Source organism: Bacillus sp. LQ16 (genome assembly GCF_057784645.1).
The window spans coordinates 3,768,045-3,825,715 of record NZ_CM173491.1 but is presented as its reverse complement, the minus strand read 5'-3'; the positions used below and the strand labels follow the sequence as shown (position 1 = coordinate 3,825,715).

Sequence of the window (57,671 nt, the reverse complement as noted above, 5' to 3'; positions counted from 1 at the left end):
TTATTTACATTCTCCTATCATGGTTTCCTGGTGCAAAGGAATCATCTTTTGGAGAGTTCTTGGCGCGAATTTGTGAACCGTATTTAGAACCATTCCGCAGATTTATTCCGCCGCTTGGTATGATTGATATTTCTCCACTCGTTGCGATTTTTGCGTTAAAACTTGCTAAAAGTGGTTTGTTCAGTTTGTTCAGCTATTTCTTATAGTAAGAGGTTAAATACATGAGCATTTACGAACATTTTAGGCCTGATGAAGAGGTCTTTGTAGATAAAGTGCTGGAGTGGAAGCGAACAGCGGAGTACCATCAAGTGAAATTAACAGATTTCCTTGATCCAAGACAGCAACAAATTGTTTCTATGGTAATTGGACAAGGAGATGTCGCTGTACAATTTGGTGGTGCAACGCCTAATGCAGAGCGTAAAAGAGCACTCATTTATCCAGACTATCTAGAATTAAATGAAGAAGAATTTCAAGTAGAAGTATTAGAAATTGACTATCCTTCCAAGTTTTATACGCTAGAACATAGGCAAATATTAGGTACATTTATGTCTCTTGGTTTAACGAGAGAAAAATGTGGTGATATTTTGCTGCAAGAAAATCGTGCCCAAATTGTAGTTGCGAAAGAAATCGTATCGTACATTGAGATGAACTTACAAGCAATAGGAAAAGTAAAAGTCTCCTTATCAGCAGTACAAGGAGAACAAATTCTACAAATACATGAAACGTGGGGGGAGAAATCTGGAACGGTTTCTTCACTTCGTTTAGATGTTATGTTAGCTGAAATGTTACATTTATCTAGACAGAAAGTACAACCTTTCATAAAAAATGGTTTAGTAAAAGTCAATTGGAAAACAGTGGAGCAAACTTCTTATGAATGTTATCCAGGAGACGTTTTTTCTGTTAGAGGATATGGCCGAAGTAAATTATTTTCTGTAGAAGGTAGAACAAAACGCGACAAATGGAGAATTTTGTATGGTATACTAAAATGATTGGTTTTTTAGAAGGAAATCCTCCTATTTTGTCGAAGAAAAGATATAATTGAAAGAGGAAATTTAGATAACTACTTGGAGGTGGCGTTGTGCCGTTAACACCATTAGATATTCATAACAAAGAATTTGGTCGCGGATTCCGTGGCTATGATGAAGATCAAGTAAATGAGTTTCTTGATCAAATTATCAAAGATTATGAATTGGTCATTCGTGAGAAAAAAGCTTTAGAAGAAAAAGTTGCGCAGTTAGAAGGGAAGTTAGATCATTTCTCTAATATTGAAGATACGTTAAACAAATCTATCGTTGTTGCGCAAGAAGCAGCGGAAGAAGTAAAACGTAATGCGCAAAAAGAAGCGAAATTAATTGTGCGTGAAGCTGAAAAGAATGCTGATCGTATTATTAACGAAGCATTAGTAAAATCAAGAAAAGTTGCTTTTGATATTGAAGAGCTAAAGAAACAAGCGAAAGTATTCCGAACTCGTTTCCGTATGTTATTAGAAACACAGCTTGAAATGTTAAACAACGATGATTGGGATAAACTAATTGAGTTAGAAGACGAAGTAGATGAACTGTTGAAAAAAGAAGAAACAGTGTAAGCTTGACGTTTTTCTCATTATTACATATAATTTTAAACAACATATTTATTAAGAAAAACGAAGATAGGGATAAGTACCTTTTCAAACCTTATATAGCGAACTGAGGATGGTGTAAGCTCAGGATAAGGAGATAGTGGGAATATCACCCTGGAGTTCCGCGCTGAACAAATAGAGTAAGCGTAGGCGTGTATTCGCGTTAAGAATATAAAGAGGGTTTTATACATATGTATAGAATCTACTAGGGTGGTACCGCGGGAGACTTTCTCGTCCCTTTTTGGGATGAGAAAGTCTCTTTTTTATTCCGTTTTTTAAGTATTTCTTTTATACATGTAAGGAGGAATTGAGCATGGAGTACAAAAATACATTACTGATGCCAAAAACAGAGTTCCCAATGCGTGGGAACTTACCAAAACGTGAGCCTGCAATGCAAGAAAAATGGGCTGAAATGAATATTTACGAAAAAGTACAAGAACATACAAAAGGTCGTCCTTTATTTGTATTGCATGATGGACCTCCATATGCGAATGGTGACATTCATATGGGACATGCATTAAATAAAGTATTAAAAGACTTTATTGTTCGTTATAAATCAATGACTGGTTTTAGTGCGCCATATGTTCCAGGATGGGATACGCACGGTTTACCAATTGAACAAGCTTTAACAAATAAAGGCGTAAAACGTAAAGAAATGACAGTTGCTGAGTTCCGTAAGTTATGTGCAGAGTATGCATATGAACAAGTAGAACGTCAACGTGAACAATTTAAGCGTTTAGGTGTACGTGCAGATTGGGATAATCCATATATTACTTTAGAGCCAGCTTATGAAGCACAACAAATTAAAGTGTTTGGTGACATGGCGAAAAAAGGTTATATCTATAAAGGTCAAAAACCAGTTTACTGGTCTCCAACGAGTGAATCTGCTTTAGCAGAAGCTGAAATTGAATATCAAGATAAAAAATCAGCATCTATTTACGTAGCATTCCCTGTAAAAGATGGAAAGAATGTATTAGAAGGTGATGAAAAGTACATCATTTGGACAACAACACCTTGGACATTACCTGCAAACTTAGGTATTTCTGTTCACCCAGAGCTTGAATATAGTATTGTAAAAGTAAATGATGAGAAATATATCATTGCTTCTGAGCTGTTTGAGACAGTTGCAAAAACGTTAGAGTGGGAAAATGCTGAAGTTGTGAAAACAGTAAAAGGTAGCGAACTTGAGTACACAGTTGCAAAACATCCATTCTACGATCGTGATTCATTAGTTATGCTAGGAGATCACGTAACAACAGATGCAGGTACAGGTTGTGTTCATACAGCACCAGGACACGGGGAAGATGACTTCGTTGTTGGTAAAAAGTATGGATTAGAAGTACTTTGCCCAGTCGATGATAAAGGTGTATTAACAAATGAAGCACCTGGATTTGAAGGCTTATTCTATGATAAAGCTAACAAGCCAATTACAGAAAAATTAGAAGAAGTAGGCGCGTTACTGAAACTAACATTCATTACACATTCATACCCACATGATTGGAGAACGAAAAAACCAATTATTTTCCGTGCGACAGCACAGTGGTTTGCATCTATTGAAGCATTCCGTAAAGAATTAATAGAAGCTGTAGCGGAAACGAAATGGGTACCAGCATGGGGAGAAACTCGTCTTCATAATATGGTTCGTGACCGTGGTGACTGGTGTATTTCTCGTCAGCGTGCATGGGGTGTGCCAATTCCGGTATTCTATGCTGAGAATGGTGATCCAATTATTACGGATGAAACAATTAACCATGTAGCAGATTTATTCCGTGAACACGGTTCTAACGTATGGTTCGAGCGTGAAGCGAAAGATCTATTACCAGAAGGATTTACACATCCGGGTAGCCCAAATGGCGAATTCCGTAAAGAAACAGACATCATGGATGTATGGTTCGATTCAGGTTCTTCTCACCAAGCGGTATTAGAAGAGCGCGAAGATTTACAGCGTCCAGCTGATTTATATTTAGAAGGATCTGACCAGTATCGTGGTTGGTTTAACTCTTCATTATCAACAGCAGTTGCTGTAACAGGTAAAGCTCCATATAAAGGCGTATTAAGTCACGGTTTCGTACTAGATGGTGAAGGACGTAAAATGAGTAAGTCGATTGGAAACATCGTCGTACCGAAGAAAATTATGGATCAATTAGGCGGAGACATTTTACGCTTATGGGTATCTTCTGTTGACTATCAATCTGACGTACGTATTTCAGATGATATTTTAAAACAAGTAGCAGAAGTGTATCGTAAAATCCGTAACACATTCCGTTTCTTATTAGGAAACTTAGACGACTTTAAGCCAAGTGAAAATGCAGTAGCTGTAGCTGAACTTCGTGAAGTAGATCGTTACATGTTAGTGAAATTAAATGACTTAATTACAAAAGTTAAAGAAGCATATGAGACATACGACTTCGCTGCTGTGTATCATGCAATTCATAACTTCTGTACAATTGATTTAAGTTCATTCTACTTAGACTTTGCAAAAGACATTTTATACATTGAAGGTGCAAATCACGAAGATCGTCGTGCAATTCAAACTGTATTATATGATGTTCTTGTTGCGTTAACAAAACTTGTAACACCAATCTTACCGCATACAGCTGATGAAGTATGGCCATACATTCCAGGCGTAACAGAAGAAAGTGTACAATTAACTGATATGCCAGAAGCTGTACAATTAGATGACGCGGAAGCGTTAAAAACAAAATGGGATGCATTTATGACATTACGTGATGACGTGTTAAAAGCACTAGAAGTAGCTCGTAATGAAAAAGTAATCGGTAAGTCATTAAATGCAAGCATTACGCTATATCCAACTGCAGAAATGAAAGCTATGTTAGAGTCTATTAGCGAAGACTTAAAGCAATTATTCATCGTTTCTGAGTATAAACTTGGTGGTATGATGGATAAAGCGCCAGCAGATGCACCGAAGTATGAACATACAGCGGTTGTTGTTGCTCAAGCAACTGGTGAAACATGTGAACGTTGTTGGGTAGTTTCAGAAACAATTGGTAAAGATGCTGAACATGAAACATTATGTGAGCGTTGTGCAACAGTTGTTAAAGAAAACTATGTAAAATAATAAAAAACTGACTGCTATTCATGCAGTCAGTTTTTTTGTTGATGGCATATCAAAAAAAACTTTTCAGACTCTTTCCTGTGAAGGAAAAATGTGTGTGAGGTAAGCAAATAAATTTCGGACACACTAACTGTACATTACAGCTAGGAGGAATGTACACGTGAATGAGATTTACATGGAAATAAAAGAAGAATTGCAATTGATGAGAAAAGAGTTGCAAGAGAGACTAGCTAAAGAAGTAATGCACAAATATGATGTCGAGTTCAGCCAAGAGCTTGGATATGAAATTAAGGAAGAGATAAAGAAAAAATTGCTATTACATGATATAAAAGAGGATTTAAAGGATGTAGAACGCGCATTATTTAAAATGGAAATAGACATGTACGGTATTTGTGAAGAGACGGGGAGATTAATTTCGACAAAGCAAATGAAGACAATGCCGACTGCTCGTACGATTCATGAATTCTTCTATGAAAAGGTAAATGTATGAATACGCACAACGATATTATATTACCTTTTTTTAATTTATTTTATTCTTCTATAAAGGTTCATTGTGAAAAGGTAGCAGCTATGCTAAAATTTTGAGGTACACTGTCTTTGTGGGGGAAATGAAAATGATATATTATGTAATAGCGTTATTTGTCATTGCTATCGATCAAATATCGAAGTGGTTAATTGTAAAGAACATGGAATTGGGTACGAGTATTCCGATTATCGACAATGTATTATACATAACATCACATCGAAATAGAGGCGCTGCTTGGGGTATTTTAGAAAATAAAATGTGGTTCTTCTACATTATTACAGTTGTTTTTGTAGTGTTTATCGTATTTTATATGAAAAAGTATGCGAAAACAGACAAGCTTCTAGGTATTTCGTTAGGTCTAATTTTGGGCGGGGCAATTGGTAACTTTATTGATCGTGTATTTAGACAAGAAGTAGTGGATTTCATTCACGTGTATATTTTCTCGTACAACTATCCAGTATTCAATATAGCTGATTCAGCATTATGTATTGGTGTTGTATTAATTATTATTCAAACATTATTAGAAGGCAAGAAAGCGAAGGAGTAATTGAATGAGTGAAGTAGTACAAGTAACAGTTGCAGCAGAGCAAAAAAACGAGCGAATTGATAAATTCGTTACAGGGATAAATAACGAATGGTCACGTTCACAAGTACAGCAATGGATTAAAGATGATGTTGTGACAGTGAACGGGAAAGCAGTAAAAGTGAATTATAAAGTAAAAGAAGAAGATGAAATTACAGTAACGATTCCTGAGCCAGAAGCGCTAGATATTCAACCAGAGGATTTAAATTTAGAAATTTATTATGAAGATGCAGATGTGCTTGTTGTAAATAAGCCACGTGGCATGGTTGTACATCCAGCACCAGGGCATACAAGTGGTACACTTGTAAACGGCCTTATGCACCATTGTACAGACTTATCAGGCATTAACGGTGTAATGCGTCCAGGTATCGTGCATCGTATTGATAAAGATACATCTGGACTATTAATGGTTGCTAAAAATGATATGGCACATGAATCGCTTGTAAATCAGCTTGTAGCCAAAACAGTAACGAGACGTTACAAAGCGATTGTACACGGTGTGATTCCGCATGATAAGGGAACTATTGATGCACCAATTGGTCGTGATAAGAAAGAGCGTCAAAGTATGACAGTTGATGAAAATGGTAAGAACGCTGTTACGCACTTCCAAGTGTTAGAACGTTTTAAAGACTTTACACTTGTAGAATGTCGCTTAGAAACGGGACGTACGCACCAAATTCGTGTTCATATGAAATATATTGGCTATCCACTTGCAGGAGATCCGAAGTATGGTCCGAAGAAAACATTAGATATGAATGGACAAGCACTTCATGCGGGTATTTTAGGCTTTGATCATCCTCGTACTGGTGAATATATTCAGTTTGAGGCACCGATTCCAGAAGTGTTTGAAGACGCATTAAATATTTTACGAAAATAGTATTGACAAATCATAAGAAAACTGAGATACTGACAACAGTTAAATAATGATCCTTTAACACAGCCCCGTGAGGTTGAGAAGGTAACGGTTTGAAATACTTAGGGTATGTTGTACCCTTTTTTCAAAAGTCCTCTCGCACACGCTGAGAGGACTTTTTTTATACCATTACTCTCACGCAAGAAAAAAAGCTTGGAGGTGTAGAGCATGCAAGAGAAAGCTGTCGTTTTAGATGACCAAATGATTCGCCGCGCTTTAACACGAATTAGTCATGAAATCGTGGAACGAAATAAAGGTGTCGATAATTGTGTTCTTGTCGGAATTAAAACTCGTGGAATTTTTATTGCACAACGTTTGGCAGAACGAATTGGTCAAATTGAAGGAAAAGAAATGGAAGTTGGAGAGTTAGACATTACGTTATATCGTGATGATTTAACACTACAATCCAAAAATAAAGAACCACTTGTAAAAGGTTCTGATATCCCTGTAGATATTACGAAGAAAAAAGTTATCCTCGTTGATGACGTATTATATACAGGAAGAACAGTTCGAGCAGCAATGGATGCTCTTATGGATTTAGGTAGACCATCTCAAATTCAATTGGCGGTTCTTGTTGATAGAGGTCATCGTGAATTACCAATTCGCGCTGATTATGTAGGAAAGAACATTCCAACATCAAGTGAAGAGCGTATCGAAGTTGATTTGCAAGAGACAGATCAACAAGATCGAGTAAGCATATACGATAAGTAAAGCCCTTTTAAATGTAGTCCTGTGAGGCTGCCAAAGGGTCTTGGCTTTCATATGTCAAATTTGGCATACGAAAGTATAGGACTCTTTGTGCACAGGCACAAAGAGTTTTTTTATTGCAAAGATTTAAACTGAAGGAGGATGTAACAATGGAACAAAAGCCAGTGTTAGACGTTAATGAAGTACCGAAACCGGGAAAATGGTTATTTTTAAGTATACAACATTTGTTCGCGATGTTTGGATCAACAGTGCTTGTTCCGTTTTTAACAGGATTGAATCCATCAGTAGCATTAATATCAAGTGGATTAGGAACGCTAGCGTTTCTTCTTATAACGAAAGGTCAAGTACCAGCATATTTAGGATCATCATTCGCCTTTATCGCACCGATTATAACAGCGAAAACGGCAGGTGGGCCGGGAGCAGCAATGCTTGGTGGTTTGCTAGCAGGGCTTGTGTACATCTTAATCTCACTCGGAATTAAGAAATCAGGATCAGAGTGGATTATGAAACTACTACCACCAATCGTAGTTGGTCCAGTAGTAATGGTAATCGGTCTAGCTTTAGCACATACAGCAGTTAACATGGCGATGAACGGTGCGGATGGCAAATACAGCTTTACACATTTTTCAGTAGCATTAGTAACATTAGCAATTACAATCATTTGCTCGATATTCGGAAGAGGATTTTTCAGTATCATACCAGTGTTACTTGGCATTATCGGCGGATATATCTTCGCTTACTTCCAAGGGCTAGTAGACTTAAAGCCGGTAGCTGAGGCAAAATGGTTTGTTGTACCAGATTTCACAGTACCATTTGTAACATACACACCAGAGTTTTCATGGAAGATTGTACTCTTGATGGTACCAGTTGCACTAGTAACAATATCAGAACATATCGGACATCAAATTGTACTTGGAAATGTTATTAAAAGAGATTTAATTGAAAAACCAGGTTTACACCGTTCGATCTTCGGTGACGGAGTAGCAACATTAATTGCATCACTAATCGGTGGGCCACCGAATACAACGTATGGTGAAAACATCGGTGTGCTAGCAATTACGAGAGCATACAGTGTATACTTATTCATCGGTTCAGCAGTATTCGCAATCATGTTCGGATTTATCGGTAAGATTTCTGCACTGATTCATTCGATCCCAACACCAGTTATGGGCGGGGTATCAATCTTACTATTCGGTGTAATCGCATCAAGCGGATTACGCATGATGGTAGATGATAAAACAGATTTAAGTGACAAACGAAACTTAATGATTGCATCAGTAATACTAGTAATCGGTATTGGTGGAGCGGTACTTCACGTAGGGGATTCATTCCAAGTCGAAGGAATGGCGCTTGCAGCAATTGTAGGTGTACTGTTAAATCTACTACTACCAGAAACAAAACAAGAAAAACATACAAAACAATCTAAGCAGATTGCTTCATAAAAATAACCTTTTAATTCAGTCCTGTGAGACAGAAAAGGGTGGCTTCTTCCTTGCACCCTAGTCTTACATGACTAGGGTATTTTTATGCAAAGGTTGTTATAAAAATACAAAAGTGGTAACATAAAAATCAGAAAGATGAGGGATGACGATGAGCCATTTGTTAACGATGAGTGAATTATCGGAAGTAGAAATTTCAGAAATCCTAAAAGACGCAGAAGATTTTGCGAATGGAAAAGAGAGCAAAACGACAGAGCAAACTTTTGTTGCAAACTTGTTCTTTGAGAATAGTACGAGAACGAGATTTAGCTTTGAAGTTGCTGAGAAGAGATTAGGACTAGATGTTTTAAACTTTTCAGCTGATGCATCTAGCGTACAAAAAGGAGAAACTTTATACGATACGATAAGAACACTAGAATCAATCGGAACAAAAGCAGTGGTCATCCGCCATGAGCAAGATCGCTACTTCGATGAACTAAAAGATCAGGTGAATATCCCGATCTTAAACGCTGGAGATGGATGTGGAAACCACCCAACGCAGTGCCTACTCGACCTTCTTACAATTAAACAAGAGTTTGGAAGATTTGAAGGTTTGAAGATTGCAATAGTAGGAGATGTTCGTCATAGCCGAGTAGCACGTTCTAATGCAGAAGCATTAACGAAGCTTGGTGCAACAATTTACTTTGCAAGTCCAGAAGAGTGGAAAGGTGAAGACAACACATTTGGAACATACAAACCATTAGATGAACTTGTTCCAGAAGTGGATGTAATGATGTTACTCCGTGTACAACATGAGCGTCATGATCATTATGAAACAGACATTATGAAAGAATATCATGAGAAACACGGATTAACAGTAGAAAGAGAAAAGCGTATGAAAGAAGGAAGCATTATTATGCATCCAGCTCCTGTAAACCGTGATGTTGAAATTGCAAGTGAACTTGTTGAGTGTGAGCGTTCACGCATATTTAAACAAATGGAAAATGGAGTTTACGTAAGAATGGCTGTACTAAAACGCGCCTTACCAAATGTATTAGGAGGAATGAAACATGAATTACTTGTTTAAAAATGGTCGTTATATGAATGAAGAAGGAAAAATTGTAGCAACAGATCTTCTCGTACAAGACGGTAAAATCGCTAAGGTAGCAGAAAATATTACGGCAGATAATGCTGAAGTAATCGATGTGAACGGAAAGTTAATCGCACCTGGATTAGTAGATGTACACGTACATCTTCGTGAACCAGGTGGTGAACATAAAGAAACAATTGAAACAGGTACACTAGCAGCGGCAAAAGGTGGATTCACTACAATTTGTGCAATGCCAAATACACGTCCAGTACCAGATTGCAGAGAACATATGGAAGACTTGCAAAATCGTATTAAAGAAAAAGCACATGTCAACGTACTACCATACGGAGCAATTACAGTACGTCAAGCTGGTTCTGAAATGACAGATTTCGAAACATTAAAAGAACTTGGAGCATTTGCTTTCACAGATGACGGCGTAGGCGTACAAGATGCGAGCATGATGTTAGCGGCTATGAAACGTGCAGCAAAATTAGATATGGCAGTAGTTGCGCACTGTGAAGAGAATACGCTTATTAATAAAGGTTGTGTACATGAAGGGAAGTTTTCTGAGAAACACGGATTAAACGGTATCCCATCAGTATGTGAATCTGTACATATTGCAAGGGATATATTGCTTGCGGAAGCAGCAGATTGTCACTATCACGTATGTCACGTAAGTACGAAAGGTTCAGTACGTGTAATCCGTGATGCGAAACGCGCTGGAATTAAAGTAACAGCAGAAGTAACACCACATCACCTAGTGTTATGTGAAGATGATATCCCATCAGCTGATCCTAATTTTAAAATGAACCCACCGCTTCGTGGAAAAGAAGACCATGCAGCATTAATTGAAGGTTTATTAGATGGAACGATCGATATGATCGCAACTGACCATGCACCGCATACAGCGGAAGAGAAAGCACAAGGAATTGAAAGAGCACCATTCGGAATTACTGGTTTTGAAACAGCATTCCCGCTTCTATACACAAACCTTGTGAAAAAAGGAGTTATTACGCTAGAACAATTAATTCAATATTTAACAGAAAAGCCAGCTGATACATTCGGCTTAGAAGCAGGTCGCCTGAAAGAAGGTAGAACAGCTGATATTACAATCATTGATTTAGAACAAGAAGAAGAGATTGATCCAACAACATTCTTATCAAAAGGAAAAAATACACCATTCGCAGGTTGGAAATGCCAAGGATGGCCGGTAATGACAATCGTTGGTGGTAAGATCGCATGGCAAAAGGAGAGTGCATTAGTATGAAAAGACAACTTATCTTAGAAGATGGAACAGTATTAATTGGAAAAGGTTTCGGAGGAGAAATCGAAAAGTCAGGTGAGGTTGTATTTACAACAGGAATGACTGGATATCAAGAAACATTATCTGATCCATCATATTGCGGTCAAATCGTAACATTCACGTACCCATTAATCGGAAACTACGGCATTAACCGTGACGATTTCGAATCGATTCACCCATCTGTAAATGGTTTAATCGTAAACGAAATTTGTGATCATCCATCAAACTTCCGTAATGAAATTTCGTTAAATGATTACTTAAAAGAAAGAAACATCCCGGGATTAGCAGGAATTGATACGAGAAAATTAACGAGAAAAATTCGTCAATACGGTACATTACGCGGACGCCTTTGTAACATGGATGCAGATGTAGAATACATCGTGAGCCAATTAAAAGCGACAGTATTTACAGATCACGTGAAACGCGTATCAACGAAAGATCCATACCCAAGTCCAGGACGCGGACACCGAGTTGTACTTGTAGACTTCGGAATGAAACATGGTATTTTACGAGAATTAAATAAGCGTGACTGTGATGTAATTGTAGTTCCTTACAACACAACAGCAGAAGAAATTTTACGCCTTAGCCCAGATGGAATTATGTTAAGTAACGGACCTGGGGATCCAAAAGATGTACCAGAAGCAATTGAAATGTTAAAAGACATTATCGGTAAAGTTCCTTTATTCGGAATTTGCCTAGGACATCAATTGTTCGCTCTAGCATCTGGTGCAAATACAAGTAAGTTGAAATTCGGTCACCGTGGTTTAAACCATCCAGTAAAAAATCTTGCAACTGGAAAAGTAGCAATTACATCTCAAAACCATGGTTACGCAGTAGAAGAAGAATCAGTTGAAAATACAGAGCTTGAAATTACACATGTTGCTTTAAATGATGGAACAGTAGAAGGTCTTCGTCATAAGAAGTTCCCAGCATTTACAGTACAATACCATCCAGAAGCTTCAGCAGGACCTGAAGATGCAAATGATTTATTCGAAGATTTCTTAGCAATGATTGAAAACTTCAAGAAAGAAGGGGAAGAGTTATGCCAAAACGCCTAGACATTAACACAATTTTAGTAATCGGATCAGGACCAATTGTAATTGGGCAAGCAGCGGAGTTTGACTACTCTGGTACACAAGCTTGTCAATCTCTAAGAGAAGAAGGTTACAAAGTAATCCTTGTTAACTCTAACCCAGCAACAATTATGACAGATACTGCAACAGCAGATAAAGTATATATCGAACCATTAACATTAGAATTCGTAAGCCGTATTATTCGTAAAGAACGTCCAGATGCAATCTTACCAACATTAGGTGGTCAAACAGGGTTAAATATGGCTGTTGAACTTGCGAAATCAGGCATACTTGAAGAATGCGGAGTTGAAATTTTAGGAACGAAATTATCAGCTATCGAGCAAGCGGAGGATCGCGATTTATTCCGTACATTAATGCAGGATTTAAATGAACCAATTCCATCTAGTACGATCATTCATACGCTGGAAGAAGCACATGAATTTGTAAAAGAAATTGGTTATCCAGTTATTGTTCGCCCAGCATTTACAATGGGAGGAACAGGTGGCGGAATTTGTAGTAATGAAGAAGAACTAATTGAAATCGTATCCGGTGGATTAAAACATAGTCCAGTAACACAATGTTTATTAGAAAAGAGCATTGCTGGTTGTAAGGAAATTGAATATGAAGTAATGCGTGATTCGAATGATAACGCGATTGTAGTATGTAACATGGAAAACATCGATCCAGTTGGGGTTCACACAGGTGATTCTATCGTAGTAGCACCAAGCCAAACATTAAGCGACCGTGAATATCAAATGTTACGAAACACTTCATTACGAATTATTCGTGCATTAGGAATTGAAGGTGGATGTAACGTTCAGCTTGCACTAGATCCACATAGCTTCCAATACTATGTAATCGAAGTAAACCCACGTGTAAGTCGTTCATCTGCACTAGCATCTAAAGCGACTGGATATCCAATTGCAAAATTAGCAGCGAAAATTGCAGTCGGCTTAACATTAGATGAAATCATAAACCCAGTAACACAAAAAACTTACGCTTGCTTCGAGCCAGCATTAGACTATGTTGTTTCAAAAATTCCACGCTGGCCATTTGATAAGTTTGAATCAGCAAACAGAACACTTGGTACACAAATGAAGGCAACTGGTGAAGTTATGTCAATCGGACGTAACTTAGAGCAATCATTATTAAAAGCAGTTCGTTCTTTAGAGCTTGGCATTTATCACTTAGAATTAGACCACTTAAAAGAACTTGATAAAGAAACAATGAAAAAACGCATTATTAAAGCAGACGATGAGCGACTGTTTATTGTAGCAGAAGCAATTCGTCAAGGTGTAACGAAAGAAGAAATCAACGAATGGTGTGAAATGGACTTCTTCTTCTTACAAAAAATTGAAAACATCGTAAATATGGAACGCGAAGTAAAAGCGAATGTAGGAAATATGGAAGTACTACAAGCTGCGAAAGAAATGGGCTTCAGTGATCACTACATTGCAGCTGCTTGGAACAAAACGGAGCGTGAAATTTACGATATGCGTAAAGAAAGCAATATAACTCCTGTTTATAAAATGGTAGATACTTGTGCGGCAGAGTTTGAATCTGCAACACCATACTACTACAGCACATATGGTGATGAGAATGAATCGGTTATAACAGATCGTAAGAGTGTTGTTGTACTAGGGTCTGGTCCAATCCGTATCGGTCAAGGGGTTGAGTTTGACTATGCAACAGTTCACTCTGTATGGGCAATTAAAGAAGCTGGATATGAGGCAATCATTGTTAATAACAATCCAGAAACAGTTTCAACAGACTTCAGTATTTCTGACAAATTATACTTTGAACCATTAACAATCGAAGATGTAATGCACATCATTGATTTAGAAAAACCAGAAGGCGTTATTGTTCAGTTCGGTGGACAAACGGCAATTAACTTAGCGGCGAAATTAGAGGCTCACGGTGTGAAAATCTTAGGAACATCACTTGAAGACTTAGACCGTGCAGAAGATCGTGATAAATTTGAAGCTGCTTTAACAAAACTTGGTATCCCGCAACCAGTTGGTAAAACAGCAACGACTGTAGAACAAGCAGTAGCAATCGCAGAAGAAATTGGTTATCCAGTATTAGTAAGACCATCTTACGTACTAGGTGGACGTGCGATGGAAATCGTATATCGTCAAGAAGAACTGCTGCACTACATGAAAAATGCAGTTAAAGTTCATGCAGATCACCCAGTATTAATCGACCGTTACATGGTTGGTAAAGAAATTGAAGTAGATGCAATTTCAGATGGTGAGAATGTATTCATTCCAGGTATTATGGAACATATTGAACGCGCTGGAGTTCACTCTGGTGACTCAATTGGAGTATATCCACCACAAAGTTTATCTGAAAAACTAAAAGAACAAATCATTGAACATACAATTGCACTTGGAAAAGGATTAAACATTGTTGGATTACTAAATATCCAGTTTGTAGTATTCAAAGATCAAGTGTACGTAATTGAAGTAAACCCACGTGCAAGCCGTACAGTACCGTTCTTAAGTAAAATTACAGGCGTACCGATGGCGAATGTTGCAACGAAAGTTATTTTAGGGCAAGACCTAGTAGAGCAAGGATACGGAACGGGCTATCACCCAGAAGAGAAAGAAGTATATGTAAAAGCTCCGGTATTCTCATTCGCGAAACTACGTTCAGTTGATACAACATTAGGACCTGAAATGAAATCAACAGGGGAAGTAATGGGTAAAGACTTAACGCTTGAAAAAGCATTATATAAAGGATTAGTTGCTTCAGGAATTAACATCCCAACGCACGGATCAGTAATCATTACTGTAGCGGATAAAGATAAAGAAGAGGCGATGGAAATTGCAAAACGTTTCCACGAAATCGGCTATAACTTATTAGCAACAGCTGGAACAGCACAATCATTAGAAGAGCAAAATATCCCAGTACAAGTTGTAAACAAAATTGATTCTGAAGACTACAACTTACTAGATATTATCCGTCAAGGAAAAGCACAGTTTGTAATTAACACATTAACAAAAGGTAAACAACCAGCGCGTGATGGTTTCCGCATTCGCCGTGAATCAGTAGAAAATGGTGTGGCTTGCTTAACATCACTTGATACAACAAGAGCAATCTTACGAGTATTAGAATCTATGACATTCTCAGCTCATTCAATGAAAGAAATTACGCAAACAAAGCGTCACGAGGTGGTACATGCATGATGCAAAAGCAAAATATGATCGTCGTTAATCAAAAAGAAATCGCAAAAAACATTTACGAGTTAGTGCTTCAAGGAACTTTAGTACAGCAAATGAACGAACCAGGGCAGTTTGTACACATTAAGGTAGCAGAGGGCATTGCGCCCCTTCTGCGCCGCCCGATTAGTATTTGTAATGTAGATCAAGAGAAGAACGAATTTACAATGTTATATCGTGCGGAAGGACAAGGGACAAAAACATTAGCAACTAGAAAACAAGGTGAAATGGTAGACGTACTAGGACCACTAGGACACGGTTTTCCTGTAGAAGAAGCAGAAGCTGGTCAAACAGCTTTACTAGTAGGCGGGGGGATTGGTGTACCACCACTTTATGAACTATCACAGCGCCTCGTTGCAAAAGGTGTACGTGTAATTCACATCTTAGGTTTTCAAACGAAAGATGTAGTTTTCTATGAAGAAAAATTTGCAGAACTTGGTGATACGTACGTTGCGACAGTAGATGGTACACACGGTACAAAAGGATTTGTCACAGATGTAATTGATAATTACGGAATTGACTTTGATATTCTTTATTCATGTGGTCCGTTAGCGATGCTTCGTGCATTAGAAGGACGTTACAAAGAGAAAAAAGCCTATATTTCATTAGAAGAACGTATGGGCTGCGGTATTGGAGCTTGTTTCGCATGTGTATGCCACTTACAAGAAGATCCAAGTGGACATTCTTACAAGAAGGTGTGTAGCGACGGACCAGTATTTCCAATCGGGGAGGTTGTACTATGAACAGATTGCAAGTTGAATTACCAGGATTATCATTAAAAAATCCAATTATACCGGCATCTGGATGCTTTGGATTTGGTCGTGAATATGCACAGTTTTACGATTTAAGTGTACTAGGATCAATCATGATTAAAGCGACGACAGAACAACCACGCTATGGAAATCCAACACCTCGTGTTGCTGAAACACCGGGCGGCATGTTAAATGCGATCGGACTTCAAAACCCAGGGTTAGAAAAAGTAATGAATTCTGAATTACCATGGTTAGAACAATTTGACCTTCCAATCATTGCGAACGTTGCAGGCTCACAAGCTGAGGATTACGTAGCGGTTGCAAAGGAAATTTCTAAAGCGCCTAATGTCCATGCACTAGAATTAAATATTTCTTGTCCGAACGTAAAAACAGGTGGTATCGCCTTTGGTACAAATCCTGAAATTGCTGCTGATTTAACGAAGCGAGTAAAAGAGGTTTCTGAAGTACCTGTATACGTGAAGTTGTCACCGAACGTGGCAAACATAGTGGAAATTGCAAAAGCGATTGAAAATGCAGGTGCAGATGGTTTAACGATGATTAATACATTGCTTGGTATGCGTTTAGATTTAAAAACAGCTAAACCAATTTTAGCAAACCGTACAGGCGGATTATCAGGTCCTGCGATTAAGCCAGTAGCAATTCGTATGGTACATGAAGTAAGCCAAGCGGTTAACATTCCAATTATCGGAATGGGTGGTATTGAAACGGCGGAAGATGTAATTGAATTCTTCTACGCTGGCGCAAGCGCAGTTGCAGTAGGTACAGCGAACTTTATCGATCCGTTCGTATGTCCGACAATTATTGAAGAGTTACCAGCATTACTAGATGAATTAGGATTTGATCACATTTCGGAATGTCAAGGAAGGAGCTGGAAGCAAACATGTCACAGTCGTTAATCGTTGCACTAGATTTTCCAGGGAAACAAGATGTAGAACAATTCTTGCGCCACTTTGAAGGGGAAGAGTTATTTGTCAAAGTTGGTATGGAGTTATTTTACAAAGAAGGCCCTGCAATTATTACGTACTTAAAAGAAAAAGGACATAAGATTTTTCTAGATTTAAAACTTCATGATATTCCGAATACAGTAAAAAGCGCTATGCGTAGCCTAGCTAGTCTAGATGTTGATATGGTAAATGTTCATGCTGCTGGGGGAAGCAGCATGATGAAAGCTGCGATTGAGGGATTAGAGGAAGGTAAGCAAGAAGGAAAAGAGAGACCGATTTGTATTGCAGTTACACAACTAACAAGCACTTCGGAAGCTATGATGAAAAAAGAGATTGGCATCGAGAAGACGTTAGAAGAAGCGGTTGCTCATTATGCAAAACTAACGAAAGAAAGTGGACTTGATGGCGTTGTTTGCTCAACGCTTGAAGTTCCAAAATTACGTGAAGTATGCGGAAATGAATTTGTAACAGTAACACCGGGGATTCGTCTTGCAAGCGATGATGTAAATGACCAGGTGCGCGTAGCAACACCGAAACGTGCGAGGGAACTTGGCTCAAGCTACATCGTAGTTGGACGTAGTATTACAAAAGCAGAAAATCCGCTTGAAGCGTATAAAACAGTAAAACAACAGTGGGAAGGTGTAACAGTATGAAAAAAGAAATCGCATCGCATTTATTAGAAATTGGAGCAGTATTTTTACAACCGAATGATCCATTCACATGGTCTTCAGGTATGAAATCACCAATTTATTGTGATAACCGTTTAACTTTATCTTATCCAAAAGTACGTCAAGCGATTGCAGCTGGATTAGAAGAGTTAATTAAAGAGCACTTCCCAACTGTAGAAGTTATTGCAGGAACAGCAACTGCTGGTATTGCGCACGCTGCATGGGTAAGCGATCGTATGGATTTACCAATGTGCTACGTACGTAGTAAAGCAAAAGGCCACGGTAAAGGGAATCAAATTGAAGGAAAAGCTGAAAAAGGTCAAAAAGTTGTAGTAGTAGAAGACTTAATTTCAACTGGCGGAAGTGCAATTACATGTGTAGAAGCACTTCGCGAAGCTGGCTGTGAAGTATTAGGAATCGTATCAATCTTCACATACGAGCTAGAAGCAGGAAAAGAAAAGCTAGAAGCAGCTAACGTAGCATCATATTCTTTAAGTGATTACAGTGCATTAACTGAAGTTGCAGCAGAAAAAGGTATGATCGGACAAGCTGAAACGAAAAAATTACAAGAGTGGCGTAAAAATCCAGCTAACGAAGCTTGGATCACAGCGTAACATGAAAAAAACGACCGCGGGGGAACGCGGTCGTTTTTTATATTATTGTTAAAACTTCATGTAAAGAACAGATAGTAGGAATATCGTACTTGAGTTGTGAGTTATCTCGATTTAACCATATCCCTTGCATCCCAGCTGCTGTACTATTAATCGCATCAGTCTCTAATCGATCGCTAATATAATAGCAATCTTTCATTTCAAGGTTCGATTGTAATACGGTTCTGTGAAAAATTTCAGGATCTGGTTTCGATATACCAAGTTCACTAGAAGTAAATATATATTTGAAAAAAATCTATAATACCATTTCTTTCAGCAGCCTCATAATCAAGTAAAGTTCCATTAATATCAAAGAAAATCATATTGCTGTCTCCTTGCTAACAACTATTTAGCGTTTTCAGCAACCTCATATCCTTTCACAAACAATAGCGTCATATAAGAAACGATAAACGAGAAGATGCTGTACATGCCAACCCAAAAGAAAAATTTTGGAGTAAAGGCGATAACACCTATTATTAAAAAACTAGCAAACGTTACAATCGGCATTACGTAATACGTTTTCGTTTTGCGTGTTCCAATAACAGATACGATAAAGATAAATAATGGACAAATTAATAAGACGAAAATCAATTCATTCATAGGTATGTCCCCTTTTCTAATTGCAGTAATCTGTTTCTCGTAAACGTTTTGAAATAATTACTCTCCTAATATAATTTCGCTAAGTAATAACGAATCCCTCTTGAAAACTGATAATTCATGATGAATTTTACAAGCAAAAAACGTAAGCAAGAGAACACTTGCTTACGTTATAGGATAAACATCGCAACGATCGTGGTGACAATTAAACCGATAACAACCGGTAAAAAGTTTCGGCGTGCAAGTTCAAATGGATCGACTTTACAAATCGCAGCAGCAGGAATAAGTGCCCAAGGAATTAACGTCCCGCCCCCGGTCCATATAGCTGCAATTTGCCCGAGTGCTGTTAATGTAGCTGTTCCATGGCCAAGTGCTGTTCCAAAAAGATTGGCAATGGAACCAGCAAGTGATATACCTGAAAAACCTGATCCATCTAAGCCGGTAATGACACCCACGATGGTTAATGTCCCTGCCGATACATATTGATTTAAAGGAACAGTTTGAGATAAAGCGATGCCTAAGTCGTTAATGATTCCGTGTGAACCTTTCGGTAAATAGTCTCCGATAATTTTCACAAAGCCACTATCTCCTAAATAAAAGAGTGCAGCGATAGGAATAACTGGTCCGAAAATTTTAAAGCCAAATTGGAGCCCTTCTATGAAATAATCGGTCGTTTTATTCAGTCCATTACCTTTGTAGGCGATGAGAGAAATGATGATAATCATAATAACAGTTGTTCCGCCGATAAGTGCAGTTGCGTCGCTTCCTTGTAGTTGAAATTGAATCATGCAAAGGATATCAATGATATATACGATAGGGATACAAATAGCGAGCCATTTCTTTGTGCGAGGAGATAATGAAGTGAGCGTTTTAGAAGACTCAGTTGATAGAATAGATTCTTGTATAGCTAAGCCTGTATGAAACTCTTTTCGTAAGAAGAAAAAAGCGACGGAAGTTGTCACAACGCCCATAACGATAACGAGTGGAACACTTGCAGATACGACGCTGGAAACAGGGAGACCAGCAGCGTCTGCGGTTAATTTTGGTGCGCCTTGTATAACGAAGTCGCCGGATAAAGCAATCCCATGACCGAATAAGTTCATAGCAATTGCTACTCCAATTGGGGGGAGACCGACGCGTACAGCAACCGGTAATAAAATAGCTCCCATTAAGGCGACAGCGGGAGAAGGCCAAAAGAAGAAAGAAATTGTCATCATCAAAAGGCCAATAATCCAGTAGGCGAGGGTAGGGGTACGGATCATCTTTGTAAATGGCGAAATCATTGTATCATTTATACCGGTATGAACGAGTAAATTGCTCATGGATACAATAATAGAAATGATTAATATAGTTGGTAATAGCTCAGTAATGGCGTAAATAAAACTTTGAAAAATGCCGCTAACGGCAAGAGGGATAGAACTTGTAGCAGTTAATGCTAATAAAAAGATAAAAACGATACAAATAATTGTAGTATCTTTCCGGAGAATAAAAAAGGTAATAATAGTGAGTAAACAAATAACATAGAGAGCGTGTAATAGCGTTAATTCAACTCCCATAACATTCACATCCTTAGGCAATCGTGTAGTTTATTGTATGAAAGTAGGGAAAGTATGTGAGTATAAGAAACAGAAAAAAAGGTAAAATTTCATGTACTGCAATGGTAAGGATAAAAATGGATGTTACAATACAATTAATCCTAAAAATGGAATTCGAGGAGGGCTTATGCACAAAAAAATTGGATTTTTGGGATTTATCATATCTTGTAGTCTATTAATCATTTTAAAGCTATTTACAAACAATGAATGGATAAGTATTATACCTGTTTTCGGGTTTGTATTTATACTTTTATATAACTGGGATGGTATGAAACAATACAGTAAAAAGTATCGGAATTATGATAGGTATCATCGTTGTTTGCTCATTGTTCGCAGGGGTTATTTTAATAGAGGGTCAGAAACAAATGGAGAAAATGTCTATTTTTCAAGAATGGATGTCTTCTGCAAACGGTCTTTATCTTGTAATTATAGTTGTTATTTTTCTAAGAATTGTTATAAGTATAGCAAGTTACATATTAAAGGAGAAGTAGAATGGGGGAGTACGAATGAGAGAAAAAATAGGATATTATGGTGTGCTAGTTTGTTTACTATTATCAATTATTTCAGGACAATTTCTTAACAGTGAATGGGTACCAGTTATATTATGTATAGGAGTATTGATTTTTGCTCCTATGTATCGCTGGAATGAATGGAAAGCATATAGTCGAAAAAAGAAAATGGTTTTCAGCATCGAATTTGTCATTATAATCAGCACAATTCCGTTTTTGTTATGGAAAGGAAATGAGATAATAGATGGAATTGTAATGTTTCAAGGGTGGTTGTTTATTGCGAAAATGCTATATTTAATATGCATTTTAATGTTGGTAGTGGTAGTCACTAAAATAGTAAACGAAAAGCTATTCGTTAATGAATAAAAGAAAATGCCACCTTATTCGGTGGCATTTCCTCATTTTACTGCATGAGCTTTTTGCATCTTTTTAATTAAACGAATTTGTCCACGATGATTGATTTCATCTTCAAAAACGTGAAACCACTTAAAATAGTTATTTGCTGGTTTGTCATACCAAAAGTCTGTCGTTTTAAATAACCATTCATCAGGTAACGATTGAAAAGTCTCGATTGTTTTGGAACGTACTTCTTGTAATGTATTTATGTAAAATTCTATAGCGTTTCCTTTTATTTTCTCACGCCCAAGATCGCCTAATTCAATGCCAGGTAACCAGCGTTCTAATTCAGCCTCCGTTGGTTCACGGTCTTCAAAAGTATGAATCTGGTAGTAAAATTCAATAGCAGCCATATGATACAATAACATGCCAATTGAATTTGCTTCCTTATCATATAAATAATCAAGTTCTTCAATTGTTAAACTTTCCACTGCTTGCATTGTTGTATAGCGAGCGTAATTCATCATGGAAACAAGCTTTGAAAATTCTACATGTAAACCCTCCAATTTATCAATTACAAAATTCAATTAAAATTCCCCCTCTTTAAATGAATACTCCAGAGAAGGAATTCTATGTGCAAAAAAAGTTTTGTTTAAACCTTCATAATATTAACAAGGGATTATAATTAGTTCTCTATTTGATTTTGTAATAACGTCATAACCATCTTTGGTGATGACAATATCATCTTCGATTCTACAACCGCCCCAGTTCGGTATGTAAATGCCCGGCTCAACTGTAACAACCATACCTTCTTGTAAAGTTGCCTTGCTTTCTTGGGATAAGCGAAGTGGTTCATGTATTTCTAACCCAAGACCGTGCCCGGTAGAGTGGCCAAAGTATTGACCGTATCCATGTTCTGTAATGTAATTCCTCGTTATATCATCGATACTTTTCGCAGTTTCTCCAGGCTTAATTGCTTCAGTCCCACGCTTTAACGCTTCTCGTACAACATTGTATATTTTTTGGAATTCTTCCGATGGTTCCCCGATTGCTACGGTACGTGTTATATCGGAACAATATCCGTCGTAAAGTGCACCGAAGTCTAATGTAACGATATCGCCTCGTTCGATTATTTTATTTGATGCAACTCCATGGGGAAGTGAAGAACGAACGCCTGAGGCTACAATGATTTGGAATGAAGAAGATGTAGCCCCTTTTTTTCGCATGAAAAATTCTAACTCATCTCGAACGTCAGTCTCGCTTATTCCAGGCTTTAGAAATGTAACAATATGGTGAAATGCTTCGTCAGCGATTGTAGCTGCGATTTTCATTGTTTCTATTTCGGATGTGTCTTTAATAAGTCGAATATCTTCAATAATCTCACACACTGGAACCATTTCTGTATGTATATATTTTTGTAGTTTCTTAAATTGTTGCAAAGTCATATTATTGTCTTCTATACCAAGTTTTTGAATGTTTAATTTTGATACTTGATTTGCAACTTCTTCTTCTAAATTTCCTTTATGCATAATAATTTCTGCTGCTTTTATTTCCGTTTTTGCTTGATCTACGTAACGGAAATCAGTAATGAAAATAGCTTTATGCGCAGCGATTAAGACAACGCCTGCGCTACCTGTAAAGTTTGTTGCGTATTGACGGTTTTCTTTTTTTGTAATAAGTAACCCGTCGATTCCGTAATTATGTAGTTGTTTTTGGATGTTAGTTATTCTTACATTCATTTTAATTCCTCCTTTTTACATTAATAAAGCAAGAATTGTGCCAGTATATTTATTTAGAATAAAAGAGAAGAGGGTAGCTGTGTGTCAAAAAAACTAGACGAATGTAAAATAAATATATATAAAATTTTTACAGTAAGTTTTTATGTGACTGAACAATAATATAAACTCGCAAACGAAAATCTTTTTAATTTAAATATTATATTTTTTGTATAAATGAATTAAGTTAATTGGTATAATAAGGGATTGTTACGTTTTTTATAGGTAAAGAGATGTAACGAAAAAAACTGGGTTAAGGAATGTGAGTGTATGAAGAAATTAAGTAAAGTAATGTCATTTTGTTTGGCCGCTAGTATGCTTGTTATAACGGGGTGTGAAACAAGTGAACACAAAGTTCAAGTAAATGAAACGATTGAACAGCTTGATGAAGCGCCAGAAGTGACAGAAAAAGAAGCGAAAAAGATTGTAAGAAAGAGTGTAGATGGAATAGCAAATGCGTTTAGTGAGATGGAAAAAGAAAATGGATGGAGCCGAAATAATCCTGGGGATTTAGAGACAGCTAAAAAAGGAGTTAAAGGATTGGTTTCAGAAAAGTTTGTAGAGAATCAGCTTCCTGAATTGCTTGCTAACTTTAATAGATCGAGAGAGACTGATATGTTACCATTCCCAAATTATTTTCAAACTGAAATAAGATTTTCTTCTTCACAAGATAAAGAAAATTTAACGGTACATACATTAAGTTTAGAAGATGAAATAGGTCATGCGGCCCAAGATTGGGAATTTCATTTGGTGTATAAAGAAGGGGAATGGTTAATGGATAAATGGTCATTCGTTTTTCCTGAAGATTTAAAACTTACAAAAGAAGAAGCAAATAGAATTTTAAAAATGCCAGACGATAAGAATGTGTCATTTGTAAGTGAAGAAAATAGTGGCGATAAGAAATACATATTCAAAGATAGTAACGGATTAATTACTGTAAATGCGAAAACATCTCTTATTTCATACAATGTAGATAAAAATAGGTATGAAAAGGTAACGAAAGAAAGAAATATTCAAGAAACAGAACAAGTACAGAGAAAGGATTCGAGTGCGTATACAGGCTCAAAAGAAGAGAAACAATCGCAAAAAGAATCTTCTTCAAAGATAGATAGAGCAAATGTTTTAAGTGAATTAGCTGCTATAGATAAACAAGAAAAACATACGAATGCTATGTCAACCAATGATATAGTAAATGAAATAGAAGGAAATTATGAACTGTGGGATAATAAACTAAATGAAATTTACAGTACATTAAAAAGTACGATGTCACCTGATGCGTTTCAGTCGTTAAAAACGAAACAAATTGCGTGGGTTAAAGAAAAAGAAAGTAAAGTTAAAGCAATTGGTACTGATACAAATAACGGAACGATGAGGCGTATAGAAGCTTCAGAAGAGAAATATAAGATGACAAAAGCAAGATGTTATGAATTAGTAAATGGGTATATGAACTAGTGTGAACGAATATAAAAAATGCGTTGCTTATAAGCAACGCATTTTTGTATTTACGCTTTTAATTTCATTACAATATCAGCATCTGGTGTTACATATACGGTTTGCTGATTGTCGTACGTAACAAAACCAAGTTTTGCACCACTCGGTTTTTTCACATGGCGTATTTTAGTGAAATCAACAGGTACAGAGCTAGACTCTTTCGCTTTACTGTAATAAGCGGCAATTTTGGCAGCTTCTAGTAAAGTTTCTTCAGCAGGCTCTAAAGAACGAATGACAACGTGAGAGCCAGGTATGTCTTTCGTATGTAACCAAATTTCATCACGGCGGGCAAACTTCGTTGTTAAATAATCATTTTGTTTATTGTTTTTACCAACGAAAATCTCTGTGCCATCACTTGCTAAATATTTATCTAATACTGGCTTAGTAGGCTTTTTCTTTGCGTTTTTCGTTTTGCGATTGCGCACATAACCTTCTTCAGCTAATTCCTCACGAATTTCTTCAATATCTTTTGAAGAAGCAGCTTCCATTTGTTGAAGTAAGCTATCAAAATAAAGAATTTCTTCATTGGTTTTTTCGATTTGTTCTTCTACAACAACAACTGAATTTTTTGCTTTTTGATACTTTTGGAAATAGCGTTGTGCATTTTCAGATGGTGTTTTTAAAGGATCTAATGTGATTTTTACAGTTCCGCCATTTTCATCGTAATAATTAACGACCTCAATATCTTTATCGCCTTTTTTCAAAGCGTACATATTAGCTGTAAGTAGCTCTCCAAATAGTTGATATTTATCTGCTTTTCCAGCATCTTGCAGTGTTTTTTCGAGTTTAATGAGTTTTTTCTCGTTTTTATTTTTTTCATTTTGCATAAAGCGTTCTAAATCATGAGCTTGTTGTTTTACACGATCGCGCTCTGCTTTTCCGAAAAAGAAACGATCAAGCAATTCACTAACAGATGAGAACGTCTTATCTTCTCCTTGCAAGTGTGCAAGAGGGAAAAGATAAAAGAATTCTTTCCCATTTGAAGTAGTCATCGCTGGTGAATATGTATGAGTTAATAATGGTTTTTGTATGGAGAAAAATGCATCCGCTAATGCTTTTTCATTTACCATACCAGCTTTTTTCACTACTTCTTTTGCGAATAACGGGGATATTCCCGTAAAGGTGCCGACAAGCTGTTTATCCATGTTTCCAGATAGAAAGTCTAGTGGTCTAATAAATTCATCATTTGTTTCAATCTGAAGTGGGTTAATTTTATGTTGTGCTGGTGGTGCAATATATTCAGCTCCAGCGTATACAGTACGATGGCGGTTTACCGCTAAAGATATGTGTTTTAAGCTATCTAAAATAACATTTGTTTTCGTATCTACTAAGATAATGTTACTATGTCGGCCCATTATTTCGATGACTAATGTTTTTAATGATTCGTCTCCAATTTCATTCCGACTGCGAACTGTAATTTGAATAATACGTTCTAAGTCAATTTGTTCAATTTTTTCAATAAACCCACCTTCTAAATGTTTACGAAGAAGCATACAAAACATTGGCGGTATTGCTGGTGAATCGTAGTTTTGATTCGTTAAGTGCAGACGCGCATATGTAGGGTGAGACGAAAGAATTAGTTTTTGGTTCTTTCCGTTTGCTCGAATATGTAATAAAATCTCATACTTTGAAGGTTGATATATTTTGGAAATTCTTCCTGTGTAAAGAGAATTTGCAATTTCATGTGTAATTGCTCTTGTAAATAATCCATCGAATGCCATAAATGAACACTCCTTTCTAACTAAAAGTTAATTATAGCATTTTTTTGGACGAGGCTGAATAAGCTTTCAATAGAGTATGTCTGGAATCAGGAGGTCGATGGCAGGATGAACTGGTATGGAATGCGGGCACATGAAGTGGAAGAAAGAACGAATACGAATGTAAAGGTTGGACTTACAGAGAAAGAAGCAGAAGGGCGCGTAAAGAAATTTGGTACTAATGAATTAGAAGAAGCAAAAAGGCCTTCTGCACTAATGGTATTTTTAGCACAGTTTAAAGATTTCATGGTACTCGTTTTGTTTGGAGCAACAATTGTTTCTGCGTTTTTAGGTGAATACATTGATTCTATTGCTATTGTTGCCATTGTTATTATCAATGGTATTCTCGGATTTTTTCAAGAAAGAAAAGCTGAAAAATCATTGGAAGCTTTAAAGGAACTAGCCGCTCCACAAGTTACTGTAATGCGGAATGGAAAGTGGGTAAAAGCACCATCTAAAGCACTTGTTTTAGGTGATATTATTAAGTTTTCCAGTGGTGATCGTATTGGGGCTGATGTGCGTCTTGTTGAAGCATCAAGTTTATATATTGAAGAGTCTGCTTTGACAGGGGAGTCCGTACCTGTACAAAAGAAGGTAGAAGCATTGCAAGGGCAAGATGTTGCAATTGGTGATCAAAAAAATATGGCTTTTATGGGGACAATGATTACGCGAGGATCTGGTACAGGAGTCGTTGTAGCAACTGGTATGAATACAGCGATGGGGCAAATTGCAAATATGTTACAAAATGCAGAGCAAATGGAAACACCACTGCAAAGAAGGTTAGAACAGCTCGGAAAAATATTAATTATTGTGGCTCTTATTTTGACAGCACTCGTTGTATTAGCTGGTGTGTATCAAGGGAATGAAGTATATCATATGTTTTTAGCTGGTGTGTCTCTGGCTGTTGCGGCTATTCCAGAAGGGTTGCCGGCAATTGTTACAGTAGCTTTATCACTTGGTGTACAGCGTATGATAAAAAAGAGAGCAATTGTACGAAAGTTACCAGCCGTAGAAACGTTAGGTTGTGCTTCCGTTATATGTTCTGATAAAACGGGAACAATGACGCAAAACAAAATGATGGTAACACATATGTGGTCAGGCGGAGAATTGTGGAAAGTGACAGGGCAAGGATATGAACCTAATGGCTCTTTTATAAAAGGTGAAAAAGAAGTGAATCCAGCTAAGACAAAAGCACTTTATCAGCTACTTACATTTGGTTCACTATGTAACAATGCAAATATTATTCAAAAGAAAAAGGCGTACGTATTAGATGGAGATCCAACAGAGGGAGCGCTTGTAGCTGCAGCAATGAAAGCTGGGATAACACGTGAGGCATTGAAAGGGAAATTTGAAGTTATTCGTGAATTTCCATTTGATTCAACTCGAAAAATGATGAGTGTTATTGTACGAGATCGAGAGGGGAAAAAGTTTATTGTTACGAAGGGAGCACCGGATGTTCTTTTACAAATGAGTCAAACGATTTTATGGGGGGATAAGCAACAGCCATTAAGTGAGCTATATAGAAAAGAAGTACAGGCGGCTATTCATAGTTTAGGTAGTCAAGCGCTTCGAACAATTGCAGTTGCGTTTAAACCTTTAAAAATAACGGATTCTATTGAACATGAAAGAGACGTTGAAAAAGATTTTATGTTAGTTGGGATACAAGGTATGATTGACCCACCAAGACCAGAAGTGGCGCAGGCGGTAAAAGAGTGTAAAGAAGCTGGTATTCGAACAGTAATGATTACAGGTGATCATAAAGTGACAGCAATGGCGATTGCTGAACAATTAGGAGTTTTGCCACCAGATGGACGCGTTGTTGAAGGAGTAGAACTCGCGAATATGGATGTGGAGGAATTAGAAAATGTTGTAGAAGATACGTATGTATTCGCTCGTGTATCACCTGAACATAAATTAAAAATTGTTAAGGCACTGCAAAATCAAGGGCATATAGTAGCGATGACAGGTGATGGAGTGAACGATGCTCCAGCTATAAAAACAGCTGATATTGGGATAGCGATGGGGATTACAGGGACAGATGTTGCAAAAGAAGCCTCTTCACTTGTTTTACTAGACGATAATTTTGCTACAATTAAGTCAGCGATTAAAGAAGGAAGAAATATATACGAGAACATACGTAAGTTCATCCGATATTTATTAGCATCAAATGTTGGAGAAATTTTAGTTATGTTATTTGCGATGTTACTTGCATTACCCCTGCCGATGGTTCCTATTCAAATTTTATGGGTGAACTTAGTTACTGATGGTTTACCAGCGATGGCATTAGGTTTGGATAAGGCTGAAGGAGATGTGATGAAGAGAACGCCGCGCCACCCGAAAGAAGGGGTATTCGCTAGAGGGCTTGCGTGGAAAATAATAAGTCGAGGTTTTTTAATTGGGGCAGTGACGTTAGTAGCGTTTATTATTGCGTATAACCAACATCCAAATGAACTGAAATATGCACAAACTGTAGCGTTCGCGACGTTGGTACTTGCTCAGCTTATTCATGTATTTGATTGTCGTAGTGAGCATTCTGTCTTTCATCGTAATCCATTTGGGAACGTGTATTTAGTAGGGGCGGTTATCATTTCATTACTACTCATGCTAGTGGTGATATATTATCCACCGTTACAACCGATTTTTAGCACAATGCCGATACAAGCAAGAGATTGGTTATTAATTGGAGGTTTGTCATCAATTCCGACTTTCTTACTAGTAGGTTCTTTATTAACAGGGAAAAAGGCGAAAAAGAAAAAGCCAATGTTATATAAGAAGGGATTAAACTTGAAATAGTCAATGTTATGAAAATGTGATATAATTTACAGAAGGTAGTAGAGCCTTGTCTCTATTACCTTTTTCATTGAGTTATTTTATGGCTTGGATGTGATAAAAATGATTTCTAGTATGACAGGGTTTGGAAGATCGAAAGTAGAAAGTGATACTTTTCAAATTACAGTAGAAATGAAATCGGTGAACCACCGTTTTTTAGAGATGAGTATTCGACTTCCTAAGCAAATGATGGTATTTGAGGACAAAATTCGTAAAATAATTGCACAGCAAGTTCGACGTGGACGCATTGAAGTGTCTATTAGTATAGCAGGTGAAGGACTTGTTGAAAGAAAATTAAGTGTGAATTGGTCACTTCTTGAGCAGTACCAATCGATGATGGAAGATATAAAAGGAAAGTTTCAATTACAAGATTCTATTACACTCGAGCAATTAATGGCAATGCCAGAAGTAACAGCAATTGAAGAAATAGAAAATGTAAATGAACATTTTGAGAACAGTTTATATGAGGCTGTTCGTCAAGCTGCTCATATGTTGAAAACGATGAGAGATGACGAAGGAGAACGATTACATAAAGATATAGCGTATCGTTTACAAGAGATTAGCAATTGTGTAAATGCAATTATTCCACATGCACCAATTGTTACACAAAAATATCGTGAACGATTAGAAAATCGCTTAAAAGAATTACATAATCAAGAGTTAGATGAACAAAGATTGCTAACAGAAGTCGCAATCTTTGCAGAGCGTTGTGATATTCATGAAGAGTTAGTTCGTTTGCAAAGTCATTTAGAGCAATTTCGTGAAACATTGCAGATTGAAGAGCCTGTTGGAAGGAAAATGGATTTCATCGTGCAAGAGATGCATAGAGAAATTAATACGATTGGTTCTAAGGCAAATGACTTAACAATTTCAAAATATGTTGTAGAAATGAAAAATAACCTTGAAAAAATTCGTGAACAAGTACAAAATATTGAGTAGCTTTCAAAAAATATATAAAGTTATACGTGGTGGAGAAATCGGATAGACTTACTAGGAGGCGCAAACTATGGCCATGCGGTTTTTAAATATTGGATACGGAAATATTGTATCTGCTCATCGAATTATTGCTATTGTAAGTCCGGAGTCAGCTCCTATTAAACGAACAGTACAAGAAGCACGCGAACATAATGCTTTGCTTGATGCTACGTATGGGAGAAAAACAAGGGCGGTTATTGTTATGGATGATGGGCATGTTGTATTAAGTCCAATTCAACCAGAGACGATTGCACATCGTTTGAATAATAAAGAAGATTTAAGTGAGGAAGGGTAGGTTTTACATATTTATGAGAAGTAGAAGAGGATTGCTCATCGTTCTTTCAGGGCCTTCTGGGGTTGGAAAAGGAACGGTTCGTAAAGAGCTGTTTAGCCATGAGGATACACGTTTTCAGTACTCTATTTCAGTAACGACACGTAAGCCGCGTGAAGGTGAAGTAGATGGTGTGGATTATTTCTTTAAAGAAAGAGAAGAATTTGAGGAAATGATTCGTAATGAAAGATTACTTGAGTGGGCTGAGTTCGTAGGTAATTATTACGGAACACCAATTGACTATGTTGAAAAAACATTACAAGAAGGAAAAGATGTATTCTTAGAAATTGAAGTGCAAGGAGCAATTCAAGTTAAGAAAGCTTTCCCAGAAGGTGTATTTATTTTCTTAGCACCTCCAAGTTTATCTGAACTAAAGAGCCGTATTGTCGGACGTGGTACAGAGACTGAAGATGTTATTGAAAATCGTTTAACTGTAGCGAAAGAAGAAATCGAGATGATGGACGCTTACGACTATGTAGTAGAAAACGATCAAGTTGAATTAGCTTGTGATAGAATTAAAGCAATTGTGGTTGGCGAACATTGCCGCCGCGAAAGGGTAGCAAAATATTATAAAGAAATGACGGAGGGTCTATAATTATGTTAAATCCATCAATTGACTCATTACTACAAAAAATCGATTCTAAGTACACATTAGTAACAGTGGCTGCAAAACGCGCACGTGAAATGCAACTTGCTAATAACTGTGTTGTAGAGCAACCTGTTTCTCATAAATGTGTAGGTAAAGCATTAGAAGAAATCGATGCAGAAGCATTAAGCTACGTACCAAGTGAAGATAAAGTAGCTGAATAAGCCTTTGCCTTCGACAAAATAAAACATAGACTTTATAATTTTCTATGTAACGGTAACAACCTATTTACAAGTAGGTTGTTATTTTTTTACGAAAGGAATGAAATATTGGTACTGACGAGCTGGGAATTCTATTTCAGTATTATAAGTTTGAAAAAGAAAGAGGACGAGTCATATGCTAAAAGGGAAAAAGATACTTCTATGTGTAACAGGAGGCATTGCGGTTTTTAAAGCAGCTGCGTTAACGAGTAAATTGACACAATCTGGCGCGATTGTAAAAGTAATGATGAGTGAGTCGGCAATGAAGTTTGTTACGCCTCTTACATTCCAAGCGCTTTCTCGCCATGATGTATATACGGATACGTTTGATGAGAAAGACTCGGCTGTTATTGCTCATATTGATTTAGCAGATTGGGCGGATGTTGTACTTGTCGCACCTGCTACTGCCAATTGTATTGGAAAGTTAGCTGGTGGTATTGCAGATGATATGATTACAACTACTCTGTTAGCTACTACAGCCCCGGTATGGATTGCGCCTGCTATGAATGTGCATATGTATGAAAATAAAATTGTTCAAAAAAATATGATGACATTGAAAACGCTAGGATATACATTTATTGAGCCTGGGGAAGGCTTTTTAGCATGTGGATATGTAGCGAAGGGACGACTAGAAGAACCTGAAGCGATTATTGCACGGTTAGAGGAAGCTTTCTCAGAACACAAACCATTGCAGGGAAAAAGAATATTAATAACTGCTGGCCCAACACGTGAAAAAGTTGATCCAGTTCGTTTTATGACGAATTTTTCTTCTGGAAAAATGGGGTATGCGATTGCAGAAGTGGCGGCGAATTTAGGCGCTGATGTTATACTCGTTTCAGGACCGACAGCATTAAATCCACCGTTACATGTAACGACAGTGCAAGTGGAATCTGCACAAGATATGTTAGAAGCAGTTCTTCAACATTATCAAAACGTAGACGTTGTCATTAAAACAGCAGCAGTTGCAGATTATCGTCCGAAATATGTTCATGATAATAAAATGAAAAAGCAAAATGGTGATGCTGTCATTGAACTCGAAAGAACGGTGGATATTTTAAAAACGTTAGGTCAGAAAAAGGATAAACAGTTACTTATCGGTTTTGCTGCTGAAACGACAAATGTAGAGGAATATGCAACGAAAAAACTACGTGAGAAAAATGCAGATATGATTGTCGCGAATGATGTAAAAGCGCAAGGAGCTGGATTTGGCACGGATACGAATATTGTAACAATGTATAGAAAAGATGGAAAAGTTATTGAGTTACCACTTTTACTGAAAAAAGAGGTAGCTCGTGAAATATTAAAGCAAATTGAAATGATGTTAGAAGATGATCGTTTATGAAATTTGCAAGTGTAATTGTTGATGTACCTGCCCGTCAGACAGATCGACCATTTGATTACATTATCCCTGAAAAATGGGAAGATATTGTACAGACAGGAATGCGTGTAGTAGTTCCGTTTGGGCCAAGGAAATTACAAGGTTTTATTATTGGGATTAAAGATTCGGTGGATGTAGAAAGTAAGAAGTTAAAGACAATCCATGAAATATTAGATGTAACACCGGTTTTAAATGATGAATTATTAAAGCTTGGATATTGGCTTACAAGTGAAACGTTATGCTACATGATTTCAGCTTTTCAAGTGATGCTTCCAACTGCGATAAAAGCAACGTATAAAAAACGTCTACAAATTTGTAAGCAGGAAGAAATAGCATCTGAAATACTATATTTATTTCAGGATAAAGAAGCAATTGATTTTGAAGTACTCGAGCAGCAGCCACATTTATACCGGACTATTCAACAAGAAATTAAAAATGGTACGGTTGAAGTCGTTTATCAAGTGAAAGATAAAGTACAAAAGAAGAAGCAAAGAGTTGTTCAGCCGGAGTTGCCAGAAGATAAATTGGAATTAGCGGCATTTGAACTGAAAAGTAAAAAACAACAAGATGTACTTTATTATTTTGTGGAAAATTATAAAAGTGTACCATTGAAAATAATTACAGAAGAGTTACAAATAACAGATGCTCCAATAAAAGCACTTGTTAAAAAGGGCTTCATTTCAGAAAAGTATGTGGAAGTATACCGAAATCCGTATGACGATGATGATTTTGAACAAACGAAACCATTTCCACTTACGGAGGAACAAAATCAAGTTATTACACCGATTTTATCATCAATTACAAATGAAACTTATAATCCATTTTTACTATATGGTGTTACAGGAAGTGGAAAGACAGAAGTATATTTACAATCTATAGCAGCAGTGCTCGAGAAAGGAAAAGAAGCTATCGTTCTTGTTCCTGAAATTGCACTAACGCCCCAAATGGTGGATCGTTTTAAAGGTAGGTTTGGCTCGCAAGTTGCAGTTCTTCATAGTGCGTTGTCTGTTGGAGAAAAGTATGACGAGTGGCGTAAGATTTTAAGAAAAGAAGTGAAAGTTGTAGTTGGTGCGCGTTCAGCCGTTTTTGCGCCTTTTGAGAATTTAGGGATTATTATTATTGATGAAGAGCATGAATCAAGTTACAAACAAGAAGATAATCCGAGGTATCATGCAAGAGATGTAGCTATCTGGAGAGGGCAATATCATAAATGTCCTATCGTTCTTGGTAGTGCGACACCAACACTTGAATCGTTTGCAAGGGCGAAAAAAGGTGTTTATGAACTACTAACAATGGAAAAACGTATGAATGAACAAGCTTTACCAACGGTAGAGATTGTTGACATGCGAGAAGAACTTCGTGACGGGAATAGATCAATGTTTTCTAAGGCGCTGCATGAAAAAATAGCAGATCGATTAGAAAAGAAAGAACAGATGGTACTATTTTTAAATAGAAGAGGTCATTCTACATTTGTTATGTGCCGTGATTGTGGATATGTTGTACAATGTCCGCATTGTGATATTTCATTGACATATCATAAAATGAATCATCGTTTAAAATGTCATTATTGTAGTTATGAAGAAAATATGCCAACTGAGTGTCCTGCTTGTCAAAGTACATACATTCGTTTCTTTGGTACAGGTACACAAAAGGTAGAAGAAGAAATTACAAAACTATTTCCAGAGGCGCGAGTCATTCGAATGGATGTAGATACGACAAGTCGAAAAGGAATGCATGAAAAATTATTAAAGGCGTTTGGGGAAGAAAAAGCAGATATACTACTTGGAACACAAATGATTGCTAAAGGATTAGATTTTCCGAAAGTAACTCTTGTTGGGGTTTTAACTGCAGATACGATGCTTCACTTACCTGATTTTCGGGCAAGTGAAAAGACATATCAGTTATTGACGCAAGTAAGTGGACGAGCGGGTAGACATGAATTGCCAGGGGAAGTTGTGATTCAAACATATACGCCAGAACATTACAGTATAGAGTTAGCGAAGAACCAACAATATGATGTGTTTTTTGACCAAGAAATGCAAATGAGGCGAACAAGACAATATCCCCCATATTACTATGTTGTACTCATAACCGTATCTCATCCAGAATTATTAAAAGCGGTGCAAGTGACGGAAAAAATTGCCTCGTATTTGCGAACGCATTGCTCACAGCAAACAATGGTGTTAGGACCAGTTGCTTCAGCAATTCCAAGGATAAAAGATAGATATCGTTATCAATGCATGATAAAATACAAACGGGAACCAAACTTAAAGAACGTGCTCAAAATGGTAAATGAACATTATCAAGCAGAAATGCAAAAAGAGCTACAAATCTCAATTGATTTTAATCCAACAATGTTAATGTAGCGGAGGGAAATATGGCAGTTTTAGAAATAATAAAGCATCCAAATAAAGTGTTAGAAACACCATGCGAAAGAGTAATTAACTTTGATAAAAAGTTAGTGAAATTGTTGAAAGATATGCATGAAACAATGTTAATTGCGGACGGAGTCGGTTTAGCTGCGCCTCAAGTAGGTGTAAGCTTGCAAGTAGCGGTTGTTGATGTCGATGATGATACTGGGAAAATCGAGTTAATCAATCCATCAATATTAGAAAAACGTGGTGAACAAGTAGGTCCCGAAGGCTGTTTAAGCTTCCCGGGACTTTATGGTGAAGTAGAACGTGCCGATTATATTAAAGTAAGAGCGCAAAATCGCCGTGGGAAAGTATTTTTATTAGAAGCGGAAGGATTTTTAGCGCGTGCAATTCAACATGAAATCGATCATTTACACGGTGTTTTATTTACATCGAAAGTGACAAGATATTATGAAGAAAACGAACTAGAATAGGTGTTAAAAGGAGCGGTTTTTAAATGATAAAAGTAGTGTTTATGGGAACACCGGACTTTTCAGTGCCGGTGCTTCGTCGTCTTATTGAAGATGGCTATGAGGTAGTAGGTGTTGTGACGCAACCTGATCGTCCAGTAGGTAGAAAAAAAGTATTAACACCTACACCTGTTAAAGTTGAAGCGCAAAAACATGGTATCCCTGTGTTACAGCCGTTAAAAATTCGTGAAAAAGATGAATATGAAAAAGTATTGGCATTAGAGCCAGATTTAATTGTAACAGCTGCATTTGGTCAGATTGTACCAAATGAAATTTTAGAAGCACCGAAGTATGGATGTATTAATGTCCACGCTTCTTTACTTCCTGAACTTCGTGGTGGTGCACCAATTCATTATGCAATTATGGAAGGTAAAGAAAAAACTGGTATTACAATTATGTATATGGTAGAAAAATTGGATGCTGGTGATATCTTAACGCAAGTGGAAGTGGAAATTGAAGAGCGTGAAACGACAGGCTCATTATTTGATAAATTAAGTGAAGCTGGAGCACACCTTCTATCTAAAACAGTACCTTTATTAATTCAAGGTAAGTTAGAACCGATTAAACAAAACGAAGAAGAAGTAACGTTTGCTTACAATATAAAACGTGAACAAGAGAAAATTGATTGGACAAAAACAGGTGAGGAAGTATACAATCACATTCGCGGATTGAATCCATGGCCAGTTGCTTATACAACTTTAGCAGGACAAGTTGTTAAAGTATGGTGGGGAGAAAAAGTGTCTGTAACTGAACCGGCTGAAGCAGGTACGATTGTTGCAATCGAAGAAGATGGTTTTGTTGTAGCAACTAGTAATGAAACAGGTGTTAAAATTACTGAATTGCAACCTTCTGGTAAAAAACGTATGAGTTGTTCACAATTTTTACGTGGAACAAAACCTGAAATTGGAACGAAGTTAGGAGAAAATGCATGAGACAAAATGTTCGTGAATTAGCTCTTGATGGTTTAATTCAAGTGGAAAAAAGTGGTGCATATAGCAACTTACTTTTAAATAATCTAATTGAAAAAAGTGCAATTGATAGAAAAGATATTGGTTTATTAACTGAAATTGTATATGGAACGATTCAACGTCGTGACACATTAGATTATTATTTACAGCCTTTTTTAAAAAAGAAGGTTGAGGCGTGGGTAAGGGTATTGCTTCGCTTATCTTTATATCAAATGATTTATTTAGACCGAGTGCCAGAAAGAGCGGCTATTCATGAAGCGGTTGAGATTGCAAAGCGTCGCGGGCATAAAGGAATTGCTGGTATGGTGAACGGTGTATTACGTTCGATTCAAAGAGAAGGTGTACCTTCTGTAGATGAAATCAAGGATCCAGTAGAACGTCTTGCAATTGCGACGAGTCATCCAGTTTGGCTTGTACAAGAGTGGACTTCTGCATATGGCTTAGAAACTGCAGAGAAAATGTGCGAAGTAAACATGTTACCACCTGTACCAACAGCACGTGTGAATGTTGATAAGGTAACGGTAGAAGAAGCGATTGAGTTGTTGGCAAGTGAAGGTATAGAAGCAAAACGTGGTGACTTGTCAGATGATGCAATTCAGATTGAAAGAGGAAATGTAGCGCATACAGAAGCGTTTAAAAAAGGATTTCTTTCTATTCAAGATGAAAGTTCTATGCTTGTAGCACGCGCTTTAGAACCGAATACGGGAGATGCAGTTCTTGATAGTTGTGCTGCTCCAGGCGGAAAAACAACGCATATCGCGGAACGATTAAAGGGAACTGGTAAGGTCATGTCCCTTGATTTACATGCACACAAAGTACGTTTAATTAAACAGCAAGCAGAGCGACTTGGTCTAGAAAATGTCGAAACAAAAGCGCTAGATGCTAGAAAAGTGCAAGAGCACTTTGCAAATGAAACGTTTGATAAAATATTGGTAGATGCACCGTGTTCTGGATTTGGTGTAATTAGACGTAAGCCTGATATTAAGTTAGGAAAAGATAAAGGCGATAGTGAAAGATTATCGACGATTCAACTTGCGATACTAGAAAAAATAGCACCATTATTAAAACAAGGCGGTCGTCTTGTTTATAGTACGTGCACAATTGAGAAAATAGAAAATGAACAAGTAATAGATAAATTTTTAAAAGAACATCCTGAATTTGAATGGGATACTACGATAAAAGAACGTATGCCAGAAAAATTAAGTCCGTATATTAATGAAGGTCAAGTACAAATTTTACCGCATTATTTTGCAACGGATGGCTTTTATATTGCTTGTTTAAGGAAGAAGGTGTAGCATCATGGAAACAACTGTAAGAAAACAAAAGAAAAATGTAGAAACGAAGAAACCATCAATTTACTCTTTACAACTTCATGAAATGCAAGATTGGTTAAAGGAACAAGGAGAACCGAAGTTCCGCGCTGGACAAATTTTTGACTGGCTATATAAAAAACGTGTAAAAAATTATGAGGATATGTCAAACCTTTCTAAAGGATTGCGTGATAAATTGTCGAATTCCTTTGATATTACTACTTTAAACACGTTAGTAAAACAAACGTCTTCAGATGGAACGATTAAATTCTTATTCCAATTATATGACGGATATTCTATTGAAACGGTATTAATGCGACATGAATATGGAAATTCCATTTGTGTAACAACGCAAGTTGGTTGTCGTATTGGATGTACGTTCTGTGCTTCGACACTTGGTGGACTAAAACGAAACCTAGAAGCTGGAGAAATCGTAGCGCAAGTAGTAGAAGTTCAGCGTGCGCTTGATGAAACAGAAGAACGTGTAAGTTCTCTTGTTGTTATGGGAATTGGAGAACCATTTGATAACTACGATAATTTAATGGGATTCTTACGAATCACTAACCATGAAAAAGGACTTCATATTGGTGCTAGACATATGACTGTTTCGACGAGTGGAATTATCCCGAAAATTTATAAGTTTGCTGAAGAAGAACTACAAATTAATTTTGCGATTTCATTGCATGCTCCAAACTCAGAATTACGTTCAAAATTAATGCCGATTAACCGTGCTTATAAATTACCGGATTTAATGGAAGCTATTAAATACTATGTAAATAGAACAGGGCGCCGTATTACTTTTGAATATGGATTATTTGGAGGAGAAAATGACCAAGTTGAGCACGCTGAAGAGCTTGCTGCGCTCTTAAAAGGTGTAAAATGTCATGTAAACTTAATCCCGGTAAACTACGTACCTGAACGTGATTATGTACGTACACCACGTGAGCAAATTTTCTTGTTCGAGAAAACGTTAAAAGATCGTGGAGTGAATGTAACGATTCGCCGTGAACAAGGTCATGATATTGACGCAGCCTGCGGTCAGTTGCGTGCGAAGGAGCGCAAAGAAGAGACGAGGTGACGAGATGAAAGCCGTATTTCTATCGGATAAAGGAAAAGTTCGTCAACATAATGAAGATAGTGCAGGAGTTTTTCACAATTTAGATGGAAATGTTTTAGCGGTAGTAGCAGATGGAATGGGAGGTCATCGAGCTGGTGATGTAGCTAGCTCGATGGCCATTCAATTATTCCATGATTATTGGAAGCAAACGCATAATATGAATGAACCGAAAAAAGTAGAACAATGGTTACATACTAGTGTTGGGATTATTAATGAGCGCATATATGAATACGCTCAGCAAAATGTAGAATGTAATGGTATGGGAACAACGCTTATAATAGCTGTTTGTACACCAAGTTTTGTGACGATAGGGCATATAGGAGATAGTCGTTGCTATATGGTATCAGAAGGAGAAATGACGCTTGTAACAGAAGATCATTCGCTTGTAAATGAGCTTGTGAGACATGGTGAAATTTCAAAGGAAGATGCAGAGTATCATCCGAAAAAGAATGTGTTATTAAGAGCGCTAGGAACAGAAGAAAAAGTTGGATTAGATGTTAAAACGTTGGTGCTTGAGGAAGATGATCAATTACTTCTTTGCTCTGATGGGTTATCAAACAAAGTTTCTATTGATGATATGCAACAAATTTTACAGTTAAATGAACAGCTTGAAGGTAAAGGGCAGCGTCTCATTCAATTGGCGAATGATCGCGGTGGAGAAGATAATATCACACTTGTTCTTATTGATTATGCGGGTTCGACAAACGAAAGTAGGTGAAGTGCAACGTGCTGATTGGAAAACGCTTAAATGACCGTTATAAGCTGCTGAAAATGATTGGTGGTGGCGGAATGGCCAATGTATATTTAGCTCATGATGATATACTTGGCCGAGATGTAGCGGTAAAAATATTAAGACTCGACTACTCAAATAACGAAGAGTTTATTAAACGTTTCCATCGAGAAGCGCAGTCTGTTACAACGTTGTCGCATCCAAATATTGTGAATATGTATGATGTCGGAGAAGAAGATGGTATATATTATCTTGTCATGGAATATGTACCCGGGCAAACATTGAAGCAATACATAATTGAGCGAGGTATGTTACCTATAGGAGAAGCTCTTGATATTATGGAGCAGTTAACATCCGCCATGGCACACGCCCATCATTTTGAAATTGTGCATCGTGATATAAAGCCGCACAATATTTTAATTCGAGCTGATGGAATAATAAAAGTAACAGATTTTGGAATTGCGACAGCTACAAGTGCAACAACAATTACACATACAAATTCAGTACTGGGTTCAGTCCATTATTTATCACCAGAACAGGCACGTGGCGGGATAGCAAATAAACAATCGGATATTTATTCTCTTGGAATAGTTATGTTTGAATTGTTAACAGGAAGACAACCGTTTTCTGGCGAATCTGCTGTTGCTATAGCTTTAAAACATTTACAAAGTGAAATCCCATCACCAAAAAGATGGAATGAAAATATTCCGCAAAGTGTTGAAAATATTATATTAAAGGCAACTGCAAAAGATCCTTTCCATCGATATCAATCTGCCAATGCTATGAAGCGAGATATTGAAACTGCGCTATATCCAGAGAGGATAAATGAGCAACCATTTTACATACCAGAAGATATGGAAGCGACGAAAGCGATTCCGATTATTCAACAAGAACAATTATTTGAAAATGTAAGTGATGAAACGATTGTTTTAAAAGGGAGTAAAGTGGAAGAACCGATAAGAGCAGAAGCAGCTGAGTTAGATAAGAAGAAAAAACGGAGTAACAAGTGGCTTAAAGTTTTAATTTCAACATTTTTATTTTTAGCAATAGGAATAACATTAGCGCTTACGGTTATTCCAGGATTATTTATTCCGAAAGATGTGAAAGTTCCTGATGTGGCTGGTATGAAATACACGACAGCTGTAAATACGTTAGTAGAAAAGGGCTTTGAGGTGACGGAGCCTAATATTGTATATACAGATGATATTGAAGTTGGGGATGTAATAAAAACGGAACCTGTAGCAGGAAGAGTCGTAAAAGAAAACGCTAAAATTACTATCTATCAATCAGGTGGAAAAAAGAAAAGTAAGATGGCGAATTTCACAGGGCAAAACTTTGAGAGTGTAAAAGCTGAGTTAGAAGAAAAATATAAACAAGTTACAGTAAATTATATTGAAAATGATAAGCCGAAAGGTGAAATTGTAGAGCAAATTCCGACGCCTGATCAAATGGTTATAGAAGCGGAGCAAGAACTGAAAATCTGGGTAAGTAAAGGTCCTTATCAAATTAGACCAGGTGACTTTTCGGGGTGGACTGAAAATAGTGTAACTGGTTATTTGAATGAGAGAAAACTAACGTCAGATATAAAACGAGAGTATTCAGATTCAGTCGAAAAAGGACTTGTAATTTCGCAATTTCCAAAACCAGGTACACCATTAAAAGAGGGAGATAAAGTAACTATTATTATCTCTGATGGTCAAAAGCCTAAAGTGACTAAAACGGTAAAAGTGGACAATATCTCTATCCCATATGAGCCTGCTGTAACAGGTGAAAAAAAGCCGCAAACAATAGAAATTTATAAAGAAGACATGCAGCAAAAAATGGATAGACCGGTTGAAACGAGAACAATTACTGAATCAGCGACTATTTCTTTAGAATTTGTAATTCAAGAAGGTTCAAAGGGACACTATAAAATTGTACGAGATGGAGTAACGATTATTGATAAAGAAGTACCATATCCAACTCAATAATAGTGAAAGTCTAATTATTATTATTATTATTGCCTGTTATGCTGTCTACAAAGTGGACGGTATAGCAGGCAAAAATATATGATTCAAAAAGCTAGTAAAGTGATGCAGCTGTAAATATTTTTTTGCATTTAATGGGAAATTTAATGTATATTAGCGAAAGTATATATGGTAGGCTTTGAAATCGTTATTTGGAAAATTTAAATCCATTCATTTTTAAATTCAGCATCACCTTATACAAAAAAAGGAGAATTCTATGCCAGAAGGAAAAATTATAAAAGCTTTAAGTGGGTTTTATTACGTGCAGCATGAAGAAGGGGTTACGCAATGTCGTGGGCGAGGTGTATTTAGAAAAAATAAAATTACACCACTTGTAGGAGACCAAGTTGTTTTTCAGGCAGATAATCCAACTGAAGGTTATGTGCTTGAAGTGTTTGATCGAAAAAATGAACTTGTTAGACCTCCTATTGCTAATGTCGATCAAGCGATCCTTGTGTTCTCTGCAGTAGAACCAGATTTTAATCCTGGACTGTTAGATCGATTTTTAGTGCTGATTGAATATCATAACATTAAGCCGATTATTTGTATTAGCAAGATGGATTTAGTAGATGAAAAGATGAAAGCAACTGTTGAAGCTTATGCGAATGATTATCGTGAGATGGGTTATGATGTTTTATTTACTTCTATTAATACGTCAGAAAGTATTGATATATTAAAACCATACTTAGAAAATTGTGTTTCTGTCGTTGCGGGTCAATCTGGTGTTGGGAAATCTTCAATGCTTAATGTGCTACGTCCAGAATTAGAGCTGAAAACAAATGATATTTCCTCCCATTTAGGACGCGGGAAGCATACGACAAGACACGTAGAATTAATTGCAATTGGGAGTGGACTAGTAGCAGATACACCGGGTTTTAGTTCACTAGATTTCATTGATATAGAAGTAGAAGATCTTACATATTGTTTTCCAGAGTTGAAAGAAGCGAGCCAATACTGTAAATTTAGAGGGTGTACACATCTTTCTGAACCGAAATGTGCAGTGAAAGCTGCGGTTGAAGAAGGGAAGATTACAGAATATCGCTATAAGAACTATAAACAATTCGTAGAAGAAATTAGAGAGAGAAAGCCGAGGTATTAGTTATGATTAAAATTGCACCATCGATTTTATCAGCAGATTTTTCAAAATTAGGGGAAGAGATTAAAGATGTAGAAAAGGGCGGAGCGGATTACATTCACGTTGACGTAATGGATGGACATTTCGTACCAAATATTACGATTGGACCATTAATTGTAGAAGCTATCCGTCCAATTACATCATTACCATTAGATGTACATTTAATGATTGAAAATCCTGATAACTATATCCCGACTTTCGCACAAGCGGGAGCGGATATTATTACTGTTCACGTAGAGGCGTGTCCACATCTGCATCGTACAATTCAGTTAATTAAATCTCACGGTATTAAAGCGGGCGTTGTATTAAATCCACATACGCCAGTTTCAGTGATTGAGCATGTATTAGAAGATATAGATATGGTATTACTTATGACAGTAAACCCTGGATTTGGTGGACAGAAGTTTATCCATTCTGTATTACCGAAAATTAAACAAGTTGCAGACATGGTGAAAGAGCGCAATCTAGAAGTAGAAATTGAAGTTGATGGTGGTGTAAATGCTGAAACAGCAAGACTTTGTGTGGAAGCAGGAGCAAATGTACTTGTAGCTGGATCAGCAGTATACAATCAAAAAGACCGCGGTGAAGCAATTCGCGTAATTCGTGGGTAGTGATGAACTTTTATCCTAGTAAGGTATTCATAGGATAGGGTAAAAATATGTAAAAAGGCAATCTACCGAATGGCAGATTGCCTTTTTACAATGGAAGGGGAAGAAAAAATGATTATTCATATTTTGGCAGGAGGACCTTCGGAATATTGCGCAGATTTTGCTCGATATGAGAATGAGGAAGTAGTGTGGGCTGCGGTTGATAGGGGAGTATACCGTCTATTAAAGAAAGGGATTACCCCGGCTGTTGCGTTTGGAGATTACGATTCAGTTACTGAAGAAGAATTAGTATGGATGGGACAGCAAACAAACGAATTACATATTGTTCCGCGGGAAAAAGATCAAACGGATTTAGAAATTGCAATCAACTGGGCATTAGGACAGAAGCCGGCACTAATTCGTATTTTTGGTGCTACCGGTGGAAGACTTGATCACGGTTTGGCAAATATACAAATGCTTTTAAAAGGGTTAGAAGTAGAGATAGAAATGTGTATTGTGGACAATAAAAATGAAATAACAGTTAAAAAAGTGGGTACACATATAATTGAAGAAAATAAAAATTTTCCTTATGTATCTTTTGTACCAGTTACTGAAATAGTGGAAGGGATTACATTGTTTGGTTTTAAGTACCCTCTTACTAATAAAACAATAGAGTGGGGATCAACACTTTGTATTAGTAACGAACTCGTTGAGGAAAAAGGTACTTTTTCATTTACTTCTGGCATATTAATGTTGATAAGAAGCACTGATTGAAGAAACAATTTTGCTCCTTACATCATATAGTGACCAAGTGGAGTAATGGGGATTAGGAGGGAAACCATGAGATTTTATACAATTAAGTTACCTAAATTTCTTGGTGGAATTGTTCGTGCAATGTTAAATACCTTCAAAAAAGATTAAAAAAAGCACCTATCACCGGTGCTTTTTCCATTGTTATAGTAAAAAAAGAGCCTATCGGCTCTTTTTTTTATTATTAAACACGTTCGATTTTGCCAGATTTTAATGCTCTAGCAGAAACGTAAACACGTTGAACTTTTCCGTCGATGCGTACGCGAACTTTTTGAAGGTTAGCGCCCCACTTACGTTTTGTAGCGTTCATTGCGTGAGAACGAGAGTTACCAGAACGAGCTTTTCTTCCAGTAATAGCACAAACACGAGCCATTTATATTTCCCTCCCTTGATACCTTACCATACGTAATTTTTCAATGTTAGTCTTTTATGCGATGCTAAAAACACTACTATAATTTAACACAACTAAAAAGAGAATGCAACACCGTAGAAAAAAGAAATCAAGAAAATTTACTTGACACTATATGTCAATGAAGAAAAGTTAAAATCCATAAAAATTGCTTGACATATTATAGTGGTACATGTTGTATAATAACAATGGACTATTTTGCTCATCATAAAAAAGTGTAATTTAAAACATAAAATATGAGAGTGAAAAGAAAGAACGATGGAATTTTCTTTAAAAAGATTATATGATAGTAACTAAAGTAGTCTAGCTCACTTTCACCATTTATGAAGGGGGAAACGAGATGTCAATTGAAATTAAAACGAAGTACGGTCAAATTGATATTAGTACAGATGTAATTGCAACAATTGCTGGAGGTGCCGCGGTAGATTGCTACGGTATCGTAGGTATGGCATCAAAAAATCAGTTAAAAGATGGATTAACAGACATTTTACGAAAAGAAAACTTCACTAGAGGTGTTATTGTTCGTAAAGATGAAGATGAAGTACATATTGATATGTATATTATTGTGAGCTATGGTACGAAAATTTCAGAAGTGGCACATAATGTGCAGACGAAAGTGAAATATACATTAGATCAAACTGTAGGACTAGCAGTAGATTCTGTAAACATCTACGTACAAGGAGTTAAAGTAATAAACTTGTAATGTGCATTAAGGAGGAAAATCTGTGTCAATTCAAAAAATTGATGGAAAACGTTTATCACAAATGATCATGCAAGGAGCGAATAATTTAACAAATAATGTTCAGCTTGTTGATGCATTAAACGTATTTCCAGTTCCAGATGGCGATACCGGTACAAACATGAACTTATCTATGACTTCAGGTGCGCGTGAAGTGAAAGCAAATCCTTCACAGCATGCTGGTAAAGTCGGCGTAAGTTTAGCCAAAGGATTATTAATGGGAGCTCGTGGTAACTCTGGAGTTATTCTATCTCAGTTGTTCCGTGGTTTCTCTAAATCCATTGAACAAAAAGAAGAATTAACAACAGTTGATTTTGCTGCAGCACTAGAAGCTGGAGTAGAGGCGGCTTATAAAGCGGTTATGAAACCGATTGAAGGAACGATTTTAACGGTTGCAAGAGAAACGGGTAAATATGCAGTAACAGTTGCGAAAAAACAGCGCGACTTTGTTTTGTTTATGGAAGACGTTGTGAAAGAAGCAAACGCATCGTTAAATCGTACGCCAGATTTATTACCTGTATTAAAACAAGTTGGCGTTGTAGATAGCGGTGGTAAAGGTCTTGTAGTAGTATACGAAGGATTTTTAGCTGACTTAAAAGGAGAAACGATTTCTTCTGATGCACCGACGCAAACATCTATGAATGAGATGGTACGCGCAGAACATCACCGTAGTGTACAAAGCCAATTGAGTACAGAAGATATTAAGTATGGATATTGTACGGAGTTCATGGTGAAATTAGAGGCTGAAAAGGTGAAAGAGCATAATTTCTCTGAACAAAAATTCCGTGAAGATATTAGTGTATATGGTGATTCTCTACTAGTTGTGTCTGATGATGAAATTGTAAAAGTTCATATCCACGCAGAACATCCTGGAGACGCTATGAACTACGGGCAAAAATACGGTAGTTTAATTAAGATTAAAGTAGAAAATATGCGTGAACAGCATACTGCTTTATTAGATGAACCTGCTATGGTTCCTGAACAACCAGCTCAATCGAAAGAAAAACAACCATATGGTATCGTAACTGTGGCAATGGGGTCTGGTATTAAAACTTTATTTGAGAGCATCGGCGCAACGAAAGTTATCGAAGGTGGTCAAACGATGAATCCAAGTACGGAGGATATCGTGAAGGCAATTGAAGAAGCAAATGCTGAAAAAATCATTATTTTACCGAATAACGGAAATATTGTAATGGCAGCAGAACAAGCGGCATCAGTTGTAGATCAAGAAGTTATTGTTGTTCGTTCGAAAACAGTTCCTCAAGGTATGGCAGCAATGTTAGCATTTAACCCAGTTGGAACGTTAGAAGAGAATGAAGAAAACATGCAAGAAGCTTTATCTCATGTGAAAACAGGTCAAATTACGTATGCTGTACGTGATACGGAAATTGATGGTGTAGCAATTCAAAAAGATGACTTCATGTGTATTGCAGATGGAAAAATTGTATCTACAAATGCTGAAAAAGTAGGAGCTGCGAAGCAATTACTAGAAGCGCTTATTGATGAAGATTCTGAAATCGTAACGATTCTACAAGGTGAAGATGCAACTGACGAAGAAGTAGCGGAGTTAGTTGAATTTGTAGAAGAGAAATTTGAAGATGCAGAAGTAGAAGTGCATGCTGGAAACCAACCAGTGTATTCTTTCATCTTCTCTGTAGAATAAGATAAGATTCGTTTTGAAAATAAATGGATTACTTACTTGCTAATGGATAAGAAGTAGTAATATGAAGTTTATTACTAGTTTTTATTCAAAAGGCTAGCATATTGAAGAGAGAAAAGAGCCTTGCTGCTAATAGTGAGGCTCTTTTTTACTTGTTTTATATAAGGGATTTGAGTAGTTTCTCTTAGAATGCCTATGATAGAATATATAAGGTGAAAGAGAGCGATTACAGATGCTAATTGGTACTCAAATAAAATGCAATAAAGAAAATAATGTGACGGGGTGTGAGAATCTTGAATGATGTTGTACAAGTTCCTGTTACGGATGTAAAGGGGATCGGAGGAGAAACATCTGAGTTACTACATGAGATGGGGATTTATACAGTTTCTCATCTATTAGAACATTTTCCGTACCGTTATGAAGATTATGCGATGAAAGATCTTGCTGAAGTAAAGCATGATGAACGTGTAACGGTTGAAGGGAAGGTTCATAGTGCTCCTTTGCTGCAATATTATGGTAAGAAGAAATCGCGTCTAACAGTTCGTGTTCTCGTCGGTCGTTATTTAATTACGGCGGTATGTTTTAATAGGCCTTACTATAAGCAAAAATTAACGTTAGATGAAACGGTAACGATTACTGGTAAATGGGATCAACATCGTCAAACAATTGCTGTATCAGAACTTCATTTTGGGCCAGTTGTACGTCAACAAGAAGTGGAGCCTGTTTACTCAGTAAAGGGGAAACTTACAGTAAAACAGATGCGTCGTTTTATTGCTCAAGCGTTAAAGGAATATGGAGATTCTATAGTCGAAGTGTTACCGGATGGTTTGTTAGGCCGGTATAAATTATTACCAAGATATGAAGCACTTAAGGCTTTGCATTTTCCGGTAGGACAGGAGGATTTAAAGCAAGCGCGTCGCCGTTTTGTATATGAGGAATTTTTCTTATTTCAGCTGAAAATGCAAACACTGAGGAAAATGGAGAGGGAAAATTCAAAAGGGACTAAGAAAGAGATTCCGTCAGTAGAATTACAAGAATTTATCGATGCATTGCCGTTCCCGTTAACTGGTGCGCAGCGCCGAGTTGTAGATGAAATTTTAAAAGATATGACATCTCCTTATCGGATGAACCGACTATTACAAGGTGACGTTGGTTCTGGGAAAACAGTTGTTGCTGCGATTGGTCTTTATGCATCGAAATTAGCTCATTATCAAGGTGCTTTAATGGTTCCTACAGAAATTTTAGCTGAGCAACATTATCAGTCGCTTGCTGAAACGTTTTCGCATTTTGGTATGAAGGTGGAACTGCTAACAAGTTCTGTTAAAGGTGCAAGACGCCGAGAAATTTTAGCGAAGTTAGAACAAGGTGAAATAGATATTCTTGTTGGAACGCACGCTTTAATTCAAGATGAAGTTATATTTCATAGGTTGGGTCTCGTTATTACAGATGAACAGCATCGATTTGGTGTAGCGCAGCGCCGAGTTTTACGGGAGAAAGGTGAAAGTCCAGATGTATTATTTATGACAGCGACACCAATTCCGCGTACGCTTGCAATTACTGCATTTGGAGAGATGGATGTTTCGATAATCGATGAGATGCCAGCAGGTAGAAAGGTGATTGAAACATACTGGGCAAAACATGATATGTTAGATCGCGTCCTCGGTTTTGTTGAGAAGGAAATAAAAAAAGGAAGACAGGCATACGTTATTTGTCCTCTAATTGAAGAATCTGAGAAACTTGATGTGCAAAATGCTATCGACTTACATAGTATGCTGACGCATCATTACCAAGGGAAATGCAAAGTTGGATTGATGCATGGGAGATTATCGTCTCAGGAAAAAGAAGAGATAATGGGCCAGTTTAGTGAAAATAAAGTGCAAATTCTTGTATCGACAACAGTTGTTGAGGTGGGTGTGAACGTACCGAATGCGACTGTGATGGTTATTTATGATGCAGAACGTTTCGGTTTATCGCAGCTTCATCAGCTTAGAGGGCGTGTCGGGCGTGGTAGTGAACAATCATATTGTTTATTAATAGCAGACCCTAAATCAGAAACAGGAAAAGAAAGAATGCGCATAATGACTGAAACAAATGATGGATTTGTATTGTCAGAAAAAGATTTAGAATTACGAGGTCCTGGAGATTTCTTTGGGAGTAAGCAAAGTGGCTTACCAGAATTTAAGGTTGCTGACATGGTACACGATTATCGAGCGTTAGAAACAGCAAGGCAAGATGCGGCGATACTAGTAGATTCAGAAGCATTTTGGCACAATGATCAGTACGCTGCCTTGCGTACGTATCTTGATGGGACAGGTGTGTTCCAAGGAGAGAAGCTCGATTAAAGGGAGTCAACAAAAATTTTTGTTGCATTCTACTTTTAATGATTATATACTACTGTTAGTACCTAGTCATAAAAATGGATGGTGCGGTATGAAGAAAAGAAGAAGTAAAAAAGAAAGACAAGAATTATTACAACAAACAATCGAATCAAATCCTTTTATTACGGATGAAGATTTAGCGGAAAAATTTCAAGTGAGTATACAAACAGTACGACTGGATCGTATGGAATTGTCTATTCCTGAATTAAGAGAGAGAATTAAACATGTAGCGACAAAGCAACATGAAGAAGATGTGAAATCTTTACCGTTAGAAGAGGTTGTCGGAGAAATTATTGATATTGAATTAGATAGACATGCAATCTCTATCTTTGAAGTAAAGGTAGAACATGTATTTAAAAGAAATCAAATTGCCCGTGGGCATCATCTGTTTGCGCAAGCAAACTCACTAGCTGTTGCGGTTATTGATGAAGAATTAGCTTTAACTGCAAAGTCTACCATTCGATACATTCGCCCTGTAAAATTAGGAGAGCGTGTTGTTGCAAAAGCGCGTGTTGAAGACGTAGAGAATGATAAGGGACGGACGGTTGTCAAAGTGCGTAGCTTCGTTGGAGAAGAACTTGTTTTTACAGGCACTTTTGAAATGTATCGATCTAGTAATTATAGTGAGGAAGGTAACAACTTATGAAAATCGCAATAGATGCAATGGGCGGAGATCACGCTCCAAAGGCTGTAGTATTAGGGGCAATGAAAGCTATTAAGGAATATTCTGATCTACATATTACGTTAGTAGGGAAAGAAGAGGAAATTCGTCAATATTTAACGAGTGATGAACGAATTACTATTCTTCATACAGACGAAAAAATAGAATCGACGGAGGAACCAGTAAGAGCGGTTCGTCGAAAAAAACAAGCTTCAATGGTACTTGCGGCACAGCAAGTAAAGGATGGAGAAGCAGACGCTTGTATATCCGCAGGTAGTACAGGAGCTTTAATGGCAGCTGGATTATTTGTTGTCGGTCGTATGGAAGGAATTGAGCGACCAGCTTTATCGCCTACAATGCCAACTGTAGATGGAAAAGGTTTTGTTATGTTAGATGTTGGAGCAAATGTTGATGCAAAACCAATTCATTTATATCAATATGCAGTAATGGGATCTGTTTATGCTGAGAAGGTAAGAGGAATTGAAAATCCTCGTGTTGGACTATTAAACGTTGGAACAGAGGATGGAAAAGGAAACGAGCTTTCAAAGCAAGTATTTGCAATGCTTAAGGATGCGCCAATTAATTTCGTTGGGAACGTTGAATCGAGAGATTTATTGCAAGGTGTAGCAGATGTTGTTGTATGTGATGGTTTTACAGGGAATGTAGCGTTGAAATCATTAGAAGGAACAGCACTTGCGCTATTCTCTATGTTGAAAGAACAACTAATGAGTTCGTTTACGAGCAAATTAGCAGCGGCGGTATTAAAGCCAAAACTTATGGTATTAAAAGATAAAATGGATTATTCGGAGTATGGGGGAGCTGCATTATTTGGATTGAAAGCACCTGTCATTAAGGCTCACGGTTCTTCTAATGACCAGTCGATATTTAGTGCGATTCGTCAAACGAGAGAAATGGTAGCGAAAGAAGTAATTCCTACAATTTCAAGCGTAATGGAGAAAGAGTCACTCCAATAAGAGGAGGATTTGAAATGGGAAAAATAGCATTTCTTTTTCCGGGCCAAGGTTCACAGGCAGTTGGAATGGGTAAACAATTAGCAGAGAATAATAAAGAGGTTGCAAAAGTGTTTGTAAAAGCAGATGAGGTGTTACAAGATTCACTTTCAGAAGTGATTTTTGAAGGACCGCAGGAAAAGCTTACATTAACAACAAATGCTCAGCCTGCATTATTAACAACAAGCTTTGCTATTTTGACAGCTTTGAAAGAGTATGACATTACACCTGACTTTGTCGCTGGTCATAGTTTAGGTGAATATAGCGCTCTTGTAGCAGCTAGTGCATTAACTTTTGAAGATGCGGTATATGCTGTAAGGAAACGCGGGGAATATATGGAAGAAGCTGTTCCGGGCGGGGAAGGTGCAATGGCAGCTATATTAGGTGCTGACCCACATATGCTGAAACAAGTTACAGAAGAAGTAACAAGTGAAGGATATGCAGTGCAAATCGCTAATATGAATAGTACGAAGCAAATTGTAATTTCTGGAACGAAGCAAGGCGTAGAGCTTGCTTCTCAAAGAGCGAAAGAAAATGGTGCAAAGAGAGCAATTCCACTAAAAGTAAGTGGGCCATTCCATTCTTCACTTATGAAGCCGGCAGCTGAGAAGTTCCAAAGTGTTTTGAATGAAATTACAATTCATGATACGAATATTCCTGTTATTGCAAATGTTACGGCGGATGTTATTACACGTGGTGCCGACATTCAAGAAAAGTTAATCGAACAGCTTTATTCGCCTGTATTATGGTACCCGTCTATTGAATGTATGGTGAAGCAGGGAGTAGATACATTTATTGAAATTGGACCTGGAAAAGTACTTGCTGGACTTATGAAGTCAATTGATTCATCAGTGAAAGCATATGCGATATATGATGAAGAGACATTAAAAGATACCATTTCAAATTTGAGAGGAGAAAACTGATGTTAAAAGGGAAGGTAGCATTAGTAACTGGCGCTTCACGTGGAATTGGTCGCGCGATTGCGATTGATTTAGCGAAACAAGGGGCAAATGTAGTAGTAAATTATGCAGGTAATGAACAAAAAGCAAATGAAGTAGTAGATGAAATTAAGAAATTAGGTTCTGATGCAATTGCGGTAAAAGCAGATGTTGCAAATGCTGATGATGTTACAAATATGGTGAAACAAACAGTAGATACATTTGGACAAGTTGATATTCTTGTAAATAATGCTGGTGTAACAAAAGATAATTTATTAATGCGTATGAAAGAAGAAGAATGGGATACAGTTATTAATACAAACTTAAAAGGTGTATTCTTATGTACAAAAGCAGTATCTCGTTATATGATGCGTCAACGTCACGGTAGAATTATAAATATCGCTTCTGTTGTGGGTGTTATAGGAAACCCAGGGCAAGCTAATTATGTTGCTGCTAAAGCGGGTGTTATTGGATTAACAAAAACATCTGCAAAAGAGTTAGCAAGTCGAAATATTACTGTGAATGCAATTGCGCCAGGCTTTATTGCGACTGATATGACTGATGTACTAGATGAGAATATTAAAGCCGAAATGTTAAAAGTTATTCCAGCTGCTCAATTTGGTGAAGCGCAAGATATCGCGAATGCTGTAACGTTTTTTGCTTCTGATCAAAGCAAATATGTTACAGGTCAAACGTTAAATGTTGATGGCGGTATGGTAATGTAATAAAAGAATCGATTTCACCTAGTTTTTTTGGTCAATATTTAATATAATATTTGAGGGGAGGTGAATGGAATGGCAGATGTTTTAGAACGCGTAACAAAAATCATCGTTGATCGTTTAGGAGTAGAAGAGACTGAGGTAGTACCAGCTGCAAGCTTCAAGGAAGATTTAGGAGCAGACTCCCTAGATGTAGTAGAACTTGTAATGCAATTAGAAGATGAATTCGAAATGGAAATTTCTGATGAAGATGCTGAAAAGATTGCTACTGTTGGCGATGCTGTGACTTACATAGAGAGTCATCTATAATGCTTAAGTGAAGTCCCGTTTTTTAGCGGGGCTTTCTGGCTTATATCTGGAGGGACCTATGCCGTACCGAAAATATAGAGAAAAAAAATACGAAACAAAATATCGTGAAGCATTTAAAGTGTTTCAAGAAAAGATAGGTATTACGTTTACAGATGAAAAATTATTGATTCAAGCATTTACGCATTCATCGTATGTGAATGAGCATCGAAAAAAACCGCATGAAGATAATGAGCGTCTTGAATTTCTTGGAGATGCAGTATTGGAACTTACTGTATCGCAGTATCTGTTTCAAAAATATCCGACAATGAGCGAAGGAGAGTTAACAAAACTACGTGCAGCTATTGTATGTGAGCCATCTCTTGTTCGTTTTGCGAACGAATTGTCATTTGGTAGCCTTGTTTTATTAGGAAAAGGTGAAGAAATGACAGGTGGACGTGAACGACCAGCTTTATTAGCGGATGTCTTTGAAGCGTTTATTGGTGCCCTTTATCTTGATCAAGGGTTAGAAACAGTTTGGGAATTCTTAAAAGAAATTGTATATCCGAAAATTAATGAGGGTGCTTTTTCTCATGTGATGGATTATAAGAGTCAGTTACAAGAATTGATTCAGCGTGATGGTAGTGGCAATGTTGAGTATCAAATTTTGCAAGAAAAAGGACCAGCTCACAATCGAGAATTTGTGTCACGTGTTACGTTAAATAACGTAGCTTTAGGTCTTGGTAGTGGTAAGTCGAAAAAAGAAGCAGAACAACAAGCTGCTGCAGAAGCATTGAAAAAATTAAAAGAACAACTATAAGGAATCCCCCTTTGAATGAGGGGGATTCCTTGTGCATAGAATGAAACTTTCTTTTTGTTTGTAAATAAAAAGAAGGTAAATCCGTATAATAGCTTGTTTTTGTATAGAGAACATTTATAACGACGGAGAATAGGAGGAAGGCCTTTCGTGTTTTTAAAAAGATTAGAAATAGCAGGGTTTAAGTCTTTTGCTGAGCGTGTATCTGTTGATTTTGTCCCGGGTGTAACTTCTGTAGTAGGACCTAATGGAAGTGGGAAAAGTAATATTACTGATGCAATTCGCTGGGTACTTGGTGAACAATCTGCAAAATCATTACGTGGTGCAAAGATGGAGGATATTATTTTTGCAGGCAGTGATACGAGGAGAGCGGTTAATGTTGCTGAAGTAACAATAACTTTAAATAATGAAGATCAACGTTTACCAATTGAATACAATGAGGTGTGTGTAACACGTCGTGTATCTCGTTCAGGTGAAAGTGATTTTTATATTAATAAACAATCATGTAGATTGAAAGATATTATTGATTTATTTATGGACTCTGGTATGGGAAGAGAAGCTTTTTCAATTATTAGCCAGGGGAAAGTGGAAGAGATTTTAAGTAGTAAGTCAGAAGAGCGTCGAGGTGTATTTGAAGAAGCGGCAGGCGTACTAAAATACAAACTTCGCAAAAAGAAAGCTGAAGGAAAATTAGAAGAAACACAAGAAAACTTAAATCGTGTACAAGATATAATTCATGAATTAAGTAGTCAAGTAGAACCTTTAGAAAGACAAGCTTCTATTGCGAAAGATTATCTTGAGAATAAAGAAGAATTAGAGAAAGTAGAAGCTGCGCTTATTGTCCATGAAATTGAAGAATTGCATGAGAAATGGGAAGCACTTCGAAATCAGTTTGGGCATAATAAAAACGAAGAAGCTAAAATGTCAACGAATTTACAAAAAAGTGAAGAAGAACTTGAGGAATTACGAGGACAATTACAAGCGGTAGATGAGTCTGTAGACTCGTTGCAAGAGGTACTTCTTCTTTCTAGTAAAGAGCTAGAAAAACTAGAAGGGCAGCGCGAGTTGTTAAAAGAGAGAAAGCAAAATGCTACGACGCATTGTGCGCAACTTGAGCAGTTAATTGTTGAATTAACAGAGAAAGCTAAAATTTACGATGGTGAGATTGAGTCAAGTACAGAAGCTTTAATGCAATTTGTGAATGAAGTAAAAGAGTTGGAGCAAAAATTGCATGATAATGAGCAATTGCTTGCTACTTTTGCTGACAATTTAGAGGAACAGATTGAGAATTTAAAAGGTGACTATATTGAACTTTTAAATCAACAAGCTAGTCATCGCAATGAATTATCTATGATTGAAGAACAATCTAAACAGCAAACGTCTAAAAACGAGCGTCTAGATGAAGAGAATGCGAAATATGTAGAAATGCGTATGGAAATTACAGCGAAAAAGACGAAACTTGTAGAAAGTTACGAACAAGCGAAAGAAAAAGTAGCTGGCATTCTCTCAAACATACAGAAGACAGAGGCGGCACTTGGGAAATGTAAGACGCAGTATAGTGAAAATGAAACAAAACTATACCAAGCATACCAATTTGTGCAACAGGCACGTTCTCGAAAAGAAATGCTTGAAGAGATGCAAGAAGATTATTCTGGCTTCTATCAAGGTGTACGTGAAGTATTGAAAGCTAGAGAAAATAGGTTGCAAGGTATCGAGGGTGCTGTTGCGGAACTGTTAACGGTTCCGAAAGAATACGAAGTTGCAATGGAAATCGCTCTAGGTGCAGCGATGCAGCATATTGTTGTACAAACAGAGGAGCATGCTCGTAATGCGATTGCATTTTTAAAGCAAAATAAACATGGACGTGCAACGTTTTTACCGCAAGCTGTTATTAAAAGCAGATCGTTATCATTTGAGCAATTACGCATTGTAAATCAACACCCATCGTTTGTAGGTGTGGCGGCAGAACTTGTGCAGTACAACAATAAATATGAAAATGTAGTTTCAAATTTATTAGGTACTGTTATTGTTGCGAAAGATTTACGCGGAGCAAATGAGTTGGCGAAACAACTGCAATACCGTTATCGCATTGTAACAATTGAAGGTGACGTAGTGAATCCTGGCGGTTCTATGACTGGTGGGGCGGTAAAACAAGCGAAATCTTCTTTATTAGGACGCCAACGTGAACTGGAAGAGTGGACTCGCAAGTTAACTGATATGGAAGAAAAAACAACGAAGTTAGAAAACTTTGTTAAAGCAGTAAAACAAGAGATTCAAGAAAAAGAAGTGAAAATACGCGAACTAAGGCAAACTGTAGAAGTGGATCGTGTAGAAGAGCAGAAATTAAGAGAAGAGATTAATCGTTTAGAATTAGAAGAACATCGTATTAATGACCGCTTGTCTATTTATGATTTAGAGATTGAAGGGTTTTTACAAGATCGAGTAAAAATGCAAGGGCGTAAAGAGGAGTTAGAAGGGATTTTAGCGAATCTTCAAGCTGATATCACTGAGTTAGATAGTAAAATTGTAGCTTTAACAAAACAAAAAAGTGAGCAACATTCTTCGAAAGAAAAAGTTCAAAAAGAAATGACTGAATTAAAAGTGCTGGCAGCTGAAAAGCAACAACGCTTATCTAATCAAAAAGAAAAAGTTGAACGATTGACGAAGGAAAAAGAAGAAACGGATACGACACTTGTAAAAACGAAAGAGGATTTAGCATTCTTAAAACAAGAAATGACATCTAATTCAAGTGGTGAAGAGCAAATTACGAATATGATTGAGAAGAAAGCGTATGATCGTAATCAAACTTCAGAATTAATTCGCTCTCGTCGTGAACAACGTGTATCGTTGCAAGAGAGAGTAGAACATTTAGAACGCAATTTGAAAGAAACGACAGGTAAACATAAATATATTCTTGAAATGTTGAAAGATCAAGAAGTGAGAATAAACCGACTTGATGTAGAGTTGGAAAATAGATTACAACATTTACGTGAAACATATACGATTTCATTTGAAGCGGCGAAACTAAAATATACAATGACAATGCCTGCAGAAGATGCGCGTAAGAAAGTAAAATTAATCAAATTATCCATAGAAGAGTTAGGTACAGTGAACCTAGGGGCAATTGATGAATATGAACGTGTAGCAGAGCGTCATACATTCTTACTAGAGCAGAGAGACGATCTAGAAGAAGCGAAAACGACATTGCACCAGCTTATTACCGAAATGGATGAAGAAATGAAAAAACGCTTTTCTACTACGTTTGAAGGCATTAGAATGGAATTTCAATCGGTATTCTCTGAATTATTTGGAGGCGGTAGAGCGGATTTAGTAATGACTAATCCAGAGGATTTACTAAATACGGGTATTGATATTGTAGCACAACCGCCAGGGAAGAAATTGCAGAACTTAGGTTTACTTTCAGGTGGAGAGCGTGCTTTAACGGCAATTGCGCTTTTATTTGGTATTTTAAAAGTGCGCCCAGTACCGTTCTGTGTACTAGATGAGGTAGAGGCCGCCCTTGAT

The 57,671-nt window shown here is 37.1% G+C and carries 52 protein-coding genes, 2 pseudogenes and 1 other annotated feature (2 of these 55 cut by a window edge); of the genes and pseudogenes, 47 read left to right on the top strand and 7 right to left on the bottom strand.

Annotation, left to right across the window (positions count from 1 at the left end):
- From AC3EMB_RS19065 to pyrE, 17 genes are all read left to right on the top strand, one after another.
- On the top strand, window positions 1–206 hold the 3' portion of the coding sequence (locus AC3EMB_RS19065) for a YggT family protein (protein ID WP_000214324.1). It extends 58 nt beyond the left edge of the window; 206 of the gene's 264 nt are visible here — the last part of the coding sequence; its start codon lies off the left edge, out of view; it ends in the stop codon at window positions 204–206.
- A 15-nt stretch (window positions 207–221) separates the two neighbouring features.
- Window positions 222–989, top strand: coding sequence for a YlmH family RNA-binding protein (locus AC3EMB_RS19060; protein ID WP_000029713.1), 768 nt, complete (start codon window positions 222–224; stop codon window positions 987–989).
- An 89-nt stretch (window positions 990–1,078) separates the two neighbouring features.
- Window positions 1,079–1,585 carry a septum site-determining protein DivIVA gene (gene divIVA, locus AC3EMB_RS19055; protein WP_001131611.1) on the top strand — a complete coding sequence of 169 codons (507 nt, stop codon included), beginning with the start codon at window positions 1,079–1,081 and terminating at the stop codon, window positions 1,583–1,585.
- Between the two features lie 51 nt (window positions 1,586–1,636).
- Window positions 1,637–1,860 (top strand) — a binding site (T-box leader).
- A gap of 71 nt (window positions 1,861–1,931) precedes the next feature.
- Window positions 1,932–4,697: an isoleucine--tRNA ligase gene (gene ileS2, locus AC3EMB_RS19050; RefSeq protein WP_488517226.1), complete on the top strand. Its 2,766-nt coding sequence runs from the start codon at window positions 1,932–1,934 to the stop codon at window positions 4,695–4,697.
- A gap of 157 nt (window positions 4,698–4,854) precedes the next feature.
- Window positions 4,855–5,184 (top strand): TraR/DksA C4-type zinc finger protein, encoded by a 330-nt coding sequence (locus AC3EMB_RS19045; RefSeq protein WP_001002956.1) that lies wholly within the window; start codon window positions 4,855–4,857, stop codon window positions 5,182–5,184.
- A 124-nt stretch (window positions 5,185–5,308) separates the two neighbouring features.
- The gene (gene lspA, locus AC3EMB_RS19040; RefSeq protein ID WP_000642180.1) at window positions 5,309–5,767 is read left to right on the top strand and encodes a lipoprotein signal peptidase LspA; all 459 of its coding nucleotides are present in this window, start codon (window positions 5,309–5,311) and stop codon (window positions 5,765–5,767) included.
- A gap of 4 nt (window positions 5,768–5,771) precedes the next feature.
- Entirely contained in the window at window positions 5,772–6,680 is a 909-nt protein-coding gene (locus tag AC3EMB_RS19035) for an RluA family pseudouridine synthase (RefSeq protein WP_000005832.1), read from the top strand.
- Window positions 6,681–6,884: 204 nt separating this feature from the next.
- Entirely contained in the window at window positions 6,885–7,427 is a 543-nt protein-coding gene (gene pyrR, locus AC3EMB_RS19030; protein WP_001156491.1) for a bifunctional pyrimidine operon transcriptional regulator/uracil phosphoribosyltransferase, read from the top strand.
- A gap of 146 nt (window positions 7,428–7,573) precedes the next feature.
- Window positions 7,574–8,866, top strand: a complete 1,293-nt coding sequence (gene uraA / locus AC3EMB_RS19025) for a uracil permease (RefSeq protein ID WP_053563749.1) — start codon at window positions 7,574–7,576, stop codon at window positions 8,864–8,866.
- 148 nt (window positions 8,867–9,014) lie between these two features.
- On the top strand, window positions 9,015–9,929 hold the full coding sequence (gene pyrB, locus AC3EMB_RS19020; RefSeq protein ID WP_000018860.1) for an aspartate carbamoyltransferase: 915 nt from the start codon (window positions 9,015–9,017) through the stop codon (window positions 9,927–9,929).
- Window positions 9,913–11,199 (top strand): dihydroorotase, encoded by a 1,287-nt coding sequence (gene pyrC / locus AC3EMB_RS19015; RefSeq protein WP_001108371.1) that lies wholly within the window; start codon window positions 9,913–9,915, stop codon window positions 11,197–11,199. The genes pyrB and pyrC overlap by 17 nt, the downstream gene beginning before the upstream one ends.
- Window positions 11,196–12,293 (top strand): carbamoyl phosphate synthase small subunit, encoded by a 1,098-nt coding sequence (locus AC3EMB_RS19010; RefSeq protein ID WP_000828670.1) that lies wholly within the window; start codon window positions 11,196–11,198, stop codon window positions 12,291–12,293. The genes pyrC and AC3EMB_RS19010 overlap by 4 nt, the downstream gene beginning before the upstream one ends.
- Entirely contained in the window at window positions 12,278–15,496 is a 3,219-nt protein-coding gene (gene carB, locus AC3EMB_RS19005) for a carbamoyl-phosphate synthase large subunit (RefSeq protein WP_001126128.1), read from the top strand. Before AC3EMB_RS19010 ends, carB begins: the two co-directional genes overlap by 16 nt.
- A complete protein-coding gene (gene pyrK, locus AC3EMB_RS19000; protein WP_000983359.1) occupies window positions 15,493–16,272 on the top strand; it encodes a dihydroorotate oxidase B electron transfer subunit in 780 nt (259 codons plus the stop codon). The genes carB and pyrK overlap by 4 nt, the downstream gene beginning before the upstream one ends.
- Window positions 16,269–17,198, top strand: coding sequence for a dihydroorotate oxidase B catalytic subunit (gene pyrD / locus AC3EMB_RS18995; protein WP_001081057.1), 930 nt, complete (start codon window positions 16,269–16,271; stop codon window positions 17,196–17,198). Before pyrK ends, pyrD begins: the two co-directional genes overlap by 4 nt.
- On the top strand, window positions 17,183–17,899 hold the full coding sequence (gene pyrF, locus AC3EMB_RS18990; protein ID WP_000083496.1) for an orotidine-5'-phosphate decarboxylase: 717 nt from the start codon (window positions 17,183–17,185) through the stop codon (window positions 17,897–17,899). Before pyrD ends, pyrF begins: the two co-directional genes overlap by 16 nt.
- Window positions 17,896–18,528, top strand: a complete 633-nt coding sequence (pyrE, locus tag AC3EMB_RS18985) for an orotate phosphoribosyltransferase (protein ID WP_000711449.1) — start codon at window positions 17,896–17,898, stop codon at window positions 18,526–18,528. The genes pyrF and pyrE overlap by 4 nt, the downstream gene beginning before the upstream one ends.
- Window positions 18,529–18,565: 37 nt before the next feature.
- On the opposite strand, the pseudogene AC3EMB_RS18980 reads toward pyrE, so the two are convergent.
- The 3 genes and pseudogenes from AC3EMB_RS18980 to AC3EMB_RS18970 all read right to left on the bottom strand — a co-directional run.
- Window positions 18,566–18,817 (bottom strand): annotated as a pseudogene (locus AC3EMB_RS18980) (HAD family hydrolase); the annotation flags it as partial.
- Between the two features lie 92 nt (window positions 18,818–18,909).
- A complete protein-coding gene (locus AC3EMB_RS18975) occupies window positions 18,910–19,164 on the bottom strand; it encodes a YbeF family protein (RefSeq protein ID WP_001003915.1) in 255 nt (84 codons plus the stop codon).
- A 167-nt stretch (window positions 19,165–19,331) separates the two neighbouring features.
- Complete coding sequence (locus tag AC3EMB_RS18970; protein ID WP_000537906.1) at window positions 19,332–20,717, bottom strand: membrane protein; 1,386 nt, start codon at window positions 20,715–20,717, stop codon at window positions 19,332–19,334.
- Between the two features lie 166 nt (window positions 20,718–20,883).
- On the opposite strand from AC3EMB_RS18970, the pseudogene AC3EMB_RS18965 reads away from it, so the two are divergent.
- Window positions 20,884–21,247: pseudogene (locus tag AC3EMB_RS18965) on the top strand (YoqO family protein).
- Window positions 21,248–21,262: 15 nt separating this feature from the next.
- The gene (locus tag AC3EMB_RS18960; protein ID WP_001208250.1) at window positions 21,263–21,631 is read left to right on the top strand and encodes a YoqO family protein; all 369 of its coding nucleotides are present in this window, start codon (window positions 21,263–21,265) and stop codon (window positions 21,629–21,631) included.
- A gap of 32 nt (window positions 21,632–21,663) precedes the next feature.
- Here AC3EMB_RS18960 and AC3EMB_RS18955 read toward each other — a convergent pair whose 3' ends face one another.
- Together AC3EMB_RS18955 and AC3EMB_RS18950 are read right to left on the bottom strand one after the other, a co-directional pair.
- Entirely contained in the window at window positions 21,664–22,188 is a 525-nt protein-coding gene (locus AC3EMB_RS18955; RefSeq protein WP_001012056.1) for a DinB family protein, read from the bottom strand.
- Window positions 22,189–22,269: 81 nt separating this feature from the next.
- Complete coding sequence (locus AC3EMB_RS18950; protein ID WP_001102865.1) at window positions 22,270–23,340, bottom strand: M24 family metallopeptidase; 1,071 nt, start codon at window positions 23,338–23,340, stop codon at window positions 22,270–22,272.
- A 306-nt stretch (window positions 23,341–23,646) separates the two neighbouring features.
- Between AC3EMB_RS18950 and AC3EMB_RS18945 the strand changes: the two genes are divergently transcribed.
- Window positions 23,647–24,828, top strand: coding sequence for a lysozyme inhibitor LprI family protein (locus tag AC3EMB_RS18945; protein WP_000736520.1), 1,182 nt, complete (start codon window positions 23,647–23,649; stop codon window positions 24,826–24,828).
- Between the two features lie 50 nt (window positions 24,829–24,878).
- On the opposite strand, the gene AC3EMB_RS18940 is transcribed toward AC3EMB_RS18945, so the two are convergent.
- Window positions 24,879–26,588 (bottom strand): Rqc2 family fibronectin-binding protein, encoded by a 1,710-nt coding sequence (locus AC3EMB_RS18940; protein WP_000863271.1) that lies wholly within the window; start codon window positions 26,586–26,588, stop codon window positions 24,879–24,881.
- A 105-nt stretch (window positions 26,589–26,693) separates the two neighbouring features.
- On the opposite strand from AC3EMB_RS18940, the gene AC3EMB_RS18935 reads away from it, so the two are divergent.
- The 17 genes from AC3EMB_RS18935 to spoVM all read left to right on the top strand — a co-directional run bounded on the left by AC3EMB_RS18935 (window position 26,694) and on the right by spoVM (window position 44,641).
- Window positions 26,694–29,417: a calcium-translocating P-type ATPase, SERCA-type gene (locus AC3EMB_RS18935; RefSeq protein WP_488517225.1), complete on the top strand. Its 2,724-nt coding sequence runs from the start codon at window positions 26,694–26,696 to the stop codon at window positions 29,415–29,417.
- Between the two features lie 99 nt (window positions 29,418–29,516).
- Window positions 29,517–30,392, top strand: a complete 876-nt coding sequence (locus AC3EMB_RS18930) for a YicC/YloC family endoribonuclease (RefSeq protein WP_000625865.1) — start codon at window positions 29,517–29,519, stop codon at window positions 30,390–30,392.
- 67 nt (window positions 30,393–30,459) lie between these two features.
- Complete coding sequence (gene remA / locus AC3EMB_RS18925; RefSeq protein ID WP_001251456.1) at window positions 30,460–30,723, top strand: extracellular matrix/biofilm regulator RemA; 264 nt, start codon at window positions 30,460–30,462, stop codon at window positions 30,721–30,723.
- Between the two features lie 13 nt (window positions 30,724–30,736).
- Complete coding sequence (gene gmk / locus AC3EMB_RS18920; protein WP_001257742.1) at window positions 30,737–31,354, top strand: guanylate kinase; 618 nt, start codon at window positions 30,737–30,739, stop codon at window positions 31,352–31,354.
- Window positions 31,355–31,356: 2 nt separating this feature from the next.
- Window positions 31,357–31,569, top strand: a complete 213-nt coding sequence (rpoZ, locus tag AC3EMB_RS18915) for a DNA-directed RNA polymerase subunit omega (RefSeq protein ID WP_000933961.1) — start codon at window positions 31,357–31,359, stop codon at window positions 31,567–31,569.
- Window positions 31,570–31,741: 172 nt separating this feature from the next.
- The gene (coaBC, locus tag AC3EMB_RS18910) at window positions 31,742–32,947 is read left to right on the top strand and encodes a bifunctional phosphopantothenoylcysteine decarboxylase/phosphopantothenate--cysteine ligase CoaBC (RefSeq protein ID WP_000911748.1); all 1,206 of its coding nucleotides are present in this window, start codon (window positions 31,742–31,744) and stop codon (window positions 32,945–32,947) included.
- Entirely contained in the window at window positions 32,944–35,349 is a 2,406-nt protein-coding gene (priA, locus tag AC3EMB_RS18905; protein ID WP_488517224.1) for a primosomal protein N', read from the top strand. The genes coaBC and priA overlap by 4 nt, the downstream gene beginning before the upstream one ends.
- Window positions 35,350–35,360: 11 nt before the next feature.
- The gene (def, locus tag AC3EMB_RS18900; protein ID WP_488517223.1) at window positions 35,361–35,831 is read left to right on the top strand and encodes a peptide deformylase; all 471 of its coding nucleotides are present in this window, start codon (window positions 35,361–35,363) and stop codon (window positions 35,829–35,831) included.
- Window positions 35,832–35,854: 23 nt separating this feature from the next.
- Window positions 35,855–36,799 carry a methionyl-tRNA formyltransferase gene (gene fmt / locus AC3EMB_RS18895; protein ID WP_029443122.1) on the top strand — a complete coding sequence of 315 codons (945 nt, stop codon included), beginning with the start codon at window positions 35,855–35,857 and terminating at the stop codon, window positions 36,797–36,799.
- On the top strand, window positions 36,796–38,130 hold the full coding sequence (gene rsmB / locus AC3EMB_RS18890) for a 16S rRNA (cytosine(967)-C(5))-methyltransferase RsmB (RefSeq protein WP_001249664.1): 1,335 nt from the start codon (window positions 36,796–36,798) through the stop codon (window positions 38,128–38,130). Before fmt ends, rsmB begins: the two co-directional genes overlap by 4 nt.
- A gap of 4 nt (window positions 38,131–38,134) precedes the next feature.
- Window positions 38,135–39,223, top strand: coding sequence for a dual-specificity RNA methyltransferase RlmN (rlmN, locus tag AC3EMB_RS18885; RefSeq protein ID WP_000450550.1), 1,089 nt, complete (start codon window positions 38,135–38,137; stop codon window positions 39,221–39,223).
- 4 nt (window positions 39,224–39,227) lie between these two features.
- Window positions 39,228–39,980 (top strand): Stp1/IreP family PP2C-type Ser/Thr phosphatase, encoded by a 753-nt coding sequence (locus tag AC3EMB_RS18880; protein WP_000648708.1) that lies wholly within the window; start codon window positions 39,228–39,230, stop codon window positions 39,978–39,980.
- An 8-nt stretch (window positions 39,981–39,988) separates the two neighbouring features.
- A complete protein-coding gene (gene pknB, locus AC3EMB_RS18875; protein WP_000904746.1) occupies window positions 39,989–41,962 on the top strand; it encodes a Stk1 family PASTA domain-containing Ser/Thr kinase in 1,974 nt (657 codons plus the stop codon).
- A gap of 253 nt (window positions 41,963–42,215) precedes the next feature.
- Window positions 42,216–43,097, top strand: coding sequence for a ribosome small subunit-dependent GTPase A (gene rsgA, locus AC3EMB_RS18870; protein ID WP_001113932.1), 882 nt, complete (start codon window positions 42,216–42,218; stop codon window positions 43,095–43,097).
- Window positions 43,098–43,099: 2 nt separating this feature from the next.
- Complete coding sequence (gene rpe / locus AC3EMB_RS18865; protein ID WP_000589974.1) at window positions 43,100–43,744, top strand: ribulose-phosphate 3-epimerase; 645 nt, start codon at window positions 43,100–43,102, stop codon at window positions 43,742–43,744.
- A gap of 69 nt (window positions 43,745–43,813) precedes the next feature.
- Window positions 43,814–44,494 carry a thiamine diphosphokinase gene (locus AC3EMB_RS18860; RefSeq protein WP_000752665.1) on the top strand — a complete coding sequence of 227 codons (681 nt, stop codon included), beginning with the start codon at window positions 43,814–43,816 and terminating at the stop codon, window positions 44,492–44,494.
- A gap of 66 nt (window positions 44,495–44,560) precedes the next feature.
- Entirely contained in the window at window positions 44,561–44,641 is an 81-nt protein-coding gene (gene spoVM, locus AC3EMB_RS18855; protein ID WP_001213599.1) for a stage V sporulation protein SpoVM, read from the top strand.
- Between the two features lie 73 nt (window positions 44,642–44,714).
- Here spoVM and rpmB read toward each other — a convergent pair whose 3' ends face one another.
- Window positions 44,715–44,903 carry a 50S ribosomal protein L28 gene (gene rpmB, locus AC3EMB_RS18850; RefSeq protein ID WP_000124776.1) on the bottom strand — a complete coding sequence of 63 codons (189 nt, stop codon included), beginning with the start codon at window positions 44,901–44,903 and terminating at the stop codon, window positions 44,715–44,717.
- Between the two features lie 376 nt (window positions 44,904–45,279).
- Between rpmB and AC3EMB_RS18845 the strand changes: the two genes are divergently transcribed.
- From AC3EMB_RS18845 to smc, 10 genes are all read left to right on the top strand, one after another.
- Window positions 45,280–45,642 carry an Asp23/Gls24 family envelope stress response protein gene (locus AC3EMB_RS18845; protein WP_000021109.1) on the top strand — a complete coding sequence of 121 codons (363 nt, stop codon included), beginning with the start codon at window positions 45,280–45,282 and terminating at the stop codon, window positions 45,640–45,642.
- Window positions 45,643–45,664: 22 nt separating this feature from the next.
- Window positions 45,665–47,341, top strand: coding sequence for a DAK2 domain-containing protein (locus AC3EMB_RS18840; protein WP_000027131.1), 1,677 nt, complete (start codon window positions 45,665–45,667; stop codon window positions 47,339–47,341).
- A gap of 290 nt (window positions 47,342–47,631) precedes the next feature.
- Window positions 47,632–49,680: an ATP-dependent DNA helicase RecG gene (gene recG, locus AC3EMB_RS18835; protein WP_053563756.1), complete on the top strand. Its 2,049-nt coding sequence runs from the start codon at window positions 47,632–47,634 to the stop codon at window positions 49,678–49,680.
- Between the two features lie 88 nt (window positions 49,681–49,768).
- Window positions 49,769–50,362: a transcription factor FapR gene (gene fapR / locus AC3EMB_RS18830; RefSeq protein ID WP_000747349.1), complete on the top strand. Its 594-nt coding sequence runs from the start codon at window positions 49,769–49,771 to the stop codon at window positions 50,360–50,362.
- Entirely contained in the window at window positions 50,359–51,351 is a 993-nt protein-coding gene (gene plsX, locus AC3EMB_RS18825; protein WP_000684100.1) for a phosphate acyltransferase PlsX, read from the top strand. Before fapR ends, plsX begins: the two co-directional genes overlap by 4 nt.
- Window positions 51,352–51,365: 14 nt before the next feature.
- Window positions 51,366–52,310, top strand: a complete 945-nt coding sequence (fabD, locus tag AC3EMB_RS18820) for an ACP S-malonyltransferase (protein ID WP_488517222.1) — start codon at window positions 51,366–51,368, stop codon at window positions 52,308–52,310.
- On the top strand, window positions 52,310–53,050 hold the full coding sequence (gene fabG / locus AC3EMB_RS18815; protein ID WP_000911769.1) for a 3-oxoacyl-[acyl-carrier-protein] reductase: 741 nt from the start codon (window positions 52,310–52,312) through the stop codon (window positions 53,048–53,050). The genes fabD and fabG overlap by 1 nt, the downstream gene beginning before the upstream one ends.
- Before the next feature lie 69 nt (window positions 53,051–53,119).
- Complete coding sequence (gene acpP / locus AC3EMB_RS18810; RefSeq protein WP_000786062.1) at window positions 53,120–53,353, top strand: acyl carrier protein; 234 nt, start codon at window positions 53,120–53,122, stop codon at window positions 53,351–53,353.
- A gap of 58 nt (window positions 53,354–53,411) precedes the next feature.
- The gene (gene rncS / locus AC3EMB_RS18805; protein WP_001146875.1) at window positions 53,412–54,149 is read left to right on the top strand and encodes a ribonuclease III; all 738 of its coding nucleotides are present in this window, start codon (window positions 53,412–53,414) and stop codon (window positions 54,147–54,149) included.
- Between the two features lie 147 nt (window positions 54,150–54,296).
- Window positions 54,297–57,671: the 5' portion of a chromosome segregation protein SMC gene (gene smc / locus AC3EMB_RS18800; protein WP_075717457.1), read on the top strand. Its footprint extends 195 nt past the window's final position; only the first 3,375 of its 3,570 coding nucleotides appear in the window; the start codon lies at window positions 54,297–54,299; the stop codon falls past the right edge of the window.

Excerpts from the sequence above, each read along its gene's own strand:
- AC3EMB_RS19060 (WP_000029713.1), top strand. The coding sequence starts at position 222 with ATGAGCATTTACGAACATTTTAGGCCTGATGAAGAGGTCTTTGTAGAT.
- coaBC (WP_000911748.1), top strand. The coding sequence starts at position 31,742 with ATGCTAAAAGGGAAAAAGATACTTCTATGTGTAACAGGAGGCATTGCG.
- ileS2 (WP_488517226.1), top strand. The coding sequence starts at position 1,932 with ATGGAGTACAAAAATACATTACTGATGCCAAAAACAGAGTTCCCAATG.
- AC3EMB_RS18960 (WP_001208250.1), top strand. The coding sequence starts at position 21,263 with ATGAGAGAAAAAATAGGATATTATGGTGTGCTAGTTTGTTTACTATTA.
- fmt (WP_029443122.1), top strand. The coding sequence starts at position 35,855 with ATGATAAAAGTAGTGTTTATGGGAACACCGGACTTTTCAGTGCCGGTG.
- pyrF (WP_000083496.1), top strand. The coding sequence starts at position 17,183 with ATGTCACAGTCGTTAATCGTTGCACTAGATTTTCCAGGGAAACAAGAT.
- pyrD (WP_001081057.1), top strand. The coding sequence starts at position 16,269 with ATGAACAGATTGCAAGTTGAATTACCAGGATTATCATTAAAAAATCCA.
- rsmB (WP_001249664.1), top strand. The coding sequence starts at position 36,796 with ATGAGACAAAATGTTCGTGAATTAGCTCTTGATGGTTTAATTCAAGTG.
- gmk (WP_001257742.1), top strand. The coding sequence starts at position 30,737 with ATGAGAAGTAGAAGAGGATTGCTCATCGTTCTTTCAGGGCCTTCTGGG.
- lspA (WP_000642180.1), top strand. The coding sequence starts at position 5,309 with ATGATATATTATGTAATAGCGTTATTTGTCATTGCTATCGATCAAATA.
- fabD (WP_488517222.1), top strand. The coding sequence starts at position 51,366 with ATGGGAAAAATAGCATTTCTTTTTCCGGGCCAAGGTTCACAGGCAGTT.
- AC3EMB_RS18950 (WP_001102865.1), bottom strand. The coding sequence starts at position 23,340 with ATGAATGTAAGAATAACTAACATCCAAAAACAACTACATAATTACGGA.
- rsgA (WP_001113932.1), top strand. The coding sequence starts at position 42,216 with ATGCCAGAAGGAAAAATTATAAAAGCTTTAAGTGGGTTTTATTACGTG.
- AC3EMB_RS18940 (WP_000863271.1), bottom strand. The coding sequence starts at position 26,588 with ATGGCATTCGATGGATTATTTACAAGAGCAATTACACATGAAATTGCA.
- acpP (WP_000786062.1), top strand. The coding sequence starts at position 53,120 with ATGGCAGATGTTTTAGAACGCGTAACAAAAATCATCGTTGATCGTTTA.
- pyrB (WP_000018860.1), top strand. The coding sequence starts at position 9,015 with ATGAGCCATTTGTTAACGATGAGTGAATTATCGGAAGTAGAAATTTCA.
- def (WP_488517223.1), top strand. The coding sequence starts at position 35,361 with ATGGCAGTTTTAGAAATAATAAAGCATCCAAATAAAGTGTTAGAAACA.
- AC3EMB_RS18930 (WP_000625865.1), top strand. The coding sequence starts at position 29,517 with ATGATTTCTAGTATGACAGGGTTTGGAAGATCGAAAGTAGAAAGTGAT.
- AC3EMB_RS19010 (WP_000828670.1), top strand. The coding sequence starts at position 11,196 with ATGAAAAGACAACTTATCTTAGAAGATGGAACAGTATTAATTGGAAAA.
- pyrC (WP_001108371.1), top strand. The coding sequence starts at position 9,913 with ATGAATTACTTGTTTAAAAATGGTCGTTATATGAATGAAGAAGGAAAA.
- rncS (WP_001146875.1), top strand. The coding sequence starts at position 53,412 with ATGCCGTACCGAAAATATAGAGAAAAAAAATACGAAACAAAATATCGT.
- AC3EMB_RS18845 (WP_000021109.1), top strand. The coding sequence starts at position 45,280 with ATGTCAATTGAAATTAAAACGAAGTACGGTCAAATTGATATTAGTACA.
- AC3EMB_RS18860 (WP_000752665.1), top strand. The coding sequence starts at position 43,814 with ATGGCAGATTGCCTTTTTACAATGGAAGGGGAAGAAAAAATGATTATT.
- rpoZ (WP_000933961.1), top strand. The coding sequence starts at position 31,357 with ATGTTAAATCCATCAATTGACTCATTACTACAAAAAATCGATTCTAAG.
- pyrR (WP_001156491.1), top strand. The coding sequence starts at position 6,885 with ATGCAAGAGAAAGCTGTCGTTTTAGATGACCAAATGATTCGCCGCGCT.
- AC3EMB_RS18970 (WP_000537906.1), bottom strand. The coding sequence starts at position 20,717 with ATGGGAGTTGAATTAACGCTATTACACGCTCTCTATGTTATTTGTTTA.
- carB (WP_001126128.1), top strand. The coding sequence starts at position 12,278 with ATGCCAAAACGCCTAGACATTAACACAATTTTAGTAATCGGATCAGGA.
- remA (WP_001251456.1), top strand. The coding sequence starts at position 30,460 with ATGGCCATGCGGTTTTTAAATATTGGATACGGAAATATTGTATCTGCT.
- rpmB (WP_000124776.1), bottom strand. The coding sequence starts at position 44,903 with ATGGCTCGTGTTTGTGCTATTACTGGAAGAAAAGCTCGTTCTGGTAAC.
- AC3EMB_RS18880 (WP_000648708.1), top strand. The coding sequence starts at position 39,228 with ATGAAAGCCGTATTTCTATCGGATAAAGGAAAAGTTCGTCAACATAAT.
- pyrE (WP_000711449.1), top strand. The coding sequence starts at position 17,896 with ATGAAAAAAGAAATCGCATCGCATTTATTAGAAATTGGAGCAGTATTT.
- AC3EMB_RS18935 (WP_488517225.1), top strand. The coding sequence starts at position 26,694 with ATGAACTGGTATGGAATGCGGGCACATGAAGTGGAAGAAAGAACGAAT.
- plsX (WP_000684100.1), top strand. The coding sequence starts at position 50,359 with ATGAAAATCGCAATAGATGCAATGGGCGGAGATCACGCTCCAAAGGCT.
- fapR (WP_000747349.1), top strand. The coding sequence starts at position 49,769 with ATGAAGAAAAGAAGAAGTAAAAAAGAAAGACAAGAATTATTACAACAA.
- priA (WP_488517224.1), top strand. The coding sequence starts at position 32,944 with ATGAAATTTGCAAGTGTAATTGTTGATGTACCTGCCCGTCAGACAGAT.
- rlmN (WP_000450550.1), top strand. The coding sequence starts at position 38,135 with ATGGAAACAACTGTAAGAAAACAAAAGAAAAATGTAGAAACGAAGAAA.
- AC3EMB_RS18975 (WP_001003915.1), bottom strand. The coding sequence starts at position 19,164 with ATGAATGAATTGATTTTCGTCTTATTAATTTGTCCATTATTTATCTTT.
- spoVM (WP_001213599.1), top strand. The coding sequence starts at position 44,561 with ATGAGATTTTATACAATTAAGTTACCTAAATTTCTTGGTGGAATTGTT.
- rpe (WP_000589974.1), top strand. The coding sequence starts at position 43,100 with ATGATTAAAATTGCACCATCGATTTTATCAGCAGATTTTTCAAAATTA.
- fabG (WP_000911769.1), top strand. The coding sequence starts at position 52,310 with ATGTTAAAAGGGAAGGTAGCATTAGTAACTGGCGCTTCACGTGGAATT.
- AC3EMB_RS19035 (WP_000005832.1), top strand. The coding sequence starts at position 5,772 with ATGAGTGAAGTAGTACAAGTAACAGTTGCAGCAGAGCAAAAAAACGAG.
- uraA (WP_053563749.1), top strand. The coding sequence starts at position 7,574 with ATGGAACAAAAGCCAGTGTTAGACGTTAATGAAGTACCGAAACCGGGA.
- pyrK (WP_000983359.1), top strand. The coding sequence starts at position 15,493 with ATGATGCAAAAGCAAAATATGATCGTCGTTAATCAAAAAGAAATCGCA.
- AC3EMB_RS18945 (WP_000736520.1), top strand. The coding sequence starts at position 23,647 with ATGAAGAAATTAAGTAAAGTAATGTCATTTTGTTTGGCCGCTAGTATG.